This window comes from Aeromonas sp. sif2433 (genome assembly GCF_019218705.1).
GTDB classification, from domain to species: domain Bacteria; phylum Pseudomonadota; class Gammaproteobacteria; order Enterobacterales; family Aeromonadaceae; genus Aeromonas; species Aeromonas encheleia.
This window is the reverse complement of sequence record NZ_JAHUXD010000003.1, coordinates 223829-278414: the sequence shown is the minus strand read 5'-3', so window position 1 is coordinate 278414 and position 54586 is coordinate 223829. Positions and strand designations below refer to the sequence as shown.

Below are 54586 nucleotides of genomic sequence, written 5' to 3'. Positions count from 1 at the left end.
CCACTCGAGGCTGAGCCCTGCCGCTTCCAGCCGATTTTTCGCGTCCCAGCCCATGGAGAGCGCCACCACGTCGTCATAGATGCCGTGCATGTAGCAGATGGGCAGGCTGCGGGCGGCCTCGCTCAGCTCGCCGAGCAGGACATCGGGCGCCGCCAGATAGGTGGACATGCAGAGCAGGCCCGCCAGCGGCGTCGGGGAGCGCAGGGCGGTGAAGGAGGCGATGACCCCCCCCTGGGAGAAGCCGGCCAGGATGATGCGCTCGGGGGCGAAGCCCTCGGCGATCAGGTCGTTCAGCAACCCCTGGATGCGGGTGGCCGATTCGCGCACATGGGACTCCACGGCGCGATCCGCCGGGTTGTCGAAGCTCTTGATGTCGTACCAGCCGCGCATCTTGTAGCCCATGTTGATGGTGATGGGCCGCTCCGGCGCATCGGGCAGCAGATGGCGGACCGGCAGGGTGGCGGGCAGATCAAGGGCATCGACCAGGGGCGCGAGCCCGGCCCCCGAATCCCCCAGCCCGTGCAGCCAGATCACTGCGTGCCGGGCGCCCTGCGGATGCAGATCGATCATGGGATGCGGGTCCATCATTGGAACTGTACGGGCTCGCCCGCCTGGGTGGTGCAGGCCCGGGTCAGCAGGGCTTTGAGCTCGTCGCCGAAGCGGTTGTCGATCCAGTTGTCGCCGTGCAGTTCGAAGTGGAATCCGTTCTCGCGGGTGGCGACCCAGATCTGGTGCAGGGGCTCCTGCTTGTTGATGATGACCTTGGTCTTGTTCTCGAAGCTCAGGGTCAAGACCCCGCCGGCGCGTTCGCAGTCGATATCCGGATAACCCTCGTCGATAACGTCTTCCACATACTGGAAAAAGGCGTCGGTCAGGGCGTGATACTCGTGATCCTTCATCGGTTTATCCTGTTGCTTTTAACAATGTGAGTGCGATTATAGAGGGCCAAAAATTTTTTCGCAGCGAACCATTATGATTAGCCAGTTTACCAAGTGCCTGTTTGCCGCGTCCTTGTCGCTCGGGTTGGCCGCCTGCGGCCTGACGGGGCCACTCTATATGCCGCCAGCCGAGCAACCCGTGTCTACCGAGCAACCCAAGACACCGGCACAGCCCAAGACAGAGAGTACACCGCAAGCCGCCTCGCCGGCGACCGCAGAAGCTGCCCCCGAGGCCGCGCCGCAATAATCTAGGAAGGAACCGCCCCTTGGATCACTTTAACTACGACGCCGACGGCCAGCTTCAGGCCGAACAGCTGCCGCTGCAGCGACTCGCCGAGCAGCATGGCACCCCGCTCTATGTCTACTCCCGCGCCACCCTGGAGCGTCACTGGCACGCCTTCGATCAGGCGGCCGGCGACATTCCCCACCTGATCTGCTACGCGGTCAAGGCCAACTCCAACCTGGCGCTGCTCAACCTGCTGGCCCGCCTGGGCTCCGGTTTTGACATCGTCTCCGGCGGTGAGCTGTCCAGGGTGCTGGCGGCGGGGGGCGATCCCGCCAAGGTGGTCTTCTCCGGCGTGGCCAAGAGCGAGGCCGAGATGCGGCTGGCGCTGGAAAAAGAGATCCTCTGCTTCAACCTGGAGTCGGAAGCCGAGCTGGAGCGCCTGAACCGGGTGGCCGGCAGCATGGGCAAGACCGCGCGGGTCTCGGTGCGGGTCAACCCGGATATCGATGCCGGCACCCATCCCTACATCTCCACCGGTCTCAAGCAGAACAAATTCGGCATCCCCATCGAGCAGGCCCCCGCCATCTACCGCAAGGCGGCGGCCATGGCCCACATCGAGATCAAGGGAGTGGATTGCCACATCGGCTCCCAGCTCACCGAACTGACTCCCTTCATGGAGGCGGCGGACAAGCTGCTGCGGCTGATCGATGAGCTGGCCGCCGAAGGCATCCAGATCCATCACCTGGACGTGGGCGGTGGCCTCGGGGTCAACTACGGCGCCGAGCAGCCACCCCATCCCACCGAATATGCGCAGGCGCTCAAGCAGAAGCTGGCGGGCCGGGAGCTGACCCTGCTGTTCGAACCGGGCCGTGCAATCGTCGCCAACGCCGGCGTGCTGCTGACCCGGGTCGAATACCTCAAGCCGGGGGAGACCCGCAACTTCGCGCTGATCGACGCCGGCATGAACGATCTGCTGCGCCCCTCCCTCTATGGCGCCTGGATGAACATCATTGAGGTGGATAGCCGCACGACCCATGAGAAGGCGGTCTACGATGTGGTGGGACCCGTGTGCGAAACCGGCGACTTCCTCGGCAAGGAGCGCACCCTGGCCATAGGCGAGGGCTCCCTGCTGGCGGTCCGCTCCGCCGGTGCCTATGGCTTCACCATGTCCTCCAACTACAACACCCGTCCCCGTGCGGCCGAGGTGCTGGTGGACGGTGACAAGGCGTTCCTCATCCGGGAGCGCGAGCCGCTGGAATCGCTCTGGCAGGGCGAGCACTTGCTGCCCTGAGCAAGGCACAGGCACGCGAGACGGTGATGATGTTTGCCGGTCGGGATTCCAAGCGTTCCTCCATGTGAGAGCGTGATTAACGGTACAGGAACGCAGGATGTTGATAGATTTTTCCAAGATGCATGGCCTGGGCAACGACTTCATGGTGGTGGACGGTGTCACCCAGAAGGTGTTCTTCAGCAATGACGTCATCAAGAAGCTGGCGGATCGCCACTTCGGCATCGGCTTCGACCAGCTGCTGCTGGTGGAGCCGCCCTATGATCCTGAGCTCGACTTTCACTACCGCATCTTCAATGCCGATGGCAGCGAGGTGGAGCAGTGTGGCAACGGCGCGCGCTGTTTTGCCCGCTTCGTGCGGCTGAAGGGGCTGATCAACCGGGATCGCATCGCGGTCAGCACGGCCCGTGGCCGCATCACCCTGCAGTTGGAGGGGGAGAACCAGGTCACGGTCAACATGGGGGTGCCCCAGTTTGAGCCGGGCAAGGTGCCATTCCGTGCCCAGAAGGCGGAGAAGACCTATCTGCTGCGGGCGCAGGAGCATACGGTGATGTGCGGGGTCGTCTCCATGGGCAACCCGCACTGCGTCATCGAGGTCCCCTCGGTGGACGACGCGCCCGTGCAGACCCTGGGTGCCATCATGGAGCGGCACGAGCGTTTCCCCGAGCGGGTCAACGTCGGCTTCATGGAGATGGTCAACGCCACCGAGATCCGCCTGCGGGTGTTCGAGCGCGGGGTGGGGGAGACCCTGGCCTGCGGCACCGGCGCCTGCGCGGCCGTGGTGATCGGCATCAGCCAGGGCAAGCTCAGGGAGCGGGTCACCGTCAGCCTGCCGGGCGGCAAGCTGACCATCGCCTGGAAGGGGCCGGGCCAGCCGGTCTACATGACCGGGCCGGCCGAGCACGTGTTCGATGGCCAGATAGAGTTATAGGCATCGAGCGGGGGCAACCCCGCCCTGCCAAGCGGTAATGTCAGGGCCCTGTGCCCTTTTTCTATGATGGACCAACCAATTTATGAGCGAACTCAAACGGCAGGAGACACTGGTGGACGAAGCCAGCGTGCTGGAGTACCTGGCCCGTTATCCCGAGTTTTTCCAGCGCCACGCGGCCATGCTGGACCGGATCCGCATTCCCCATGAGCGCAAGGGCACCGTCTCCCTGGTGGAGCGCCAGCTGGATCGACAGCGCGAGCGCATCGATCAGCTGGAGCAGGAGATCACCGAGCTGATGGGGGTCGCCAGCGAGAATGAGCGGATCTTCCGGGTCTATGCGGATCTCTATGGCGAGCTCTACGGCTGTCAGACCCTGTTCGAGATGAGCGTGGCCATGGGCAAGGCCTTCGTGCAGCGGCTGCGGCTGACCGAGCTGCGGCTCTGGCTCAATCCGAAGAAGTTCCAGCTGAGCGGCCCGGAGCAGCGCTTCCTGGCACAGGGCAAGCAACTCGAGCAACTGCTGGGTCAGCGCCTGCCCGGATCGGATTACTACTTCGGCCGACTCAACCAGAGCGAGAAACAGGCGCTGTTTGGCAGCGACGTGCTGGTCAACTCGGTGGCCCTGATGCGGCTCGGCGATCTCGGCGTGCTGGCCTTCGCCAGCTCGGATCCCAGCCACTTCGCCCCCCACAACGACACCCTGTTGCTGGGTCAGCTGGGCCGCTTGCTGCAACTGCGTCTGCCCGAGCTGGTCCGTGGCTAAGGCGCCGCAACCCGCCGCCGAGCCCCTGCCTCCCGCCTTGGCGGGGGAACTCACTGCCTTTATCGAATACCTGAGGGTCGAGCGTCAGCTCAGCCCCCACACCCGCAGCAACTACGAGGCGCACCTGCAGGCCATGACCGCCGAGCTGGTGCGCCTCGGTCTCGATGACTGGGCCCGGCTCGAGGCGAGCCAGGTGCGCAGCCTGGTGACCCGGATGCACAAGGCCGGCCTCGCCCCCCGCTCCCTCGCCACCAAGGTCTCGGCCCTGCGCAGCTTCTGCGACTGGCAGGTGCGCCAGGGGCGGCTGGTGGCCAACCCGGCAAGGGGCATAGTGACCCCCAAGCAGGGGCGGCCGCTGCCCAAGAACCTGGATGTGGACGAGATGTACCAGCTGCTCAACATCACCGACGAGCAGGATCCGCTGGCGGTGCGGGATCGCGCCATCATGGAGCTGATGTACTCCTCCGGCCTGCGCCTCGCCGAGCTGGTGGGGCTCAACCTGGCGGACATCAAGCTCGACGAGCGCCAGCTCAAGGTGACCGGCAAGGGCTCGCGGGAGCGGGTGCTGCCCATGGGGCGGATGGCGGTGGAGTGGCTGCACAAGTGGCTCAGGGTGCGGCCATTGCTTGCGGGGGACGAGGCCGAGGCCTTGTTCGTCTCCAAGCGCAAACAGCGGCTGTCGGCCCGCTCGGTACAGGAGCGGCTCGATGGCTGGGGCAACAAGCAGGCGCTCAACGCCCACGTCCATCCTCACAAGCTGCGCCACAGCTTCGCCACCCATATGCTGGAGTCGTCCGGCGATCTGCGGGCGGTGCAGGAGCTGCTGGGCCACGCCGATCTCTCCACCACCCAGATCTACACCCACCTCGACTTCCAGCATCTGGCCAAGGTGTATGACAATGCCCACCCCAGGGCCAAACGGGACCCCGCCACCCCGGAGGATGAGTGACGCCTGTCGCCACGGGCGGCCGTCTATGACAATGTCCAAGCCGCCAGGGCCAAACGGGATCCCGCCACCCCGGAGGATGAGTGACTCCTGTCGCCACGGACGGCCGTCTATGACAATGTCCAAGCCGCCAGGGCCAAGGATCCTGACTCCCCGGGACTGTGAGTAACGGGCTGGCCCGGCCATCTAGCAGAGGAGAGCACATGCAGTTTTATCGCCGCTGGCAGCCGGTGGCCGCCATCTCGTTCGATCTCGACGACACCCTCTATGACAACGGCCCCGCCATAGTGCGGGCCGAGCAGTGGATGCTGGCCCATCTGCGCAGCGAATATCTGGCCACCGCCATGCTGGACAAGCCGCGCTGGCTGGCGCTCAAGCGCAGCCTGCTGCTGGCCCACCCCGAGCTGCGTCAGGATGTCAGCCTGGCGCGCCGGCACTGTATCCGTGAGGCCATGGTGCAGGGGGGCATGGCGGCCGGGATGGCCAGTCATGAGGCCGAGCGGGTGTTTGCCGGCTTCCTCGTCGAGCGCTCGAAGATAGAGGTGAGCGCGGCCACCCATGACTTGCTGGCACGCCTCGCCGGCCGCTACCCGCTGGTGGTGATCACCAACGGCAACCTGGATCTGGCCCAGGCCGGGCTGAGCGACTATTTCACCCTGGTCTGCAAGGCCGGGGTGGGCGCCAGGATGAAACCGGCGCCGGACATGTTTGCCCAGGCACAGGCCGCGCTCGGCCTGCCGGCCGACCGGATCCTGCACGTGGGGGATCACCCAGAGACGGACGTGCTGGGGGCACTGCTGCACGGCTTCAAGGCCGCCTGGCTCAACGATCGCCAGCAGCCCTGGCGACAGCTGCAACTGCTGCCGGATGTGGAGCTCTGCGCCCTCGGCGAACTGGCAGAATTGCTGCTGTGACGGCGTGGCAGAAGAGGCCTCACCGTCTGTCGGACAGTCGAGATGGAGGGACGGCGATGGATGGTGGTCTGGTGCGGGTCTACCAGGGAGTACAAGGGTTGCGTTTGAAGAACATCTTCTGGTTGGCGATGCTCTTGCCGCTGGCGGGCTGCGATCTGCTGACGGACAAGTACCGGATGGAGTTCAGGGATGGATCCTGGCGCGAGATCGCCATCTCCCCCTTCTCCGACGAGGCCCGCTGGCGGGAAGGCTGCGCCAGCGGCGAGGTGCTGACCGACATGACGCTGCCCCTGAAGCGGGGCAAGCGGGTCGATGCGCGGCAACAACTTCTGATCGGCGGTGAGCTGTTCGAGCTGGACGACGCCAATCTGTACCGCAGCAATGGCATGGTGCTCGGTCAGGCCCCGGATCACGTCCAGCGCGGCCTCAAGGGGCTGGATCTCTGCCGTACCCTGCGCCCCGATCGCGGGGCGCTGCCCAGGTTGAAGGGCAAGGGCCTCGGCGACTAGCCGGCCTGCATCCTGTGCCGGCGACAGGCGGCACCGAAGGCCTCGAACAGCTTGATGGAGTGGGGGTTTTCGGTCGCCTTCCACTCCGGATGCCATTGCACCGCCAGGGTGAACTGGGGCAGCTCGGGGGCGTGAAGGGCCTCGATCAGCCCATCCTCGGCATAGGCCAGCGGGGCCAGTCCCTTGGCCAGCGTCTTGATCCCCTGGCCGTGCAATGAGTTGACCGGGATCGCCTCCTCCCCCATCAGCTCGGCAAACCAGCTGCCGGCCACCAGACTCACCTGGTGGCTGTGACCATACTGATCCTCCACCGGATCATCCGCATCTTCCCGATGATCGTCATACCCCGGCTCGCAATAGACCTTCTGATGAATGTCCCCGCCGAGCGCCACGTTGATCTCCTGCATGCCGCGGCAGATGCCGAGCAGCGGCAGCCCGCGATCGATGGCGGCGCGCACCAGGGGAATGTCGAACAGATCCCTGTCTCTGTCCTGGGGCTTCTCCGGGGTCAGGTTCTCCTGGCCGTAGAGGGCGGGATCTATGTTGGAGCCGGCGCCGCTCAGGTAGACGCCATCGGCCAGGTTGAGGTACTGCTCCAGATCGTCGGTGCCGCAGCAGGTCGGCACCAGCAGGGGAATGCAGCCGCTGATCTCCACCAGGGGGGTGATGTATTTGTGGGTCATCACCTGGTAGGGGTGGCCGTTACGGGGCTGGGCCCCCATGGTCATCAACACGACGGGTTTGGTATGGGTACTGGGGTTGGGCATAGGTCACCTTGGCTATCCTTGTCTGGTGTCTCATCCTGCGCCTTGGGAAGGCCCTTGCCGCGGCTGAGCAGCAAGGGCATGCCTCAAGGCATGGTCATGGGATCCGGGTCTTGCCGCGGTGCCAGAATCGTCGGTCAGCCTGGGCAGTGACAGCCTGGATCCTGATCCCAGTCTGCCAAGGCCGTTCAATATGTCAAACGAAATGATGCAAAAATGTTAATCATGATAATGACTAAGCCGTCTTGAGTCCCTGTATCAGGGGCCTGAGCGGCAATGGGCGGGGGAGTATGGGCAAGGCGTGGTGGATATATTAAACATTCGGCGGGAGGGGGAAAAACGAAGGGGCATCCAGGGATGCCCCTTAGGGATCAGGCGTTCAGGATGAACTGTTCGATCACCTTGGCCACGCCCTCGTCATCGTTGCGGGCCGTGGTGTGCTGCGCCAGCCCCTTGATCTCGTCGGTGGCGTTGCCCATGGCGACCCCGAGTCCGGCGTATTCGATCATGTGGCGGTCATTGCCCGCATCGCCGACCGCGATCACCTGGGCGGCGCTGAGGCCAAGGTGCTCGGCCAGGGCGGCGACGCCGGTACCCTTGTTGCTCTGCTTGTTCATGAACTCGAGGAAGTAGGGGGAGCTGCGCACCACTGTGTAGCGCTGGTAGAGCTCGGCGGGCAGCTGGCTGATGGCGCGGGAGAGCAGGGGCTCCTCGTCGATCATCATCACCTTCATGATCTGCTCGTCCAGGGGCAGGGTGGCGAAGTCCACCAGGTTGATCGGCATGTCGACCAGGCGGGACTCGTGCTCGGTATAGGTGCTGACCCTGGGGCTGATCAGCCCCTGACGGACGGAGAAGCCGTGGATGTTCACCCCCAGCTCATCGGCCAGGTGGGCGATGGCGCGGGCATCGGCGCCGGTCAGCAGCTGGCTGCGCAGGATGCGGTGATCCGCGACCTGTTGCACCAGGGCGCCGTTGTAGCAGATGACATAGTCATCCGGGCCGGTGAGGCCGAGCTCGATCAGATAGGCACTCATGCCTTCCAGCGGCCGTCCCGAGGTCAGCACCACAGTAACGCCCCTGGCGCGGGCCGCCGCGATGGCGGCGTGGGTGCGCGGGGTGATCTGACCCTGAGGGTTCAACAGGGTGCCATCCATATCCAATGCGATCAGCTTGTACATCTTCTCACTACCTGAGTCTGGCCGGCCCACCCGATGGGGCCAAGGGGAGGCCGAGTGTAGCGAAATTCACCGCCGGGATCACGCCATGCGTCCCATGGATCGGGCCGGTGGCGGGGCGCCCCTCACTTGTGGCCCTGATAGGGGGTCAGTTGCAGCTGCTCGTCGCGGATGACGAAGCTGATGGGGCCGTGCTCTATGTCGACCCTGTTGTGATGGTGGGCCATCTCCACCTCGACCCCGGGAAACAGGCGCTGGGTCGCGACTATGTTCATGCCGGCCATCAGCAGTTGCAGCTGTGCCTGGGTCGCTACCAGCTGCTCGTTCAGCGACTTGGCCTCGTCGAGCTGGCGGATGCGCAGCGTCTTGATCTTCTGCACCGTCTCGGGATTGCGCTTCTCCCTCGGCAACTGCAGCAGCTTGAGGATGAGATCCTGCAGCTTGAGCAATTGCTCCCCACAGGCCTGCTTGCGCTGGCGCAGGGTCTGCTCCTGCTCCTTGTGGCTGAAGTAGCCGCCGAGGATCTGCAGCCGGGTCCGGTTCGCCGCCGAGGCTCCGATCACCGGGGCCATGACCAGCCGGTTGGCGATGCTGATCCCGCCGATCAGGTGGCCCTTGCGCATGGCGCTGTCGCCGACCCTGAGATCCTGGCCACTGCGGCAGTAGCAGTGGCTGAGCTGGCTCTGGATATGGATGTCGCCATCGGCCTCCAGCCTGGCGTACTGGGCATAGCTGGCGTGGATCTCGCCGCCGGCGCTGAGCTGGCAGGGGTATTCGTCGTTGTCCTCCTGCTTGCGGCCTATGATGCCGTTGCGCACCGTGATGCTGCCACCCGACACCACGGTGCCATTTTCGACGAAGCCGCCGATCACCACGTCGCCGCTGGCCTGGACCCGCATGCCGGGCATGACGTCGCCGGTGACCAGCAGCGATCCCTCGAAGATGACGTGACCGTGGCGGGCATCCACCTGTTTGACACTCAGCACCTCGTCGACCCGCATGCCGCTCTTCTCATGGCAGGGCAGGCCGTTGCGGCTCGCCAGCAGCAGGTCGGGATCCTCCGCCGAGACGCAGCTGCCTTCCCCCACAGTCATGTGGCTCTCCTTGCCCGCTCTGGCCGGCAGCGCCTGGCCGGTCACGGTGAAGCCGTCGATGCCCCGGGTGGCGGGATGGCGCCGCATCAGCGGGGCGCCCGCCTTGACGGTGATCAGGGCGCCCAGATCGCGCATGTCGACCCTGCCATGATCCAGCTCCTGGGGCTTGAGGATCCGCTCGGCCGGCGTCTCGACCAGGCGTTCCAGCCGGGTATCCAGGCCGTGCTCGACCGGCCGGCCGAGGGCGATGACATGCCTGAGCTGGGTGCCGGGCGCGGCCTCCTTGCTGGCCAGGATGGCGGCGGCGAGCAGGCTGTCACTCAGCCCCTGCTTGATGCCGCTCGCCACCACGGCGTCCTGCAACTGGGCCTGGGTCAGCCATTTGCCGCCCCAGTCCGCGGTGAGCTGGGCGGTGGCGCTCATGGCGTCCTGCTCGATCACCACCAGCACGCAGGCGTCGTGGCGCTGGGCTATGGGCACGGGGGGATGGGGGCGGGCGTCCGGGTTGGCCAGCAGGGCGTTGAGCAGGCCGATGGCCTGCCGGATCCCCTCGCTCAGCGGCTGATAGCGCCGACAGTTGGACGCCAGCAGCAGGGACAGGATCTGGGCCTCGGTGATGGGATGGGCGAGGCCGGGGGCGATGCGCAGGCAGACCAGCGTCATGTCGGCCGATAACAGTAACCACTCTTTGTTCAACACTGGGGCAGCTCTCCCTGGTCCCGATCCGGCTGGTTCCCCTGGTGGCCAGGGCGGGATCCTTGACGCAAGCCGCGACCGTCTTGGCGGCTCAGAGTCGCAGTATTCGGGCATTTCTCTTTCCGGGTCAACGAGCTGAATGCAAATGGGTGAGCTGGGTGGAGGAAATCCAGGGTGACAAGGGGTATGCTGGCGACGAGTGTATCAATTGCGCCTCATCCCCCTGTACCGCCACCTCGGGATGGGAAGACGGCTTGCGAAAGGAGCCCAGATGCGACGTCATTGCCTGCTGTCGGCCACCCTGCTTGGCCTGCTCAGCGCCTGCCAGCCCACGACCCAGGGCACGGCCCTCGGCACCCTGGAGCGGGACCGGGTGCTGCTGACCGCCACCGCCAACGAGATAGTCCGGGCCCTGCCGGTGGCCGAGGGCAGCCAGGTGGCCGAGGGGACCCTGCTGGTGCGGCTCGATGACAGCCGCCAGCAGGCGGTGTTGGCCCGGGCCAGGGCCGAGGAGGCCAGCGCCACAGCGGCGCTGGCCCGCATGACCAATGGCGAGCGGCCGGAGGACATAGCCGCGGCCCACGCCAGCCTCGACAAGGCGCAGGCGGCGGTGATCGAGAGCGAGCGCAACTTCAGGCGCATCGATCGTATGGTGGCGCAGAAGTTGTTGAGTCCCTCCGAGCTGGACAAGGCCCGCGCCCAGCGCGACGGCGCCCTGGCCGAGCAGGATGGCGCCCGCCAACAGTTCGACAAGTTGACCCGGGGCGTGCGGACCGAGGACATCGACGAGGCCACCGCCAAGCTGGCGGCGGCCCGGGCGGATGTGGTGCTGGCCGAGCGGGAGTTGGCGGATCTCACCATCATAGCGACCCGCAGCGGTCGCCTCGACAGCCTGCCCTACAACCTGGGGGAGCGGGTCCCGGTGGGCGCCGTGCTGGCCGCCTTGCAGGCGGATCAGGCGCCCTACGCCCGGGTCTATGTGCCCGAGCCCGCGCTGGCCCGCTACCGGATTGGCGAGTCCATCGCGGTGCGGGTGGACGGTGTGCCTGCGCCCCTCACCGGCCGGCTGCGCTGGATCTCGAAGGAGCCCGCCTTCACCCCCTACTACGCCCTCAACGAGCAGGACAGGGCCCGGCTGGTCTACCTGGCGGAGATAGACCTGCCCGGGGCACAGGACTTGCCCAGCGGCCTGCCGGTGCAGGCAGAGCCTTCCCATGAGTGAGCCGTCGCTCGATCGAGTGCCGACGTCAGCGGAGTCTTCCCATGAGTGAACTGGCTATCCGGGCACTGGGCGTGAGCCGCCGCTTCGGCGACTTTCTCGCCGTGGACGGGCTGGATCTCAGGGTGCCGAAGGGGCAGATCCAGGGCTTTCTCGGCCCCAATGGCTGCGGCAAGTCCACCACCTTGCGGATGCTGACCGGCCTGCTCACCCCCTCCGCCGGCGACATCGAGGTGCTGGGCCTCGCCATCCCGAAACAGGCGGAGGCGCTGCGCCGGCGCATCGGCTATATGACCCAGAAGTTCTCCCTCTACGACGAGCTGACCGGCTGGGAGAACCTGGAGTTCATGGGCCGGATCCACGGCATGGGCGGCGCGCCTCTCAACATCCGGCTGCACGAGCTGCTGGTGACCTACGAGCTGAGCGAGCTGGCCAGGCGCCGGGCCGGGGCCATGAGCGGCGGCCAGAAGCAGCGGCTGGCGCTGGCGGCGGCGGTGATCCACCGCCCGGATCTGCTGCTGCTCGACGAGCCCACCTCGGCGGTGGATCCGCAGAATCGGCGTGACTTCTGGGAGAAGCTGTTCGATCTCAGCGAGGCGGGCACCACCATTTTGGTCACCACCCACTACATGGACGAGGCGGAGCGCTGTCACGCGCTGGCCATCATGGAGGCGGGCAAGGTGCGGGCCCAGGGCTCACCTCAGGCGCTGATGGAGGGGATGAACACCCAGGTGGTGGAGGTGCTGGCCCCGGATCTGCGGCTGCTCAAGCAGCAGCTGTTGCAACTGCAGCCGGTGCGCTCCGCCGCCCAGCTCGGCCAGCGGCTGCGGGTGCTGGTGGACAAGCAACTGGTGGATCCCGTGTCCTGGCTGCAGCAGGCCTGCCCGGCCCTGGCCGGCGCCGCCATGGCGCTGGTCAGGCCTAGCCTCGAGGATGTGTTCGTCAGCTGCACCGGTCAGGAGCCAAGGGCATGAACGGCCTGCGACGGCTCTGGGCAATTACCCAGAAGGAGCTGAGGCAGCTGGCGCGGGACCGGCTGACGTTCGGCATGGTGGTGATGATACCGCTGCTCCAACTGCTGCTGTTCGGCTACGCCATCAACACGGACGTGCGCCACATCCCGGCCGGGCTGGTGGACATGAGTCAGAGCGTGCCGGGTCGGCTGTTGGTGGAGGCGGTGAAGGCCAGCCAGGTGGTGAGCATCGAGCAGCGCTACGTGGGGCTGCAGGAGGCCGAGGCGGCGCTGACCCGGGGCGAGGTGCGGGCCGTGTTGGTGCTGCCTCCCGACTTGAGCCGCCGGCTCAGCGCCGGCGAGAGCGCGGGCCAGTGGCTGGTGGACGGCTCTGACACCATGATCGCGGGGGCCCTGCTCGGTCTGCGCACCATGCCGCTCTCCGATCTCAAGCCGGATCTGCTGCCCCTGCCGCCCACCTTCGAGACCGTGCTCTACTTCAACCCGTCCCGCCGCTCGGCGGTCAACATAGTGCCCGGCCTGCTCGGGGTGATCCTGACCATGACCATGATCATGTTCACCTCGGCGGCCATAGTGCGGGAGCGGGAGCGCGGCAACCTGGAGCTGCTCATCACCACCCCGGTCAGTTCGATGGAGCTGATGATCGGCAAGATCCTGCCCTACATAGGGGTGGGCCTGATCCAGGTGGTCATCATTCTCGGCCTGGGTCACTTCATCTTCGCGGTGCCCATCAACGGCGCCCTGAGCCAGGTGCTGCTGGCGACCCTGCTGTTTATCGCCGCCAGCCTGACCCTGGGGCTGCTCATCTCCACCCTGGCTCAGACCCAGCTGCAGGCGATGCAGATGACGGTGTTCATCCTGCTGCCCTCCATCCTGCTGTCGGGCTTCATGTTCCCCTACGAGGGGATGCCGGTGCCGGCCCAGTGGCTCGCCGAGCTGCTGCCCGCCACCCACTTCATGCGGCTGATCCGGGGGGTGGTGTTGCGGGGGGGCGAGCTGTCCGATCTGCTGCCGGATGTGTTCTGGCTGCTCGGCTTCACCCTGCTGATGCTGACCCTGGCCGCCCGCCGCTTCAAGAAAAGCCTGGATTGACCCTTATTCCGGCGATCCCGGCTTGGGGTTATGGGGTGGCTTGATTGGGTGCTGTATGAGTCATTCATGTTGGCCGGTGCCGGCTATGGCATCGATTTCGGGATAAATGGCTGAAAATATCGGGGCAGAGGCGCGATTCACCTTGCTCATTGCGCCCCGAGGGACTCTAATCTGCCGCCCAACGCCGTTGGGCTTAGCACCGCCCTTTATCCCCTTGCCCCATAGAGCCATCATGACCGCCCAAGGCCATCTGCTGTTTTCCGTTACCTGCGCCCTGCTCGCCCACAAGTTACCGCTCACCCCGGCCCTGGCCGAGGCCAGCCTCTGGCAGATAGTGCCCGCGGCGCTGGCCAGCGCCCTGCTGCCCGATCTGGATCACCCCAACTCCCTGCTCGGCCGGCGCCTGCCCTGGATCTCGGGGCCGCTCTCCCGCCTGTTCGGCCATCGTGGCTTTACCCACAGCCTGCTGGCGGTCGGCATGGCTGTCTGGGGGCTGGCGCAGTTTCAGGCGCCCGGCCTGCTGCCGGTGGGGGTGAAGGATGCGCTGATCATCGGCTACCTGAGCCACCTGCTCGGGGACTGGCTCACCCCGGCCGGCATCCCCCTGTTCTGGCCGATGCGCCAGCGCTTTAGGCTGCCCTACCTGTCGCTCAGGTGCGGGGGCGGGGTGGAGACGGCCTTCTGCGTCCTGACCCTGGCGCTCGCCGGGTTCTGGACCCAGGGCGGCATGGCGCTCAACGCCTTCTAGCGTGGCTTGGGGCTCATCTGCCTCGTGTATCAGGGGCGCTGGCCTGGGGCCCTGACGCACCCCGGCATCCCAAATAGCCGCCTTAGTCGGCCCGCTGCGCCGTTCTCGGCAGGGTGAGGTAGTCGGCGAGCACCGGCCCCCCCAGCAGGTGGCGGCGCAGCATGTCGAGGGCGGCGAAGGCGAGGATCCGGCGGCCGCTCTGTGGATCCGGGTGGCTGAGCCGCAGCGTCTGGCCGATCTGCTGCCCGTCGGCGCACAGCAGCAGTGGCACGCCATCCGCGCCCGCCATGCCTATGGTCAGGCTCAGCCCCCGCTCGACCCCCGTCAACTGGCCGAGTTCGTCGGCGAGCTCGCTGCTGAAATGGGCCTTAAGCTGTGGATGCTTATGGCAGAGGGCGAGCAGGGCACCCCGGCTCTCCCCCTCGAACAGGGTCAGCGGCCTGTCCCCCAGCAGGGCCAGGATCTGGCTGGCCGGGTCCTCGTCGCCGCGCCCCACCAGCCAGGGCTGAGTCTCGCCGAGCAGGCGCGCCTCGGCGGCCGCCATGTCCGCCGCCGAGGCGCCATGACCGATGAGTTTCAGCTCGATGAGCGGCATAGAGGAGCGATAGCCGAGCTCGATGCCGCTCGGCCAGGGGGTGGCGTCCAGCTTGTCGCTGAGCGCCGATTCCGAGATGCCAAAGCTGTAGAAGCGGCGCAGCTCGGTGTCGGCCTGCGCCCCGGCCAGTACCTTCAACCGCGGCAGGATCTGCTCGCGCACCATCTGCTTGAACTCGAACGGTACGCCCGGGGTGAAGAAGATCCGGCTCTGGCCGTGCCCGGCCGAATGATGGACCAGGAAGCCGCAGGCGGTGCCGACCGGGTTGTCGAGGATCTCGCACTCCCGGGGCAGCCAGGCCTGCTTGGCGTTGCTCACCGGCATGGGGCGGCCCCGGCTGGCGTAGCGCGCGGTGATGGTGGCGAGCCAGTCGGGGAACAGGGTCAGCGGCTGGCCAAAGCCCTCGGCCGCCGCCTGGGCGGTGAGATCGTCCGCGGTGGGGCCCAGGCCGCCGCACACCAGCACCACCTCGGCGCGCCCGGCGCTCTCCTGCAGCACGGCTTTCAGATCCGCGAGGTTGTCCCCCACGGTGGCGCGGCGGCGCACCTGCCAGCCCTGCTCCAGCAACAGGGCGCTGAGCCAGGCGGCATTGGTGTCCAACACCAGGCCCGTGACTATCTCGTCTCCCGTGCTGATGATCTCGATACGCATGCTGGTTTCCTCGGGTTGAACAGGCTGGCTGGAAGGCGCCATGGGGCAGGCTGGATAGAGTGCAATTGTACCCAGATCCCCCTGCCGCTGGCGATATCCAGGCGTCGTGACGGGAGCGGAATGAGGATCAGACACCTCTTTGTTAACCAGCCCGTAACAAGGGTGAACCCTGGCTTAAGCGTGGGCATGTTTTCCTGTGGCAACAGTCACGTTTCATGACAGAGGTGGGGTAAAATGCTCACCAATTGTTCAATTGTTCAAAAAAAGGTCATAACCATGAAACACGCAGCCTTGTTGCTGGCCCTGCTGGTAGGCACCCCCGCCTGGGCCGGCTTGCAGATCAACTCCAACGACGTGCGCATCAATGTGGACGGCGATGAAGCCGACGAGTGGAAAGAGAAGCACAGTGATGACTGCTCGAGCATCGCGGTTGGCGACGTCAAGGTGAGCAGCGAGGGCTGTGACGGCAAGGGCAAGAACAAGGAAAACAGCAGCGTGCACGGGGACAATAACCCCGGCAAGGGCCACAACAAGGCCAAGAACAAGTGATACAAGGGCGCCAACAGGCGCCCTTGTTGTCAGTGCCGTCGAGGGAGGACGAATGCACAGGTAACGGATGACAGGCTGGGCGCTTTATTATAGGCTTCTAGATGTCCAGACATATTTACCGATGCAGTACAGGGAGTAAGCATGCCGATCAAGATCCCGGACCAGTTGCCCGCCGCCGAAGTGCTGGGGCAGGAGAACATCTTCGTGATGACGGAATCCCGGGCCGTAACCCAGAACATCCGTCCGCTGCGGGTGCTCATCCTCAACCTGATGCCCAAGAAGATAGAGACCGAGATCCAGCTGATGCGGATGCTCTCCAATTCGCCGTTGCAGGTGGATGTGGATCTGCTGCGCATCGACGATCGGGAGTCGAAGAACACGCCCCAGGCGCACCTCGAGAACTTCTATCACGACTTCGAGCAGGTGCGTGGCAACAACTACGACGGCATGATCATCACGGGGGCGCCACTCGGGCTGGTGGAGTTCGAGGAGGTGGTCTACTGGCCGCGCATCGTCGAGATCATCGAGTGGTCTCATCAGCATGTGACCTCGACCCTGTTCCTGTGCTGGGCGGTGCAGGCGGCGCTCAAGGCGCTGTACGGCATGGAGAAACAGACCCACGGCGAGAAGCTGTCCGGGGTCTATCGCCACCACCGCCTCGACGAGCACGAGCCGCTGCTGCGCGGCTTCGATGACGAGTTCGTCGCGCCGCACTCCCGCTATGCCGCCTTCGACGGGGATCTCATCCGTGCCCACACTGATCTGCAGATCTTCGCGGAGTCAGAGGAGGCGGGGGTCTATCTGGCGGCGACCAAGGATTGCCGCCAGGTGTTCGTCACCGGCCATCCCGAATACGATGCCCTGACCCTGGATGGCGAATATCAGCGGGATCTGGCGGCCGGGCTCACCCCCGTCATCCCGGTCAACTACTACCCGGACAACGATCCCGGCCAGACCCCGCGCGCCAGCTGGCGCAGCCACGGCCACCTGCTGTTCTCCAACTGGCTCAACTACTACGTCTACCAGCTCACCAGCTACCGGCTGGAGGACATCGGCAAGGTGTTCACCTACCAGCAGCCCAAGTCATAGGGCGCTGGCTCAGCCGGCCAGCCGGTGCGCCAGGGCGTCGAGCCAGTGGCGATGGCAGGCCAGGGTGAAGGCGCGGGGCCGCTTGGCCCGGATGGCGGCCATGGCCTCCTGCTGCGACTGACCCAGCGTCATCAGCAGGGCGGCGGCCACCAGCCCGGTGCGCCCGCTGCCCCCCTTGCAGTGGATGGCCAGCTGCTTGCCGTCGCGCAGCAGGGCGATCAGCCGGGGCAGCGCCTGCTGCCAGGCTTGCTCGAAGGCGGCATCGGGGGCCTCGTCGTCCTCGATGGGCAGGTGGAACCAGCTCATGCCCCTGGCGTCGAGCTGCGGGCCGAGCCGCTCCAGCCCGACGCTGGCCAGCTCGGCCTCCGTCATCAGGCTGATGACCCCATGGGCCCCGGCCAGTTGCAACTGGTCCAGGACCTGCTCCGGGGGGACCTGCTGGGTGCCGGGGCAGGGGGTCAGCAGGAGCTGGCCATCGAGGCGCGGCACCTCCAGGCTCCAGAAGGGGTGGGAGGGATGCATGGATTTCCTTGTCGAGTCTGACATGGTGTCAAACGAGTTTTTTGCGTCGTGGCGAAGTGCGGCAAAGCATAGGGGGCGGCGCCACGATGTCAATCTGCGTTGTGTTCGGCCCGGTTTACGGGCAGAGTCTAAAAAAATTGAGCGATGCAAGGAGTAAAGATGAGAAACCTGGATCAACTGGATTTGGACATCCTGGCCCATCTGTTTCGCGATGCGGGCATGACCAACAAGGACCTGGCGGCCCTGGTCGGGGTGGCGCCGTCCACCTGCCTGGAGCGGGTGCGCAAGCTGCAGCAGGATGGGGTGCTCAAGGGAGCCCACTGCGAGGTGGATTATCAGGCGCTGGGTGGCCACATCCAGGCCATGGTCTCCCTGCAGCTGGCGCGCCACAGCCGTCAGATCATCGATGCGTTCCGCGATGCCATCCTGGCGTTGCCCGAGGTGATCAGCCTGTTTCACATGGGTGGCAAGGACGATTTCCTGGTGCATCTCTGCGTCGCGGACACCGAGCACCTGCGCAACTTCGTGTTCGATCACTTCACCTCGCGGGAGGAGGTGGTGCACCTCGAGACCTCCCTGGTGTTCGAGCACAGATTCAGCCGCTCACTGCCCTGCTTCACCCATCCCTGAGCGCCCGCGCGGCGCACAGAGGGAAGAAAAAAACCGCCTGCTGGCGGTTTTTTTCTGGCGGTGGCTGACCCTCAGTTGAGCACCAGGCGGCTGTCCGGCGCCGTCTGGTAGAGCCCCTGCTGATAGGCCAGGTTGCCCCAGAGCACCAGGCCCAGCGCCGCCTCCTTGAGCTCATCGGGCTGGGGGGCCGGTTGCAGGCGCTGACTGGCGGCATCATACAGATAGCCCTCGGCCGGCCGCTCCGGCTGCAGTATCACCACGTCCTTGCCCCGCATCAGGGCGAAGTTCTTGTCGTACTGCATGATGGCTCGCCCCGGCCAGTCGTCCGGCATGCGGGTCAGATCCTTGCCCAGCATGGGATAGTCGGCGCTTATCCCCATCAGGGAGAGCAGGGTCGGCGCCATGTCTATCTGGCTCACGACCCGCGAGTCCTGGCGAGGCTTTATCCCCTCGCCGACGATGACCCCGGGAATGTGGAAGCGGGGGATGGGCACCAGATCGGCGCCGCTGACCCGGCTGTCGTGATCGGCGATGACCAGGAACAGGGTGTCTTGCCAGTAGTCCGATTGGCGGGCCTGCTTGAAGAACTCGCCGACGGCATGGTCCGCGTACTTGGCGGCGTTGTTGCGGGTCTGCTTGGGTTGCTCAAAGAGCGCGATGCGATCGTCAGGAAACTCGAACGGATCGTGGTTGCTCGAGCTGAACACCAGGCTGAAGAAGGGCTTGCCCTGCTTGCTCAGGGCTCGGAACGTCTCGTCGGCCTTGGCCATCAGATCCTCGTCCGAGGCGCCCCATGAGCCTTTGAATACCGGATTCTCGAAGTCCTTCTGCTCGATGATGGTGGTGAAGCCATTGCCGAGGAAGAAGCTGCGCATGTTGTCGAAGTGGCTCTCGCCGCCGTAGATGAAGCTGGTGCTGTAGCCCCGTTGCTTGAGCAGATCCGCGATGGTGAAGAAGTTGGTCTGGCTCTTGCCGAGCTTGACCACGGCCTGGGCCGGGGTCGGCGTGAAGCCGGTGAGCACGGCCTCGATGCCGCGCACCGAACGGGTGCCGGTGGCATAGAGCTGCTCGAAGGCCCAGCCCTGTTGTGACAGCGCATCTAGGTTGGGGGTGAGCGGCAGGCCGCCGAGGGAGCCGACGAACTGGGCGCCGAGGCTCTCCTGCAGCAGGATCACCAGGTTCTTCGGCTTGCCGGCATAGCTGGCCTCGTTGGCGGTCTGGCTGGGCAGGGTCTCGGAGCTGTAATCCTGGTCGGGGCGACCGCTCTCCCGGCGCACCAGCTCCAGGATCCGCTCCCGGGGCAGCTCCCCATAGAATTCGCCAGCACTCTCCTCGTTGCCCATCTGCTTGATGGCGAAGAACAGGGAGTAGGAGGAGTTGACGGTCAGGGCGTTGATCAGGGGATCGCTGGCAAACGCCACCATGGCGGGGTTCAGGGCCCGGTGGCCCAGGCTGGAGCGGGCGCCGAGGAAGCCGATGGCCAGGATCAGCAGGGCGAAGGCCGGGCGCAGGTACCAGCGCGGGAAGCTAAGGTGCCGTATCAGGCGCCCGCTCAGCCACCAGCCTCCCCCCAGGGTCAGCAGGCTGAACACCAGGGCCAGCAGCAGCTCACCCTTGCGGCCCGCCCACAGCATGGCGAGCACCTCCTTCGGGTAGATGAGGTATTCGATATAGAGGCGGTTGGGGCGCACCCCGTACTCGGTGACGAAGGAGGGGGTGGAGATCTCCAGGAACAGCATCAGCCAGAGTCCCAGCGTCAGCCAGACCCGGATAAGTTGCAGCCAGGCGCGGCCCAGGGCATGGGGGCCGGCCAGCAGCAGGGTGAAGACGGCGGGGACGCCCCACAGCCAGCAGAGGGTGGCAAAGTCGACTCGCAGCCCTTGCAGCAGCAGCTGTGACCAGCCGGCGACGGCATCGACCCGCTCCTGTTGCCAGAGTCCGAGGGCTATCCGGCTGGCGGAGAGGGCGATAAGCGCGATCGCCGAAAAAATGGCGATGGGCCAAAATGGACCCAGCCAATGTCTTATTTTTGTCATTGTTATTCCTGATAAAGCCGGTTTCTTGATGCCCATCCGAGGGCACTTTTTCTTATATTGCAGGGTTATGACAGTGGGGGCGGGGAAAGGTTGCGGTGGGGTGATGAAAAGCAAGCTATTGATAATATTAATTTTTTAATGAGCAATCCCGGTCGGTTCAAAAGACAGCATAAACGACTGGGATTAGTGTGATCCCCGCTACAAAGCGGGGAGGGGGGCTTTTCTATAATGGCGCCGAACTCTCTCAATCGGAGCCGAATTCATGCCGGTCTTTCTCGATGTCGAGTATCTGCGGGAGTGGTGCCTGTTCGTGGTGCTCTCGGACGGCACCACTGGGGTGCTGGACCTGACTCCCTGGCGCGAGCAACCGCTGTTTGCCAGTATCCCCTCGGCGCGCCACTGCGCCCGGGTCTTCATCAATCGCCGCCATCAGCTGGAGTGGCCGGGGGGTTGCGTGCTGGCCGCCCAGGAGGTTTATCACCTGATCCAGCCCGTCGACGAGCGCAACCTGCACTGAGCTGACATGCTAACTTGTTGAGCCAGATAACGTTTTCAGTCACATACCCCATGCGTTCCGGCCGTTATCATGGTCCCAGATGCGGCGCATCTGCGTCCATGCCACCACAGCGGGAAGATGACAATGAAACAGGGAAAGTTGCGTTATGGCGGTCTGCTCGGGGCCGCCTTGTTATTGTCGGCATGCGGCAGCGGGGGCGGCTCCGGCGCCGAGACCCAGCCGCCGATCGTCAATCCCCCTCCTGCGGCCAGCAGCCGCGCCTGCTATGGGGATGATCAGCCCGCCTGCAACCTGAGGATCTACCAGGTGATGGTGGAGTCATTCGTCGACGGCGATGGCGCCGCCAACTACGGCGTTGGCTACGGCCCCTCCCGGCACAATGGCGATCTGCAGGGCATCATCGCGAGCCTGGATCACATCAAGAGCCTCAACGTCAACGCCATCTGGCTGACCCCGGTGTTCGACTCCTGCGCCGGTCAGGGCGGCGACGACAGGCTGGATGCCACCGGCTACTTCGCCTGCGACTTCTTCAACGTGGATCCAAATTTTGGCAGCAACGCCCAGCTCAAGCAGCTGGTGGAGGCGGCGCACCAGCGCGGCCTCTATGTCTTCCTCGACGGGGTGTTCGGTCACGTCAACAAGGTGGGGGTGAGCAAGCCCTCGCCCGAGGGGCGCCTGCCGGCCCTCAAGAGCGGCGGCGTCGGTTATCCGGGCCAGCTGGTGGACTACGGCAAGCCCGAGAGCCTCGCCTACTTCGAGGAGGTGGCGCGTCACTGGGTCGAGCAGTACGGCATCGACGGCTGGCGGCTGGATCAGGCCTACCAGCTCGGGCTGGACGAGTGGCGCGCCATTCGCGCCGAGGTCGAGCAGGCCAGTGCGGCGCGCAAGGCGGCCGGCCAGCAGTGGGGCACCCTCGGCTACCTGGTGGGCGAGGTGTGGAAGGGGGCGGACGAGATCCGCACCCAGGCCTATGGCCCGAGCGACAACCCGGCGCTGCCCTCGGCGTTCGACTTCCCGCTGCGCTACGGCCTGATGCAGGCGCTGGCGGTGGAGGAGTCCGGCAAGGGCGGGCAGGGGGCCAGCGTGCTCGACGCCAGCTGGAACAAGGTGGAGAACTACCCGGATCACGCCATGCCTAACCTGATGCTGGGCAACCACGATCTGGTGCGCTTCGGCGATCTGCTGGAGCGCGGCAACTTCGATCCGGCGGACTACTGGCTGCGTCACAAGGCGGCCTTCAGCTTCCTGGCGGCCCGCTCAGGTCCCATCACCCTCTATTACGGCGAGGAGTTTGGCGACGAGGTGCCGGGCTTTGCCAAGCAGGTGAGCGGCGACTGTGCGGCCCAGGGGTTGTGCGACGATCACGTGGCCCGCAGCGACGGCAAGGTGCCGGGTGTCACCGGCTTCGTGCCGGACGGCGAGCAGGCCGAGCTCAAGCAGTGGCTCGCCGAGCTGCTGGCCCTGCGCGCCGCGCATCCCGCCCTCTATCAGGGGGAGCGGGTCAAGCTGGTGGCCGAGGGCAGCGTCTACGGCGACATCAAGCAGACGGCGGCGGAGCAGATTGTCTACCTGCTCAACGTCTCCAGCACCCCCCAGAGCTACAGCCTGCCGGTGGCCAGGCTGCGCGGCGGCAGCGCCCTGGTGGATCTGCAGAGCGGCGAGCGCCTCCCCATCGGTGGCAGCAGCCTGACGGTGGCGCTGCCCCCCTTGAGCGGCCGCTTCCTGCAACTGCAGTAGTGACGGGACAAGCACAAAAAAGGGCTCCATCGCGGAGCCCTTTTTGTTGCCGGGCGCAGGGGCGTCACTTCTCGATGCCGCTGCCCAGCTCCTCCTGACGGGTGCTGGCCGGGGCGCCGTGCTCGCTGCCGTTGCGCCAGTGTTCGAGCCGGTTGTGCACGCCGCGGCGCAGGCTCTTGAAGCTGGTCTCCAGATAGTGGACCCCCACCAGGATCCCAAGGGTCACACCGGTGAGCAGCAGCGCCTGGCGCAGCATCCCCATGCCGATCAGGGCGCCGAGGGCGGCCAGCATCCAGATGGTGGCCGCCGAGGTCACCCCCAGCACCTGACCATCCCGGGTCATCATGACCCCGGCGCCGAGGAAGCCGATGCCGGTGATGAGCTGGCCAAGCACCCGCGCCTGATCCGCGGGCAGCGGGCTGACGGCGGCGCCGATGGCGAGGAAGCAGTAGGTGCCGACCACGATGAGGGAGGAGGTGCGAATGCCGACCGGCTTGCCGTGCAGCTGCCGCTCCAGCCCGACCAGACCGCCACACACCAGACAGGCCAGGATGTTATCCCAGCCAAGGGGCGCTATGTCCCACCACTGCGTTGTCATCATATCCACCTCTGCCACCCTGCTCGTTATCCTGCCGCGCTCTGCCCCCGGTTCTCCAGCCGTTGCCGGAAGGCCCTGGCCAGGCGCTCGTAGAGATCTTTGGCCTCTCTGTCTTCAATATCGCCACGTATCCAGGGATTGTCGATGATTTCCAGCAGCACGCAGTCGCGACCCTGCTGGCGCAGGTCGACCCCGAACAGGCCATTGCCGAGCTGATGCACGGCGCGACGGGCGGTCTGCAGCACCCGCTCCGGCACCTCGGTCAGCGGCAGCGCCTCGATCCGGCTCAGGTCGAGGGGGTGCTTGCGGCGGCGGATGCGGTTGCCCGGCTCCGGCCGGAAGCGGCGGCAGGCGAACAGCGGCGAGCCGTCGAGAAAGCCGATGCGCCAGTCGAACTCGGCGGGGATCCGGCTCTGCACCAGCAGCAGGGCGGAGCGGCCCAGCCCCTCGTCCAGCAGGCGGGCGAGCTGGGTCTCGTCGCTGGCCATGGCCAGATCCCGGCCCTGGGCGCCATCGGGGACCTTCACCATCAGCGGCAGGCCGAGGCGCTGCACCAGCTCGTCCACCTGGTGGCGGCCGCGGCGGGTCACCACCATGGTCGGCGGCATGGGCACGCCGCTGCGCACCATCAGTTCGTAGAGGTAGAGCTTGTTGCTGCAGGCGAGGATGGCGCGGGAGCTGTCGATCACCGGCATCTTGAGCTGCTCGGCGCGGCGGGCGAACTCGAAGGTGTAGTGGCCGACCGCGGTCTCGGCGCGCAGCCAGAGGGTGTCGAACTCCGGCAGCCGCTCGATGGCGGAGGGGGGCAGCAGCTCGGCCTGGATCCCCTGAGCGGCGGCGGCCCGGATGAAGCGCTCGAGCGCCAGGGCATCGCTGCTGGCGCGGCCATCGCTCTGATCCATCAGGATGGCGAGCTGGTAGCGCGGCGCCGCCTGCTCCTCATCCCCGGTGCCGACCAGCGCCTGGGCGTGTTGCAGCATCAGCGCCTTCTCGCTCTGGCTCAGTGCCAGCGGCGACAGGCTCTGCTGCTGGTGCACCGACCAGCCGTGGCGGCCGCGTTTCAGGGTCAGCTCCTGCAGCGGCAGCTGGCTCAGGCCGTAGTAGTAGCGGGCCAGCCCCGCCAGCTCGCTCTGCTCGCACTGGCCGAAGATGGCGCGCACCCGGATCCTGTCCTCGCTCTGCCGGGTCAGCCAGCCCTGCAGCTTGCGCCACAGCTTGGCCGGCGGCTGCTGGGGTTGCAGCACGCTGATGGCCTGCAGGCCGGGCAGGCAGTGGTGGCTGCGGGCCTGGGCCAGCAGGGAGCAGTAATAGCCGGCGCTCAGGTGCTCCAGGCTGCGGCAGAGGTTGATGATGCGGGGGCGGCCACCGGTGGTGGGCAGGCCGTGTTGCAGGTAGGTGCGGGCGGTCAGCAGATAATCGGCATGGCAGGGCCAGTCGCCCAGCTCCTCGACGATGACATAGGTACTCATATTTTCGGCTCCACAGATCAGACTGCCTGGACGGCAGGATCCCCAGTGGGCTTCGATGCACCGACAAGCACGACAATGGCGCGAGGGGAAACAAGAGGTTACAGTGCCTAATATTCTGCCTTGGTAACTTGTGATACAAGTCGCATTTCTGGTGCTGAGGATAAATAACCGAACAAGGACTCCCCGTGTTGACCCTGCGCGCCGCCCGAACCGATGATTTGGGCGCCATCGTTAAGCTGGAACGCTACTGTTTTCCCCCCGAGGTCGCCTTCGGCCGCAGCCGCTGGCACTATCTGCTTACCCAGGCCAAGGGGCGCACCCTCTTGCTGCTGGACGACAAGGCCCAGCTGATGGGCTATCTCAGCGTGCTGGAGCACAGGGGCTGGGATCGGCTGGTGATCCAGACCCTCGCCATCCGCTGGACGGTGCGCCGCCAGGGCTGGGCTCGCCGCATGCTGGAGCAGGTGATCCAGGAGGGCCGGCAGGCGGGCTGGGGCGCCATCCGGCTCGAGGTCGCCGATGCCAACCCCGAGGCCCAGACCCTCTACCAGAGGCTGGGGTTCCGCCCCCGGCTCCGGCTGCCGGATTACTACGGGCCAGGCCTGCACGCGCACCGGCTGGTGCTGCCGCTGGGATCCGGTGAGCAGGGGCCGGCATGAACTGTGACGACTGCCTCGCCACCGCCTTCGGGGTCAGCATGAGCCGCGCTGCCTCGACATCGAGGAGCCGGCATGAGCTGTGACGACTGCCTCGCTACCGCCATCAGGGCCAAGCTCGGGCGCTGCCGGGCCTGCGCCCTCCAGACCCTGGTCATCGGGCTGGCGGGTTGGCTGGCCTGGTGGTGGTTCGGCGCCGATGCCTCGGTCAATGCCCTCACCGGCCTGCTGTTCGCCCTGGGGGGCAGCGGCCTGTTGCTGCTGCACCTGCTGGCCTTCCTCTGGCGCCGGGGCGGTCGCGGGCTGGATGAATGAATTCATTTTTGTTTCAACAAGATAGATAACAATGGAGGTTCAGATGATAGCAATGGTAACGGGCGCCTCGTCCGGTTTCGGGGAGGCGATCAGTCGCCTGCTGGTGAATGCGGGCTACAGGGTGATCGGCACCGGTCGCCGTGCCGAGCGGCTGGCCGCCCTGGCCGGTGAGCTGGGGGATGACTTCCTGCCGCTGGTGTTCGACGTGCAGGACAAGGCCGGGACCCAGGCCGCCATCGACGGCCTGCCGGTCGCCTGGCAGGAGGTGGATCTGCTGGTCAACAACGCCGGTCTGGCGCTCGGGCTGGAGCCCGCCCACAAGGCGGACCTCGAAGACTGGGAGCAGATGATCGCCACCAACATCAGTGGCCTGACCCTGCTCACCCGCTTGCTGCTGCCGGGCATGGTGGCGCGCAATCGCGGCCACGTGGTCAACATCGGCTCCATCGCCGGCACCTACCCCTACCCGGGCGGCAACGTCTACGGCGCCACCAAGGCGTTCGTGAAGCAGTTCAGCCTGAATCTGCGCGCCGATCTGGCGGGCACCGCCATCCGCGTCACCAACGTGGAGCCGGGCCTGTGCGGCGGCACCGAGTTCTCCAACGTGCGCTTCCACGGTGACGATGCCAAGGCGGCCACCGTCTATCAGGGGGTGCAGGCGATCCAGCCGGAAGACATCGCGAGCACGGTGCTCTGGGTCAGCCAGCAGCCCGCCCACGTCAACATCAACAGCATCGAGATCATGCCGGTGGCCCAGACCTTCGGTCCGCTCCAGATCAGCCGCCGCTGATTGCCCCGTTTGACGAAATGAGAAGAGACACCCCAGGGTGCCTCTTCTGTTTTGACGAGCCGGTCAGAGGCTCATGATCTTCTTGAATCCCTCTTCTGAGTGCTTCTGCTCGCTGTGCCTGGTCTAGCACCACTACCTCCTTGCCGAGTTTATCGCTCTGCTTGCCCCAGACGCCGCGCAGCAGCGGCAGGTACTTGTCCGGCAGGGTGCTGGCTGACTGCGGCAGCAGATCGGTGATGGGGATACTGCTATCCGGGTGGGGAGGGCAAGTTGGCCTGTAACTTGCTCACCTTGTCGGTCATGACGGGGATCCCTCCCCGCACGCCGGATCGGCCGGCAGACAGCTTGGAGCCCTCATGGATATCAAACCTTATGGTCAGCAACTCGCCCAGAGTGCGTCCCACAACCGCGCCCTGGCCACCCTAGGCGCCGACGACAGCCCGCAGGGCGGCTGGGAGCAGCAGGTCAGCCTCTCCAGTCAGCGGCTGACCGGCAAGGCGCAGCAGGTGCTGACCTACGAGCACTTGGCCAAGAGCGGCAAGGGCTCCTCCCCGACGGGGGGCGTCAACAACCTGGGGATGCAGCAGTTGGTGGACAAGGCGCTCGGCTTCGATCGCAAGAAATTTGACGATCTCGAGAGCCAGCTCAAGGGGGTGGCCGACAACCAGCAGCTGTCGAGCGAGCAGCGCGAACAGCAGACCAAGGCGCTGACCGAGCAGCGCGACGCCATGCTCAAGGCGGCCATGGATCGCCTCAGCGGCAAGCAGACGGGCGAGAAGCAGAGCGCATAAGCCGAGGAACCTGGCTCAAACGGAAATCTTTGGTGACAGGGGGGGAAAGCGCTTGCCCGGCGGCGATCAGGGTATGGAAGCCGATCGCCCTGCATGAAGAAGGGAGGGCCTGGGCCCTCCCTGTGCATGAGTGAAGGGGATGTGAGCGCTTATTTCGTCTGCGGCTCGATCCCGATACCCACGGCCGTGGTCTGGACTGCCTTGATCTGGTCACCCTTGGCGATCAGGGCGAACTGCGCCGGATCATTCACCCTGAGGGTGAGGGTCTTGTCCACGCCCTTGACCTTGATGGTCTGCTGCTGCTTGTCGAGATCGATAACGTCGGCATAGATGGTGACCTGCATGCCAGCGCCGGCGGCCGGTTTCTGCCCCGCGGCGGCCTTGCCTCCCTCGGTCTCCACCACGCGTTTTCTCACCCCGGCGGTGCCCTTGAGCAGCTCCAGATCCAGCAGTTGCAGGTATCTGAGCGCGACCTCGTCACCCACCTTGACGTTCTTGAGATTGGTCACCTCGTCACCGGCGACCAGATCGAAGCTCTCACCCTCGGTATTCTTCAGGCTGACCTTGCGGGTCGCCATGTCGATGGCGGTCACCGTGGCCTTGGCTGTCACCTCTTCCGCCAGCTGTGCCTGGCCTGGGGTGATCGCCACGTTGGTGATGACCTCGGCGGCCTGTGTAGCGGATGCGAGTGCAAACAAACCAGCGATCCATGCGTGTTTCAGTTTCATGATTGAGACCCTATGGCTAGAAAACGGAACCCCGTGAGAGGCGCCCGATGGCGAAACGGCGGTGGCGCCATGACGATTGACGATGGGAGGGGTTATGGCCCTGCCCGGTGACCACCATAGCAGAGTCACAGCTGAGTACCTATGCCGGCAACAACCGCCACCCCATTTTGGTAACAAGCTCCCGTTTTTGACCTCGCGGGAGCGCGGGCGCACAATTCCCCTGCATGCATTCAACCGAGGGCTCTGCCGTGTACAACTTCCAATATGCCAACCCCACCCGCATCTGCTTCGGCGCGGGCCAGATCGCCAGCCTGTCCGAGCTGATACCGAGCGGCAGCCGCCTGCTGGTGCTCTATGGCGGTGGCAGCATCAAGCAGAATGGGGTCTATGAGCAGCTGACCGAGGCGCTGGCGGGGCGGGAGTGGCTGGAGTTTCCCGGCATAGGTGCCAACCCCAGATACGATCAGCTGATGGAGGCGGTGGCGCTGGTGAAACGCGAGCGCATCGATTTCCTGCTGGCGGTCGGGGGTGGCTCAGTGGTGGATGGCACCAAGTTCGTGGCCGCCGCCGCCTGCTTCGAGGGGGAGGATCCCTGGGACATACTGCAGCACAAGGCACCGATCAAGGCGGCGCTGCCGCTCGGCTGCGTGCTGACCCTGCCCGCCACCGGCTCGGAGAGCAACCCCGCCGCCGTGGTGAGCCGGGGGGAGGCCAAGCTCTCCTTCTACAATACGCTGGTGCTGCCGCAGTTTGCGGTGCTGGATCCCACCACCACCTACAGCCTGCCGGTCCGTCAGGTCGGCAACGGGGTGGTGGATGCCTTCGTCCACATCATAGAGCAGTACCTCACCTTCCCGGTGGGGGGCGAGGTGCAGGATCGGCTGGCGGAGGGGTTGTTGCAGGTGCTGGTGGATAACGGCCCCAAGGCGCTGAGCGATCCCACCGACTATCAGGTGCGGGCCAACCTGATGTGGGCCGCCAGCCTGGCGCTCAACGGTCTCATCGGCCGCGGCGTGCCCCAGGACTGGGCCACCCATGCCATCGGCCATCAGCTCACCGCCCTGCACGGGCTGGATCATGCCCAGAGTCTGGCGGTGGTGCTGCCCTCCCTGCTGCGCGCGCAGGCCGCCCAGAAGCAGGAGAAGCTGGCCCAGTTTGCCGAGCGGGTCTGGCACTCCAGCCGGGAGGACAAGGCGCTGCGCATCGAGGAGGCGATCATCCGCACCGAGCAGTTCTTCCAGCAGATGGGGGTGGGCACCCGCCTCGCCGACTATGGCCTGGACGAGCGCTGCATCCCGGCCATCTGCTCCAACCTGAAGCGCTTCGGCCTGACTGCGCTCGGGGAGCAGCAGGACATAGATCCGGACAAGGTGGCGCGGATCCTCTCCCACGCCCGCTGAGTTCATGGCGGCCTGAGGAGGATCCGGGCCGGCTGGCCAGGATCCTCCCTCAGACCTGTGGATCCTCGGATCGAGCCCGAGCCAGAGCCAAAAAAACGCCCCGTTGATCGGGGCGTTTTGCATCCTGTGGTGAGGGGCCCTGGGCCGTGGCTCAGGCGCCCCGATCCAGCTCGCGCTCCAGCGCCGCCGCCTTCTGTCGGGCCGGGTGGTCGTTGAGCCGCTGCCAGTAGGCCTGCAGGTGCGGGAACTGGGCCAGCTGCCTGCTCTGGGCCAGCAGATCCACCAGGAAGGAGTTCATGATGTCGGCGCCGGAGAGGCGATCCCCCACCAGATAGTGGCGGCTCGCCAGCACCTCATTGAGATAACCCAGCACCTTGGCGCACTCCGCCTTGGCATAGCCCGGCAGGAAGCGCATCGGGCTGCCGTCCTTGCGCACGAACATGTCGAGCAGCAGCGGCAATATGCCGGAGCTCTCGGCAAAGTGCAGCCACTGCAGGTACTCGGCGTACTCGGGGCTCTCCTGAGACGGGGCCAGTTGCCCGGCGCCGTGGCGGGCGATCAGGTATTCGGTGATGGCACCGGATTCGGCCAGCACCCGCCCCTCCAGCTCGATGACCGGCGACTTGCCGAGGGGGTGGATGGCCCTGAGCTCGGGCGGCGCCAGGAAGGTGGTGGCATCGCGTTGGTAGGCCTTGATCTCGTAAGGCAGCCCCAGCTCCTCGAGCAGCCAGATGATGCGTTGGGAGCGGGACTTGTTCAGGTGGTGCAGGACAATCATGAGAACCTCGATTCGATGGCAGGAGGCAGTCATACGCGCCGGCGAGCCGGTCGGTTCACTCCGCCGTGCAAAAAGGCAAAAAAACGGAGGGCGGGCGCCAGGCTCGCCCTCCGGGCTCGGTCGACTCAGGCCGCCAGCGCCTGATCCAGGTCCGCCAGTATGTCCTCTATGGCCTCTATCCCCACCGACAGCCGGATCATCTCCGGTTTGACCCCCGCCTTGGCCTGCTCTTCCTCGTTCAGCTGGCGATGGGTGGTGGAGGCCGGGTGACAGGCCAGGGACTTGGCGTCGCCGATGTTGACCAGCCGCTTGAAGATCTTCAGCGCATCGTAGAAGCGGATGCCGGCCTCGTAACCCTCCTTCAGGCCGAACGAGAGGATGGCCGAGGGGCGGCCGCCCATGTACTTCTCCGCCAGCGGGTAGTGAGGATGACCCGGCAGACCGGCGTAGCTGACCCAGGCCACCTTGGGGTGATGCTTGAGGTGGTGGGCGACCCGCAGGGCGTTGTCCACGTGGCGCTCCATGCGCAGGCTCAGGGTCTCCAGCCCCTGCAGCAGCAGGAAGGCGCTCATGGGGGCCAGCGCCGCGCCCGTGTTGCGCAGCGGCACTGTGCGCACCCGGCCGATAAAGGCCGCCGGGCCGAAGGCTTCCGTATAGACCACCCCATGATAAGAGGGCTCGGGCTGGGTGAGCTGGGGGAAGCGCGCGGCGTGATCCGCCCAGGGGAACTTGCCCGAGTCGACGATCACCCCGCCGAGGGAGTTGCCGTGGCCGCCCACGTACTTGGTGAGGCTGTGCACCACTATGTCGGCGCCGTGCTCTATGGGCTTGCACAGCACAGGGGTGGCGACCGTGTTGTCGACGATGAGCGGCACCCCGCGGGCATGGGCCACCTTGGCGAAGGCGGCGAGATCGACGATGTTGCCCGCCGGGTTGCCTATGCTCTCGCAGTAGACCGCCTTGGTCCTGTCGTCGATGAGGGCGGCGATGGCTTCGGCGCTGTCATCCGCGGCGAAGCGCACCTCGACCCCGAAGCTCGGCAGCATGTGGGCGAACAGGGTGTAGGTGCCGCCATAGAGCTGGGGGGTGGAGACTATGTTGTCACCGGCGGCGGTCAGCGCCTGGATGGCGTAGGTGATGGCGGCGGAGCCCGCCGAGACCACCAGCCCGGCTATGCCCCCCTCCAGCGCGGCCATCCGCTGCTCCAGCACGTCGTTGGTGGGGTTCATGATGCGGGTGTAGATGTTGCCGGGCACCGCCAGGTTGAACAGATCCGCCCCGTGCTGGGCGCTGTCGAACTCGTAGGCCACGGTCTGGTAGATGGGCACGGCCACCGCCTTGGTGGTGGGATCGTGGGAAAAGCCGTGGTGCAGGGCCAGGGTCGCATCTTTCATCACACACTCCTTGTTGGATGTCGCTCGTCGCGGTCTCGGATGGATAGATGTCCAATCTAACAGGCCCTGATGCGATGTAAACCGCCAGATCCGGCAAAGCAATTGCGGTGGCCTTGCCGGCCTCCTGCTCGCCCGCGCCGGGTCCGCCTCAGAGGCGGCGGCGATACTCCTTGTCGTCGATCTGGTTCATGTCCCACTGCATCAAGCGGTTGAGCTGGGCCATGGGATCCTCCACCAGCGGCAGCGGGCGGGGCAGGATCCGCCGGAAGTAGCGGCGCAGGCTTTGCTGGATCCGGATCGGGGTGGGGGCGGTTTGTTGGCTCATGATGGTGCTCCTGTGCTGTGGCTCTCATGTTCGGCAACAGTATTGAGCTAAAATGCGGAAGTAAAAACTGACGACTTCTCTATCAAGGATTTCCTCTTTTATGCCCACCAGTCGCCTCCATCAGCAATTTCAACGACTCGCCCAGCAGATCGGCAACGAGGAGCGGGAGATCAGCCTCGCCGAGGTCGCCGAGCTGCTGTGCTGCACCCCGCGCAACGCCCGCCTGCTGCTGCGGCGCATGCAGGATCAGGGCTGGCTCAGCTGGTCGGCCGAGGCGGGGCGGGGACGCCGCTCCCGGCTGCTGCTGCTCGACAGCCAGGAGAGCCTGATCCGACGCCGCCTGCGGGCGCTGCTGAGCCAGGGCCAGCTCGCCCAGGCGGTGCGGCTGGCGGAGGATCGGCTGGATCTGCTCACCCCGCTGCTGATCGAGCAGCTCGGCCAGGCCACCCGGGAGGGGCGCCAGATCCTGCGGGTGCCCTACTACCGTCCGCTGCCCATGCTGCTGCCCACGGATCCGCTGCGCCGATCCGAAATCCACCTGAGCCGGCAGATCTTCAACGGCCTCACCCGACGAAATGAGGAAAATGGGGAAATCGAGGGGGATCTGGCCCACCACTGGGAACTGCTAAGCCCCTGCCACTGGCGCTTCTACCTGCGGCCGGCGGTGCGCTTCCACCACGGTCGCGAGCTGGGGGTGGAGGATGTGATGGAGAGCCTGCTGGCGTTGCGCGAGCGGCCGTTGTTCGCCCACCTGCTCCGGCTGGAGAGCCCCTGGCCGCGCACCCTGGATCTGCACCTGGACAGCCCGGATCCCTGGCTGCCCCACCTGCTGGCCGAGCCGGTGGCGGCCATACTGCCGCGGGAGCTCAAGGGGGAGCCGGGTTTCGCCCTGCAGCCGGTGGGCACCGGCCCCTACCGGGTCACCGCCAACGATCCCCTGCAGCTGTGCCTGTGCGCCTTCGACGACTACTTCGGTCTGCGCGCCCTGCTCGACGAGATCGACATCTGGATGCTGCCGGAGCTGGCGGAGCGGCTGGAGAGCCACCTGCAACTCGGCCACGACAGCCCTGAGCTCGGCACCATGCGCGGCGAATCGGAGCTGGAGTCCGGCTGCTACTTCCTGCTGCAGGACGACAGATCCCGGCCCTTGCAGGATCCGGCCCTGCGCCAGTGGCTGACCAACCTGCTCAACCCCATCGCCCTGATGGCGCGGGTCGCCCCCGAGCTGCAACGGGGCTGGACCAGCGCCCTCGGCCTGCTGCCGCACTGGCGTGAGGCCCTGCCGGCGCCGCTGCCTAGCCCCGCGCTGTTGCCGGAGCGGCTGGTGCTGGCCTGCTTCAACCAGCATCTGGAGTTCAACGAGTGCGCCGGCGCAATGGCCAGCCTGCTGGCAGAGCAGGGCATCCGGCTGGAGGTGCGCTCCCTGGATTACGACCGCTGGGTGAGCGGGGAGGATGAGGACGTGGATCTCTGGCTCGGCACCCTCAACCTGGAACACGAGCAGGCGTTCGCCCCCTATGCCTGGTTGCTGGGCACGCCGCTGCTGCAGCGGGTATGGGGTCGCCAGCCGGGGTTGTGGCAGGGATTGACGCAGTGGCGTGCCGGCGGCGCCGAGCCGGGGCCGCGCGCCCTGCTGGCACAAGTGCAGCGCCAGGGCTGGTTCGTGCCCCTGTTCCACCACTGGCTGGAGCTGGAGAGCCGGGTCGGGGTGCACGGGGTGCGCATGACGGCGCTCGGCTGGTTCGATTTTCGCAGTGCCTGGCTAAAACCCGTACAGGGGGGAGAGCAGGAGGAAACCTGAGCCGGCTCCCACCCGGGTGCAGGGACGCTTGAGTCGTGAGGGCGACCGCGCTAGCCTGTGCACGGTCCAACGACAAGGAGTCGATATCCATGCTGGAAATGCAGATCCAACCCCGTTTTCAAGAAACCGATGCCCTCGGCCATATCAACAACACGGTGCCGGCGGTCTGGTTCGAGTCGGCCAGGGATCCCCTGTTCCGTCTCTTCTCCCCCGAACTGGATGTGCATGACTGGCATCTGATCATCGCGGGCTATGCGGTGCAGTTCAAACGGGAGCTGTTTTACGGTCAGCAGGTATCGATCAAGACCGGAGTGCGCCGCATCGGCACCAGCTCCTTCACGGCCTGGCAGGAGGCCTGGCAGGGCGGCGAGCTGGCCGTCACCGCCGAGACGACCCTGATCCATTTTGACTACCGGACCCGCCAATCCCGTCCCCTGAGTGAGACGCACCGGGAGGGGCTGCGGGCCTGGTTGGTAGAGAGTTAATCCTGGCCCGCGGGCCCATCACAGGACACTTATGCGCAATACCCTGATCGCTCTGACCCTGGGACTCTGTTCCCTACCTTCGCTGGCCGCCACCCTGGCCGAGCAGTTTACCCTGATGGAGCAGGGGGCACAGAGTGCCCTCGACACTCGCCTGTTCAGTCATGACGGGGTGGATATCAAGGCCTGGATCGACGGTGTCCCCGTCATCATCGCCGTGCCCATCATGAACGAGCAGGGCAAGCTGGAGGGCGAGAGCCGCTACTACTTCAAGGGGGGCAAGCTGTTCGGGGTGAAGGAGCCGGCCGCCCAGTTCGCCTTCGACAACCAGGGCAACCTCACCCAGTGGCTGGACGACAAGGGCCAACCGGCCGAGTTCGTCAGCAAGATGAGCATGCAGCAGCGCGAGGCCTGGCTCACCAAGCGGGCCGCCGAGCTGAGCCAGCTGTTTGCCGCCAGTCCGGCGGAGCAGCAGGCCGCCAAGGGCACCAAGCTGAAGGGCAAGGAGCTGAGCCAGTGGCTCTGCAACGGCAAGCTGATGGTGCTGGCCAAGGGTGACAAGGTGATCGCCGAGCCGGAGAAGATCAAGCTGAGCGAGCGTGGCATGGAGGGGGAGGTCTCCCTGCGCCAGGACAAGGGCTGGCAGGATCTCTGCCTCAAGTGCGAGGTGCAGGGCACGCAGGTGACCCGCCTCACCTGGCAGCCCATGCCGGGGGCCAACAAGCCGCTATAACGGCATCGAGGATAGGCGAGGGGGCCAGCAGGCCCCCTCGTCATTTATGGCTGCTCCCCGAGCCGCAGCCGGGTCAGCGCCTCGACTCGTCGCCACTGCTCAGGCTGAAACCAGCGTGCCAGGAGCGCCTGCTGCTGCTCGGCCCGCTCGAAGGGGGGCAGGGGCTCTAGCTCGGCCAGATAGCCCGTCAGCTGCTGCTCGAATCCTTGCTGGTTCTGCGCCAGCTGGTGCAGGCGATCCACCGCCTCCGGCCCCAGCTGCTCCAGCAGCGCGGCGTCGCGCTCGGCGGGCGCCAGCCGATCCAGGCTCTGCAGCTCGCCGAGCAGCCGGCCGTTGGTCTCGGCCTCCCGAAACCACTGGGGCTGCTCCGCCAGCCAGAGCTCCAGCTCGGTGGCCAGCCCCTGTCTGTCTGCCTCGTTCGCCTCCGCCAGCGCCTTGCGGCGCAGGGTCCACTGCTCCATCAGCCGATCCTCGGCGAACAGCTGCTCCTGCTCGGCCGGGATGAAGCGCTGTTGGCGCAACTGCTCGCGCTGGTCGAACAGCAGCTGCAGGCTGGCGAGGCCAGGATCCGTCGGCACCCTCAGGCTGCCCTCCGCCGCCAGGAAGGCCCGATAGCGGACCAGCAGCGGATCCTGCTCGTCCGCCTCGCCCTGCTCCAGGCGCTGGGTCAGCTGGTGGCGCAGCGCCCCCCGCTCGGGGGCCGCCTCGAGAGGCGGCTCTACACTCGGGCAGAGCGCCAGTATCCCCAGCAGCAGGGCCGGGCAGAGCAGTGCCAGCAACAGGCCCCCCCGCTTCATAGCCCCAGCCTCTGCAGGCGGTTGGCGTGCTGGCGATAGAGGGTGAGCGGATCTGTCTCAAACAGGTGGTGGATGCCGAACGACTGGTTCACCTCGTCCAGGTGGTTCATCCGGTAGCCGGTGCCTATCACCTTGCCGAGGTGGCTGCTGCAGACCCCGACCAGGCCGTCGTTGGGCTCGCCGAAGAAGGTGCCGGTCAGCGCCAGCGCCGGATCCACCGGATCCAGGATGTTGGTCATGTTGCCGCGCCCGCTCCAGGAGAAGTAATAGACGCCGTTGGCGGCGCGCAGCGGCCCCTCGCCACAATGCTGGCTCGGCAGTCCCTCCGGGTAGCGCTGGTTGAAGCGCTCGGCGCCGGCGCTGGTCAGGGCATCGAGGGCGGCGAGGGGATCCTGCGGCAGATCGCTGCCACCGGAGAGCAGCGAGATGACGCCGGACAGCGCCGAGGCGGCGGCCAGCGCCAGCTGCTCGGCTACCGAGCCCGACTGAACCTTGGCACGGACCAGATCCGCAATCGCGGAGCCATGGTTGACGCCCCCCACGCTGGTGGCGGAGGCGACCAGCTCGGGGGCGACCGAGGCGACGTAGCGGATGGTGGGGCCGCCGTGGGAGTGACCTATGAGGTTCACCTTGTCGGCCCCGGTGATGGCGAGCACCTGCTGCACCTGTTTGAGCAGCTGTTCGCCGCGCAGCTCCGAGCTCTGGGTGGCGGAGACCTGCGCCACGTAGACGCGGGCACCGTCCCGGGTCAGCGCCTGGGGGATCCCGTAGAAGTAATCGACCCCGAGCAACTTGTCGAAGCCAAACAGCCCGTGCACCAGCACTATGGGGTAACGGGTCTGGGTATAACCTGCCGCCTGGCCCAGCATGGGCAGGGCGCACAGCAGCACCAATAGCCATCTCTTCATCTTCATCATCCTTGTGAAAACGGGCTGCCTATCCGACAGCCACCGGCCTCATGCCAGTCCTATGAGCATGGTAGCCACACTCGAATCTATCTGTGGAAGGGATCACTAAACCGGGTATTGCGGAAAAACCCTACCCATATGGGCAGAGGCGGGCACGCGAACCGGCGCTTGTGTTCGTCAGTCAAATAAGTTAAATAATAATTATTATCATTTGAGTGTTGAAGCCATGACGCTAAGTTGGGTGAAAGGATGGGTCGGTGCCACCGACGGGGACGACAGCATGGCGCACTGGAAGCAGCAGACCCTCCGCGGCAATCGCCATTTCGATGCCGGTGAGCATGCCAGGGCGCTCGACCATTACCAGCAGGCGCTGTGGCTGGCCCGTCAGCAGTTCGCCGGCTGGCACGACGCGGACGAAGCCGTGGCTGCCCTGGTGGTGGCGCACCACAACCTGGCGGATCTGCTGGTGGCCATGACGCTGCCGGACCGGGCCGCCGATCTGCTGTGCCACATCCACGATTGCCTGCTGGCCACTAGCCAGTCCCCCGCCTGTCCGGCGCCGCTGCGGGCCTCCGCCCTGCGTCACAGCCGCAACACCCATACCGAGCTGCTCGCCTTCGTGCGTCGGCACGGCAGCCACGACGGCATTCAACGCTGCCTCGGCCAATGCCTGTGCCAGGCCGAGCCAGCCTCCCGACTGCATTGATCCCAAGAAGAGAGAGACGAACATGAGCCATACCCTGCCCACCCTCCCCTATGCCTACGATGCACTTGAGCCTCATATCGATGCGCTGACCATGGAGATCCATCACAGCCGTCACCATCAGACCTACATCACCAACCTCAACCTCGCGCTGGAAGGGGCGCCCGCATTCGCGGCCCTGCCGGTGGACGAGCTGCTGCTGAGCTTCGACAGCCTGCCAGCCAAGGTGCAGGGGGCGGTGCGCAACCATGGTGGCGGCCACGCCAACCACAGCCTGTTCTGGCAGGTGATGAGCCCGCAGGGGGGCGGCGAGCCCGGTGGCGAGCTGGCCGAGGCGATAGTGCGGGATCTGGGGGGGCTGGATGCCTTCAAGCAGGCCTTCACCCAGGCGGCGCTGAGCCGCTTCGGCAGCGGCTGGGCCTGGCTGGTGGTGGACAAGGCGGGCAAGCTGCGGGTGGAGAGCAGCGCCAACCAGGACAGCCCCCTGATGCAGGGCCAGGTGCCCATCCTGGGGCTGGACGTGTGGGAGCACGCCTACTACCTCAAGTACCAGAACAAGCGCCCCGACTACATCGCCGCCTTCTACAAGGTGGTCGACTGGCCTGAGGTGGCGCGTCGCTACCGGTTGGCGCTGGCCTGAGCCTTCTCCTTTTCTGCCCTCATAAAACAAGAGACCCGCCTGATGGCGGGTCTCTTGTTTCTGTCTGCTCAGGGGGCTGTGCCGGTTGCCGTCGCCGCACTGGTTGCCGTCGCCGCACTGGTTGCCGTCGCCGCACTGGTTGCCGTTGCCGCACTGGTTGCCGTCGCCGCGCTGGTTGCCGATGCCGCACTGGTTGCCGATGCCGCACTGGTTGCCGTTGCCGCACTGGTTGCCGTTGCCGCACTGGTTGCCGTTGCCGCGCTGGTTGCCGTCGCCGCACTGGCTGCCTTGTCGAGCGGCTTCTGCACCGGCGTCACCGGGGGGATCGGCAGGCAGGGCTGGCTGGCGCCTATGGTGCTCAGGGCCTGGCAGGGGATGGGGCCGCCGATGACGATGGGCTCGCCGAGGAACTTGGGTCCCTTGTCCAGCACATAGAGATCGAGCAGCCCCATCAGCCGGGCGAATACCTCGCGTACCCGGGTCTTGATGCCCTGATAGGCGCTGGGATCCAGGGCGTTGAAGCCGACGGCCTCGATGCCGAAGTGGCGGGCGATGAAGATGGCGCGCTCGTTGTGGAAGGCCTGCGACACCACGGTGAAGTGGGCCTGACCGAACACCTCCTTGGCGCGCACTATGGAGTCCAGGGTGCGGAAGCCCGCGTAGTCGCTGTAGATGGCGCTGGCCGGGATGCCGGCTTGGATCAGGGCCCGCCGCATCTGGCGCGGCTCGTTGTACTGCACGGTGGCGTTGTCGCCGGAGACCAGGATGTAGTCCACCTTGCCGTTGTTGTAGAGCTCGGCGGCGGCCTTGATCCGGTATTTGAAGTAGTGGTTCGGGCTGCCCCCGATCAGGTACTTGGAGGTGCCGAGCACCAGGGCGACCCGGTTGTAGGGCACGGCATCGACGTCGTCATAGGTGTAGTGACGGGCGTCCGAGACGGTCCACTCGCTGTAGCCCAGCAGCGCAATGGCAGAGGCCAGCAGCAGGCAGAGGCCGGCGAGCAGGATCTTGGCAAACTTCTTCATGCGCGGTGCGGTTCGGGTCTGAAATAAGGGGGAACAGGGAGCCATTCTATTACAACTTGGTGTCCGGCGTCAGGCCTGATAGCCGCCGATGGCGTCACTCGGGCAGAGACTGTCGTGGCCGGGCGATCTTTGCACAGCCTGGACCCAAGAGAAGGGGCAGCCCTGGCTGCCCCTGTCTGTTCGCCCGCTCCTCAGTGGGAGGAGTCGTTGGCCTTGCAGTCGTCAGAGTCCCGGTTGCTCTCCCACCAGGGCAGCAGGTCGTTGCTCAGCCAGCTCTGGTAGGCCTCGCTGTCGCCTATCATGTCGCTAGACACTCTGTTGCAGGCTGGCGGCCAGCTTGCTGCGGGAGGGCTTCAGGCTGCCGCCGAGATCCGGCCAAGGTAGCCACAGATCCGGCACCATAAAGCCGGGCAGGGCGGCGCGGATCCAGGCGGCCAGCTCGTCATGGGGCACCGGCTCGCCGTGCCAGTCGATAAAGGCGGCCGGACGCTGCCCCCACTCCTCACTGGGGATGGGCACCACCAGCGCCTGGGCCACGGCGCCGTGATCCACCAGCCGCTGCTCTATGGTCTCGGGCTGGATGTTCTCGCCGCCCGAGATAAACAGGTTGTCGAGCCGCCCCTCCACCACCAGCTCCCCGGCCGGGGTGAAATGGCCCTTGTCGCGGGTGTGGAACCAGCCCTCCTTGTCCAGCGGTCGCTCCAGGACGCCGGCCTTGAAGTAACCGGCGAACAGGGTGGCGCCCCGCACGCAGATCTCCCCCTGCCGGATGCAGAGCTCCCGCCCCGGCAACGGCCGCCCGACCACCCCGGGGGCGGCCGGCAGGCCGGTGCAGACCTGGCTGCCCATCTCCGACAGGCCATAACTCGACTTGGGGGTGAAGCCAAGCTCGCCGAGGCGGCTCACCAGCGGCTGCGGGATGGCGGCACCGCCGAGCAGCAGCTCGCGCAAACGGGTGCGGGCGGGATCGAAGCCCTGCGCCAGCAGGCGCCAGAGCTGGGTCGGCACCAGCGAGAGGTGGGTGATGGGCTGGCGCTCCAGCCGCTCCTTGAGGGACCGGCTGCGATCGTCCAGCACCAGGCAGGCCCCCGCCAGAAAGACCCGGAACAGGATGGCGTAGCCGCCGACGTGGAACAGCGGCAGGGAGAGCAGCCAGCCGCAGTCGCCATCGAGGGGGAGCAGGGCGGCGGAGCCCCGGGCCGAGGCCAGGTGGTTGGCGAGGCGGTGTACCACGGCCTTGGGGGTGCCGCTGGAGCCCGAGGTGAGGATCATGTTGCACAGCCGCGCGGGATCCAGCGGCAAGGGACCGGCATCGGCGCTCAGCTCTGCGCCGAAATCCAGCCGCAGCGGGCGCCAGGGCCCGGCCGGCATCTCGTCCGCCGACCAGAAGGCGGCCACCGCCAGCTGATGCGCCAGCTCGGCCTGTCTGGCCAGTGGAAAGGCGGGATTGAGCGGGCAGAAGACGATGCCGCTGCGCACGCAGGCCCAGGCCAGCAGGGCATCGGCCAGGGCGCCGCGCACCACGGCGGCCAGCCGGTCGCCGGCGATCAGCCCCGCCCGTTCCAGCTGTTGGCAGAGGCCGTTGAGCCGCTCGTCGAGCTGCCGATAGTTGAGGGGATGGTCGCCGTGGATGGCGATCCGCGCCGGCGCCTGGCTGGCCCAGTGGCGCACCGGGCAGGCTTCGGCTGGGGCGTCTGGCCCTGAGGCGGGCGGCATGGGGGCCCCCTCAATCACGGTGGAACAGGGGCTTGAGCAGCTTCAGATCGGGTTGACCCTGCTTGTCCAGCAGATCCCCCGCCAGCCAGCGGCGGGTATCCAGGCCAGGGGCCTGATCCGGGGCCCACTCACCGGCGAGGCGGGCGAGCTGACCGAGACCGACGCCGGACTCGAAGCAGGAGGAGACGATCACCTTGAGTTTCAGCTCACGGGCGCGGGCCACCAGCGCCTCGCTGTTGGCCAGGGCGCCGAGCAGCGTGGGCTTGAGCACCAGCGCCTTGAGCTGGGGTATGGGCTGCCAGGGCTCGCCTCTGGTCAGCAGCTCGTCCAGCGCCACCGGCATGCCGGTGCGCGCCGCCACGAAGGCGATGTCGTCGAAGCTGGCGCACAGGTCTTCCAGATATTCGATCCGGTTCGGATCCAGGTGACCGCAGAAGGCCCAGGCCTCCTCACGGGTCCAGCCCTGGTTGGCATCCAGCACCAGCTTCAGGTTGGGGCGCCGATCGAGCAGCAGGCGGATCAGCGCCAGCTCGTCCCGCATGGGGTAGCGGGCCACCTTCAGCTTGGCCTTGAGGGGCGTCTCGTGCAGCCAGATCTTCCAGTTCTTGAGCAGCTCCTGGGGGGAGCCCTGAATGAGCGGATAGGGGTCGGGCAGGGGCGTCGTCTGCGCCGGCCAGTGGCGGCGGGCGCAGTCGAAGCCAAATTGCACCGAGGGCAGCAGGGGGGCTATGGCTTGCCCCCTTGCCAGTTGTGTCAGGCAGCCGAGTGCCTCGGTCTGGGCCTCGGCCAGGGTCTCTTTGGAGAAACCGGGCAGGGGGGCTATCTCCCCCCAGCCGTCGTCGATGCGCAGCAACAGGCCCTCTCGCGCCACCTCCACCTTGCCGTGAAAGGTCAGGGGCTGGGTAAAGGGCAGATGGTAGCGATAGAGGGCGAGTGTCATCAGGGGTTCCGCTTGTATTTGGAGAAGTCGGGACGGCGTTTCTCGTTGAACGCGTTACGCCCTTCCTGACCCTCTTCGGTCATGTAGAACAGCATGGTGGCATTGCCCGCCAGCTCCTGCAAGCCGGCCTGGCCGTCGCAGTCGGCGTTCAGCGCGGCCTTGAGGCAGCGCAGCGCCATCGGGCTGTTCTGCAGCATCTCGCGGCACCAGCGCACCGTCTCGCGCTCCAGCTCGGCCAGCGGCACTACGGTGTTGACCAGTCCCATGTCGAGGGCCTGCTGGGCGTCGTACATGCGGCACAGGAACCAGATCTCGCGGGCCTTCTTCTGGCCGACGATGCGGGCCATGTAGGAGGCGCCCCAGCCGCCATCGAAGGAGCCGACCTTGGGGCCGGTCTGACCGAACTGGGCGTTGTCCGCGGCTATGGTCAGATCGCACATCATGTGCAGCACGTGACCACCGCCGACCGCGTAACCGGCCACCATGGCGACCACGGGTTTCGGGCAGGTGCGGATGTCGCGCTGGAAGTCGAGCACGTTGAGGTGATGAGTGCCCTCGTCATCGCGATAGCCACCGTAGTCGCCGCGGATCTTCTGGTCGCCGCCGGCGCAGAACGCCTTCTCGCCGAAGCCGGTGAGGATGATGGTGCCGATATGATCGTCGTAACGGGCATCGGCCAGCGCCTGCAGCATCTCCTTGACGGTGCGGGGACGGAAGGCGTTGCGCACCTGGGGACGGTTGATGGTGATCTTGGCAATGCCATCTTGGGACTTGTGATAGAGGATGTCCTCGTAACCGGTGGAGCAATCCTGCCACTCTACGGCGGCATAGAGTTCCGCTTCTGTCATTGCTTCAATCATGGAGCTTCTCTTCTGGTTGGTTAACCCACTCCCAAAGGAGTCGGGCAAAAATTTCGGGCTGGTCGGCGTGCAGATTATGGCCGCCATCCAGCGTCAAGTGATTGATATTGCAGCCCAGCTTCACCAGCTGGCAAGCCAGCCGATGGAATTTTTGATCCCGGCTGCCGGAAAGCCAGGTCACCGGCAACCGGGTGTCGGTCAACCAGGGGGCGAGATCCGGCTGCCTGCCGAGCGACGTCGCCTGCAGCATGGCGGCGACGGCCTGGCCATCGTTGCCGAGACGGCGGGCGGCCTGACGGGCACGGGCGGCGTCGTTGAGATCGGCGAACACCCCCTGCCGATACCAGTCGGCCAGCACGGCGGTCAGGGGCTCGCGCTCGAAGCGGCCGGCCCAGCCATCGTCGTGTTTGATGCGGGCGGCCCGCTCGGCCGCGGGCAGGCCAGGGTGGCAGTTCTCCAGCAGCAGAGCCTGCAAACCGGCGGGGGATTGACTGGCGTGATAGAGCGCGAGCCGTCCGCCCAGCGAATAGCCCGCCAGCCGATAGCGCGCTATGCCGCGCGCCTTCAGCTCGCCACAGAGCCACTGATGGGTCTGCTCGAAGCCGGTCACCCGCAGCGCGCTGTTGCTGCCGTGGCCCGGCAGATCCAGTGCATGGCAGGGGATCCCCGGCAGGGCCTCGATCACCGCTTGCCAGTCGCGGCCGTCGCCGAGCAGGCCGTGCAGCAGCACTAGCGGCACTGGTTCTCTGGCTTCAATGGTCACGGATGGCGGCTCCCCATGCCTTGAGATCCTCGGCCACCTCGGTGTCACTCAGCACCTTGATTTCAATCCGCACTGTTGCTGCCTCTGGTTTAGCTACCACGGATGGCGGCCCCTAGTGCCTTGAGATCCTCGGCCACCTCGGTGTCACTCAGCACCTTGATTTCAATCCGCACTGTTGCTGTCTCTGGTTTAGCTACCACGGATGGCGGCTCCCAATGCCTTGAGATCCTCGGCCACCTCGGCGCTCGGCACCTTGATTTCAATCAGGGTTACCCCCTTTTCCAAGGCCGTAGTGTAGGCCTGTTCAAACTCACTCAGCGTGGTCGGCGCCCGATACTGGAGGCCGAACATGGCGGCGGCGTGCGCGAAACTCAAGCCGTGGGGCAGGCAGTAGTAGGTTTCCAGCAGCCGATCGCCGGTGGGCACCGGCAGCATGCGGAAGATGCTGCCGCCGTCGTTGTTGAGCAGGATCACCACCAGCGGCCGGCTCGACTTGCCGAGCAGGGCCAGGCTGTTGAGATCGTGCAGGGCGCTGAGATCGCCGAGCAGCAAGGTGGTGGGCTCGTCGCTGCCCTGCTCGATCGATTGTGCGAAGCCATAGGCGCTGGCGATCAGGCCGTCGATGCCGGAGGCGCCGCGGTTGGTCATCACCCGGCTCGGGCCCTTGCCGGTCTCGCCGAGCATGTCCATCAGCCGGGCCGGCATGCTGTTGCCGACGAACAGCTGACCCCGGATCAGGCTGCCGAGGCGATGGCAGACCCCGAGCTCGGAGAAGCGATCGCAGGCCGCCCGGATCTGCTGGGTCGCGCTCTGCTGGCGCTCCGCCAGGCGGTGCCAGGGCTGCTGATCGTTGACCGGATGGGCGGCGGCGAAGGCGCTGGGCTCGCAGACCAGGCGGCGGCGCAGCCGGTAATCCGGGTCGAGGCGCGCCGGTTGCGAGTCCACCAGCCAGTAATCCTGCCAGGGGTGCTGCTTGATGAACTGGCCGAGTCGCTTGGAGATGAGGCGGGCACCGAACTGCAGCAGCACCTCGGCGCGGGCCAGCTCGGCGGTGAAGTCGTGGTCGTTGAGGGCCAAATCCATGTGGATGAGGTTGCGGCTATCGAACCGGATCTGGCTCTGCAGATCCGCCAGCAGCGGCCAGCCGAGTCGTTCGGCCAGCCCGGCCACCGCCAGCGCCTCGGCGGGATCCTGGATGCGGCCCGCGACGATGACGCCACGCTTGCCCTGCAACGCCGCCCAGTCGGGCTGGCGGGGGCAGGCTTGCTCGGCCTGCTGCCAGGGGCTCCAGGGCTTGTCTGAGTGCAGCCAGTCGCCGAGCGGCGCCAGGTAGTCGGCAAACTCCTGATACTCGTCACCGGGGTAGAGCGGCTCGGGGTACATGCAGTTGAAGTGGACAGGCCCCGGGGTGCGCACCTGCTGCGCCAGCGCCTGATCTACCGAGCTCAGCACGAAGGCGGCCGGGATGCTGGGGGTGGGGCTCGGCAGGTTGAGCTGATAGACGGGGTAGTGGCCGAAGATCCCCTGCTGCTGGATGGCCTGGTTGGCACCGTTGTCGATGAGTTCGGGCGGCCGATCGGCCGAGAGGATGATGAGCGGCACTCCGGTCAGCTGCGCCTCGGCCACCGCGGGCCAGAGGTTCGCCACCGCGGTACCCGAGGTCATGATCACCGCCACCGGCCGGTTGCTGCCCTTGGCCAGTCCCAGCGCCATGAACCCAAGGCCCCGCTCGTCGAAGTGGAGGTGGCGACGAAAGCCGGAGTGGGCGGCGGCGGCCATGGTGAGCGGCGCCGAGCGGGAGCCGGAGGCCAGCGCCAGATCCCGTACGCCGAGGCGATAGAGCTCCTCCAGCAGGAGGGAAGACCAGACGTGGTTGAAGGTGGCATGTCTACTGGTAAACACGGGGCTCGCAAACATGGGAAGGCTCGCTAGGGGTCGATGAGAAGAGGCTATCCCAGCAGGGAGAGCACGTTGGCGATCTTGTTGTCGAGCTCGGCCCACTCGGCGGCAGGCTCCGAGCCCGCCACTATGCCCGCCCCGGCGAACAGGGTGATGGTCTGTTCCCTGACCAGGGCGCTGCGGATGGCGACGGAAAACTCCGAGGTCTCCCGGCTCAGCATGCCGCAGGCCCCCGCATACCAGCCGCGATCATAGGGCTCGAACGCGCGGATGAAGGCCAGCGCCGACTCGCGCGGGGCGCCGCCCACGGCGGGGGTCGGGTGCAGGGCATCCAGCAGCTGCCAGTCGCCCACGCCGGGGCTGAGATCGGCCTCGATGTCGCACTTGAGGTGCTGCAGCAGCCGCAGCTTGAGGATCCGTGGCTCGGTCAGGCTGGCGCGGCTGGTGAGCGGTGCCAGCCGGTTGAGGATGTCGGCATGGACCAGCCGGTTCTCCAGCCGGTTCTTGCTGTCGCTCAGCAGCTCGGCCGCCAGCGCGGCATCGGTCGCCTCGTCACCGGAGCGGCGGATGGTGCCCGCCAGCGCCTCGGTGAACAGGTGGCGCCCCTCCCGCCGATAGAGTCGCTCGGGGGAGCAGGAGATGAAACTCTGCTCGGGGGAGAACTGGAAACCGAAGTGGAAGCACTCCTGGGCGTGCTGCGCCCATTGCGCCAGCAGGGACCAGGGGGAGAGGGCGGTCCGGTCATCAGACTCATCCCGCGGCGTGAGGCGGCTCTCCCGTGACAGCACCACCTTGGGGGTGTGGGCCTGGGCCGCCGGGGCTGTGACTTGTTCTACCAGCGCTTGCCAGAGGGCGGGGGAGGGACAATCTTCCCGCTGCCAGGCCTGCCTGTGCAGCGGCGGCAGGGGGGCCTCCGGCTGCAGGGCATCGAGGGCGGCCTCGGCGGCCCGCAGCTCGGCGTCGAACTCGCTCGCCCGCTCCGGGGCCGGCAACCAGAGGTTCAGGCAGAGGCTGATACACTCGCCGCGGCGCACCAGCTCGATGCGCGGCAGCACGAAGCGGCAGGGGCCAAAGCCCGGCCAGCCGGGCTGGGTCGGGTCGAACGCCAGGCCGCCGTAATAGCGCGGGCTGTCTTCGCTGTCGGTGCCGGTGTTGTCACAGACCCGCCGAATATCCTCCGGCCGGCTCAGCTCATGGATGCGGCCGAGGGCGACATACTCGGGGCTCTTGGGGCCACGGGCCTGCCAGTAGATGCGGGGATAGAGGGTCTGCGCCGTCAGCCAGCCCAGGAAGGATTGTACTTCGACCGCCACGCGCAGCCGGACGAAGCCGCTGACATGACTGTGACGCAGGGCGTCCAGTTGTTGCTTGATATGGGTCTGAGCCAACATGGATGTCTTGTCTGAGCCGGATAATCGCAATCGCTCTGGGGGGAGGATGGCGCAGGTTGATGCCAAAGGGCGATGATTTCCTATATATTATCCGCCCATTCTTCCATGTAAATTGCCCGAGGGAGCAGCGCCCCCACGGAGCCAAGTATACCGAAATCCGGTTCGATAACCCTTAACACGATCAATATCTGATTGTTTGGCCATCACAATATGACAAATACCTTCTCTGTTTGGTTGCTGGCGGCGCGTTTGCGAACGTTACCGCTCGCGTGCTCCTCCATCTTGCTGGGCTCCGGCCTGGCGGCCAGCCGGGGTGCCTTCGATGGCGCCATCATGGGCCTCTCCCTGCTGACCGCCATCCTGTTGCAGATCCTCTCGAACCTGGCCAACGACTATGGCGATGCGGTGTCGGGTGCCGACAACGGCGAACGGATAGGCCCCCAGCGGGCCGTGGTATCGGGTCTCATCACCCGGCGACAGATGTGTGTGGCCATGGGGTTGACCGCGCTGGCGGCCGTGGTGAGCGGGCTGGCCCTGCTGGTCTGTGCCTTCGGGGAGGAGTGGGTGCAGATCCTCGCCTTCGTGGGGTTGGGTGGGGCGGCCATCGTCGCGGCCATCACCTACACGGTGGGCAAGACTCCTTACGGCTATCGGGGTTTCGGCGATATCTCGGTGTTCCTGTTCTTCGGTCTGCTGGGGGTGCTCGGCTCCTACTACCTGTTCACCCATACCCTGCAGTGGGATCTGCTGCTGCCCGCCACCGCCTGCGGCCTGCTGGCGACCGCCGTGCTCAACATCAACAACGTGCGGGACATCGAGACCGACGCCGCCAGCGGCAAGGTCACCCTGGCGGTGCGGCTCGGTCGCAATCGCGCCATCGCCTATCACTGGCTGTTGCTGGGGGCGGCCCTGTTGACCACCATCGCCTTCCTGCTGACCCAGCAGACCAGCCTCTGGGCCTGGATCTTCCTACCCGCCATGAAGCCGCTCACCGATGCCGCCCGCACCCTGCGCGAGAGCTTCGACGGCGAGGTGCTGACAGGGGCCCTCAAGAAGACCGCCATCAGCGCCTTCCTGTTCAGCCTGCTGCTTTCCATCGGGCTGGCGCTCTCCTGAATAGGGATTGGCGCTCTCCTGAGTGCTGTTCAGCCTGCTGCTCTGTACCCATAGGGCAGGCGCTCTCCTGCAGAGCTCCACGCCAGAGAGGGCCCTTCGGGGCCCTTTTTATTGACCTGTCCTGCGGATTTTTTCAATCAATTCAGACTCGTTCCGTGGATGAGCGGGCAGATGGCCGTGATCCGGCCGGCAATATTGATAAATTCTCGCGACCGGGTGCCGAGTTGTGACGAGCCCCGATTGTGGCACCGGGGTGATTGCTATAGAGATGTAACCGTACAGGGTTGTATATGTAAAAACCAATGACGGGAACACACTTATGGACAAGTTAGGGAAACACCTGGGATGGGTGCTGATGGCGCTGGTTGGCGCCAGTTCACTCGGTTATATCGCCCTCAACCGGGGCGAGCAGATCAACGCACTCTGGATCGTGGTCGCGGCGGTGTGCGTCTATCTGATCGCCTATCGCTACTACGGCCTCTTCATCGCCAAACGGGTGCTGGGGGTCGATGGCAGTCGCATGACCCCGGCGGTGCGCCACAACGACGGTCTGGACTATGTGCCGACCGACAAGAAGGTGTTGTTCGGCCACCACTTCGCCGCCATCGCCGGTGCCGGCCCCCTGGTCGGCCCCGTGCTGGCGGCCCAGATGGGCTACCTGCCCGGCATGCTCTGGCTGCTGGCCGGGGTGGTGCTGGCGGGGGCGGTGCAGGACTTCATGGTGCTGTTCGTCTCCACCCGCCGGGACGGTCGCTCCCTCGGCGAGCTGATCAAGTCAGAGATGGGTCCGGTCGCCGGGGTCATCGCCCTGGTCGCCACCTTCATGATCATGGTGATCATCCTGGCGGTGCTGGCGATGATAGTGGTCAAGGCGCTCACCCACAGCCCCTGGGGCACCTACACGGTCGCCTTCACCATACCGCTGGCGCTCTTCATGGGGATCTACACCCGCTATCTGCGCCCTGGCCGCATCGGTGAGGTGTCGCTCATCGGGCTGGTGTGCCTGATCTTCGCCATCGTCTCCGGTGGCTGGGTGGCCGAGAGCGCGACCTGGGCACCCTATTTCGATTTCGACGGCGTGCAACTGACCTGGATGCTGGTGGGCTACGGCTTCGTCGCCTCGGTGTTGCCGGTCTGGCTGCTGCTGGCGCCCCGTGACTACCTCTCCACCTTCCTCAAGATCGGCACCATCATCGGCCTGGCCATCGGCATCCTGATCATGCGGCCGACCCTGCAGATGCCGGCCCTGACCCAGTTCATCGACGGCACGGGCCCGGTGTGGGCGGGGAGCATGTTCCCCTTCCTGTTCATCACCATCGCCTGTGGCGCCGTGTCCGGCTTCCACGCGCTGATCGCCTCCGGCACCACCCCCAAGATGCTGGCCAACGAGAACCAGGCCTGCTTCATCGGCTACGGTGGCATGTTGATGGAGTCCTTCGTCGCCATCATGGCGCTGGTCTCCGCCTGCGTCATCGATCCGGGCGTCTACTTCGCCATGAACAGCCCACTGGCGGTGCTGGCCCCGGCGGGTACCGCCGATGTGGTCACCTCCGCCGCCGCCGTGGTGAGCGGCTGGGGCTTCCAGATCACCCCTGATACCCTGACCCGCATCGCCAGCGAGGTGGGTGAGCAGAGCATCATCGCCCGTGCCGGCGGTGCCCCGACCCTGGCGGTCGGCATGGCCTACATACTGCACGGCGCCCTCGGCGGCCTGATGAACGTCGCCTTCTGGTACCACTTCGCCATCCTGTTCGAGGCGCTGTTCATCCTCACCGCAGTGGATGCCGGCACCCGCGCGGCGCGCTTCATGCTGCAGGATCTGATGGGGGTGATCTCGCCGTCCCTGAAGCGGACCGACTCCCTGCCGGCCAACCTGCTCGCCACCGCCCTGTGCGTGCTGGCCTGGGGTTACTTCCTGCATCAGGGGGTGGTGGATCCCCTCGGTGGCATCAACACCCTGTGGCCGCTGTTTGGCATCGCCAACCAGATGCTGGCGGGCATGGCGCTGATGCTCTGTGCCGTGGTGCTGTTCAAGATGAAGCGCCAGGCCTATGCCTGGGTCGCCCTGCTGCCGACCAGTTGGCTGCTGATCTGCACCCTGGCCGCCGGCTGGGAGAAGACCTTCAGCGACAATCCAAAACTGGGCTTCCTGGCCATTGCCAACAAGTTCCAGGCGATGATCGACAGCGGCACCATCCCGGCCCAGTACACCGAGTCACAGCTGGCCCAGCTGGTGTTCAACAACCGCCTCGATGCGGGGCTTACCATCTTCTTCATGGGGGTGGTGGTGGTGCTCGCCGGCTTCTCCCTCAAGACGGCGCTGCAGTCGTTGCAGAGCGATCAGCCGACCGCCAGGGAGACCCCCTATCAGCCGATGCCGAAGCATCAGGGTGCAGCCCGGCCCCAGCCGGATGACGATGCCGATCTGGCCCCGGCCAGCCCCAATAACTAAGGCCTGAGTCCGGCGCCTGCGGGCGCCGGACCCTCATCTACGCATCAAGGAGGTAGCATGTTCGATACCCTGGCCAAGGCGGGCAAGTATCTGGGACAGACCGCCAGGCTGATGGTTGGCGTGCCCGACTACGACAACTATGTGCAGCACATGCGGCTGACTCACCCCGAGCAGACCCCCATGAGCCACGAGGAGTTCTTTCGCGAACGGCAGGATGCCCGCTACGGCGGCAAGAATGGCGGGCGCTGCTGCTAGGAGCCGTTGAGGTTGCGGCGCGGTCGCGCTGAAAGCTCAACGGCCCCTCATACATTCATCACCGGAGCCCATCATGACGCAAGCGGTAGTGGTCACCCTTTCTTGAATGGTTTTCTCGGCTCTGGCCAGATATATCCCCTCACCACAGGACTTTCATCATGACCCAGGCTGTAGCGGTCACCCTGCTGACCGGTTTTCTCGGCGCCGGCAAGACCACCTTGCTCAACCATTTCCTGCGCCACCATGCCGACGCCTCCGTGGCCATTCTCGAGAACGAGTTTGGCGCCGCCAACATAGACGGCGCCCTGTTGCAGCGGGGGGAGTCGGTGCAGGTGATCGAGCTCAGCAACGGCTGCGTCTGCTGCAGCGTGCGCGGCGAATTCCGGGCGGCGCTGACCGGCCTGCTGGCCCGGCGGGCGGCGGGGGAGTTGCGGTTCGAGCGGCTGATCGTCGAGACCACGGGGCTCGCCGATCCGGCCCCCATCATCCAGACCTTCTTCGTGGAAGAGGCATTGAGGGATGCGCTGCGCCTGGATGCGGTCATCACCCTCGCCGATTGTGAGCACATCGCCCGCCAGCTGGACGAACATCCGGTGGCGGCGGCCCAGCTCGGCTTTGCCGATCGCATCCTGCTCACCAAGACCGACCGGGTGGACGGGGCGACGCGGGAAGCTGCCATCGCGCGAGTCCACGGGATCAACCCCAAGGCGCAGATCATCGACATAGTGCAGGGGGAGTGCCCGGCCGAGCTCTGGCTGGATCTGGATGCCTTCGCCCTCAGCGACGAGCTGAGCCTCAGCCCCGGCCTCAACATAGTGCGTGCCGGTCGGCAGGGTTTCGAGGCGTTTCGCCCGCTCTCGGCCCAGCCCCGCTCCTGGCACGACGCCATTTCGGCTCAGCTGTTCGAGGGGGCCGAGCTGGATCTGAAGCGGATCGGCGCCTTTATGGAGCAGTGCGTCGAGCAACATGGCAACGACATGCTGCGCTACAAGGGGGTGCTGGCCATCGCCGGCGAGGCGCGCCGGCTGATAGTGCAAGGGGTTCACAGGGTGGTGGGCTTCGATTACGGCTCCCCCTGGGGAGAGGAGCCACCGCGGTCGCGGCTGGTGATCATTGGTCGCTACCTGCCCGTCGAGGCGCTGCGGGAGGGCTTTGCCCGGACGCAGGCCGGAGGAAATACGACAGATGCGTGAATCACTGAGAGAGAAGATCATCCAGGTCTGCCACCAGAAAATCGCGCAGAAGGGAGAGGCGGTCGGCGTCTCCTTCTATGCATTTTTTGCCAACAAGAACGATGATCCCGCCTTGCTGATGGAGGCCGCCAGCTGGTGGATCCAGACCCACAGGCTCGATCACTTCGAGAAGGCCCGGAAGATCATCGCGCTGGTCGAGGGGATGAAATAGGGACGGGGATGAGACAACAAGGGCTCCTGATGAGGAGCCCTTGTTGTTTGTGGCCATAGCCAGCGAGTGGCTTTAGTTGGCTTGCGCCAGTCCGGCCGTGCGGCGGGAGAAGATCAGGCTGTCCAGCAGCCAGATGGCGACCATGGAGGCCCCCACCAGCGGGAAGCAGATCCCGAGCAGCACCAGCACGGCCAGCGCGCCGCGCATGGGCGGCAGCACGGCCGGCAGGGGCGGTGCGGCGAGCCGGCCTTGCGGGCGGCGGCTCCACCATATCCAGAGCCCGCTCACCGCACTCAGCAACACCATCAGGCAGATGATCAGCATGACGAGTTGATGGGGCCAGCCATAGAGCTTGCCGGTGTGCAGCATGACGCCTGTCTCCACCACCTTGGCGACCGGGCCGTAATCCTGCCAGCGCACGTCGGCCAGCACCTTGCCGCTGTACTGATCGATATGCAGGGTGGCGTCGTTGCGCGGATCGTCGGCGAACAGGGCTATGGTGTAGACGCCGCTCTTGCCGGCCGGCGGCGTGATGCTGTAACCCGGGGTAACCTTGCGCTCTCTGGCGATCTCGACCACCTGTTGCAGGCCGATGCGATCCTGCGCCATGACCATACCGTCATGCTCGCCGCCCTGGTTCATGGCACTGTGATCGTGGCCCTCAGACGCCGGTTGCGCAGCGGGTGAGGCCGTCTCTGGCATCGCCATGGCAGCCATCTGGTCGGGCGCGACCGAGCTCGGCATGGGGGTGCTCTCCATCGCCCAGGGCACCGTCTGGTCATGGGGCTGGTTGAGGCTGCGGGCGAGGGGGGCCGACTTGGGCACCTCGTTCCACATGGCGGCCGGGAAGCGATTCCAGACGTTGGCGAATTGATCCCCCCAGAAGCCGGTCCAGGTCATGCCGCTCAGCAACAACAGCAGCAGGAAGCCGGCGCCCCAGAAGCCGATCACGGCGTGCAGGTCGCGCCACCAGAGCCGCCCACGCTGATTCATTCTGGGCCAGAGAATGCCGCCGACGCCGGGCCCCTTGCGCGGCCACCACAGGTAGAGGCCGCTGACGAGCAGCACTATGCCCCAGCCGGCCGCCAGCTCGATCAGCCGATCCCCGGTGGTGCCAAGCAGCAGTTCCGCATGCAGGGCGCGGGCCACCGCCTGCAGATTCCACTGGTTGTCCATGGTGCCGAGCAGGGCGCCACTGGCGGGATCCATAAACAGGGTCAGTTCGCTACCCTGGCGCTTGACGACAAACTGGGCGCTCAGATCCGGGGCAGCAGGGGGCAAGTACTTGCTCAGGCTGGCGTCCGGCATGGCGGTCAGTGCCTTGGTCCACAACACATCCGCGCTTAGGGCCTTGGCCTGCAGTGGGTCGGCACTCTGGGCGTGAGCGGCGGGCTGCACCTTCATCAGCTCGGGATAGAGCAGGTTGTCGAGCTGGGGCTTGAACAGATACACCATGCCGGTGAGGGAGAGCAGGATCAGAAAGGGGGCGACGAACAGGCCGGCATAGAAGTGCCAGCGCCAGATCCGCTGGTAATGATTCGCGTCGTGGTTTTTCATCTCTGATCCTTGCGGCGGTGGCAAACGTTACGGCTGGTGGAACCTTTGGGTGGCGCGGATGATAGCAGCAACGTTTTGTTAACTGCAATAAAACAAAGGTGGCTCGATCATAGACGGAGAATGCCTGCGAGCAGGAGGCCTGACAGAGGGTAAACAGGCCGGAAAGAAGACGATAGTCACCCGGTGGAGCAGATGAGCATTGTGGATCAGCGCCGATGGGGATGCTGGTTCTGACGGGTAAAACGGGGATGACTGCGGCGGTAAAGAGGGGAGGGAACGTCATGGGTGTGGCACATCATAGAGAGGGCGATCCAGCTCTTAGCTCAGGTTGATAAACCACTTGTCCCGCTCGTCGACGCAGTCGGGCTCACCCATCTCGAACTCCCGGCAGATGAGGGGCGCACTTCATAGAGGCGGCACATCATAGATAGGGCGATCCAGCGCTGCCGTGCGGTGGTCAGGAAAGGTTGATAAACCACTTGTCCCGTTCGTCGATGCAGTCGGGCTCACCCATCTCGAACTCCCGGCAGATGAGGGGGCGGACTTCATAGATGCGGCACATCATGGTGTTGCGATCCAGCGCCGCACACCAGCCATCTTCCAGCCGGTGCATCACGGGCACCTGTCCTTCTATCTCGTCCACATAGCGATCCGGTACGCCGGTATCGGTGAACAGCATCACCTCTAGGCGGCAACAGCAGGCTTCGCAATTCTGGCAGCTGACTTCGGGCGGGTTGGCTTGGGACATGGCTCATCTCATGGTGTGTGACTGGGTTGGCAGGGGAAACAGGCGCCGATAAAGGCGCCTGTACACCGGGCTCAGGTCAAACCTTAGCCCAGCTTGCGGGCGCGATAGGTGCGGCCCTTGATCTTGCCTTCCTGCAGCCGCTTGAGGGCGGCGCTCGCCACCTGGCGTTTGACCGCCACGTAGGAGTGCTGCTCCGAGATCTGGATCTTGCCGACGTCGGCACCGGCGATGCCGCCTTCGCCGGTCAGGGCGCCGAGGATGTCACCGGCCCGCACCTTGGTCTTGCGGCCCGCATCGATGGAGAGGGTCACCATCTGCGGCGCGATCGGCTTGATCTCGCGGCCGATCCCGGCCAGATCCCCTTGCGGGATGGGAGCCTGCTGGTACTCCTCGATCAGGTTGACGCGCTGGGCCTCGTTCGGCTGATAGAGGCTCAGGGCCAGGCCCTGCTGGCCGGCACGACCAGTACGGCCGATGCGGTGCACGTGCACCTCGGGATCGTAGGTCAGCTCGTAGTTGATGACCGCGCCCAGCTCCTTGATGTCCA

Annotated in this window: 57 protein-coding genes and 1 pseudogene (2 of these 58 cut by a window edge); 31 read left to right on the top strand and 27 right to left on the bottom strand. The window is 65.9% G+C overall.

Translation table 11 applies throughout. From position 1 onward, the window contains the following. Nucleotides 1–570 carry the 5' portion of an alpha/beta hydrolase gene (locus KW825_RS06720; protein WP_218328705.1) on the bottom strand. Its footprint begins 84 nt before the window's first position, so only the first 570 of its 654 coding nucleotides appear in the window; it begins with the start codon at nucleotides 568–570; its stop codon lies beyond the left edge, outside the window. A gap of 14 nt (nucleotides 571–584) precedes the next feature. After that, the gene (gene cyaY / locus KW825_RS06715; RefSeq protein ID WP_218328704.1) at nucleotides 585–899 is read right to left on the bottom strand and encodes an iron donor protein CyaY; all 315 of its coding nucleotides are present in this window, start codon (nucleotides 897–899) and stop codon (nucleotides 585–587) included. A gap of 73 nt (nucleotides 900–972) precedes the next feature. On the opposite strand from cyaY, the gene KW825_RS06710 reads away from it, so the two are divergent. The 7 genes from KW825_RS06710 to KW825_RS06680 all read left to right on the top strand — a co-directional run bounded on the left by KW825_RS06710 (nucleotide 973) and on the right by KW825_RS06680 (nucleotide 6515). After that, nucleotides 973–1185: a lipoprotein gene (locus KW825_RS06710; protein ID WP_218291037.1), complete on the top strand. Its 213-nt coding sequence runs from the start codon at nucleotides 973–975 to the stop codon at nucleotides 1183–1185. Between the two features lie 19 nt (nucleotides 1186–1204). Next, on the top strand, nucleotides 1205–2455 hold the full coding sequence (gene lysA, locus KW825_RS06705) for a diaminopimelate decarboxylase (protein WP_218328703.1): 1251 nt from the start codon (nucleotides 1205–1207) through the stop codon (nucleotides 2453–2455). Nucleotides 2456–2552: 97 nt separating this feature from the next. Then, entirely contained in the window at nucleotides 2553–3383 is an 831-nt protein-coding gene (gene dapF / locus KW825_RS06700; protein WP_042651935.1) for a diaminopimelate epimerase, read from the top strand. A gap of 82 nt (nucleotides 3384–3465) precedes the next feature. Continuing rightward, nucleotides 3466–4146 (top strand): DUF484 family protein, encoded by a 681-nt coding sequence (locus tag KW825_RS06695; protein ID WP_042651936.1) that lies wholly within the window; start codon nucleotides 3466–3468, stop codon nucleotides 4144–4146. Further along, nucleotides 4139–5095: a tyrosine recombinase XerC gene (xerC, locus tag KW825_RS06690; RefSeq protein WP_371315784.1), complete on the top strand. Its 957-nt coding sequence runs from the start codon at nucleotides 4139–4141 to the stop codon at nucleotides 5093–5095. Before KW825_RS06695 ends, xerC begins: the two co-directional genes overlap by 8 nt. A gap of 200 nt (nucleotides 5096–5295) precedes the next feature. After that, complete coding sequence (locus KW825_RS06685) at nucleotides 5296–6006, top strand: HAD-IA family hydrolase (RefSeq protein WP_042651938.1); 711 nt, start codon at nucleotides 5296–5298, stop codon at nucleotides 6004–6006. Between the two features lie 128 nt (nucleotides 6007–6134). Next, entirely contained in the window at nucleotides 6135–6515 is a 381-nt protein-coding gene (locus KW825_RS06680; RefSeq protein ID WP_218291226.1) for a hypothetical protein, read from the top strand. Here the strand turns inward: KW825_RS06680 and KW825_RS06675 are convergent. The 3 genes from KW825_RS06675 to KW825_RS06665 form a co-directional block, all read right to left on the bottom strand. After that, nucleotides 6512–7282 carry a gamma-glutamyl-gamma-aminobutyrate hydrolase family protein gene (locus KW825_RS06675; RefSeq protein WP_218328702.1) on the bottom strand — a complete coding sequence of 257 codons (771 nt, stop codon included), beginning with the start codon at nucleotides 7280–7282 and terminating at the stop codon, nucleotides 6512–6514. The two genes, KW825_RS06680 and KW825_RS06675, sit on opposite strands and share 4 nt — an antisense overlap. 368 nt (nucleotides 7283–7650) lie before the next feature. Further along, on the bottom strand, nucleotides 7651–8460 hold the full coding sequence (gene yidA, locus KW825_RS06670; protein ID WP_218328701.1) for a sugar-phosphatase: 810 nt from the start codon (nucleotides 8458–8460) through the stop codon (nucleotides 7651–7653). A gap of 122 nt (nucleotides 8461–8582) precedes the next feature. After that, the gene (locus KW825_RS06665; RefSeq protein WP_371315783.1) at nucleotides 8583–10250 is read right to left on the bottom strand and encodes a DUF342 domain-containing protein; all 1668 of its coding nucleotides are present in this window, start codon (nucleotides 10248–10250) and stop codon (nucleotides 8583–8585) included. Between the two features lie 268 nt (nucleotides 10251–10518). Between KW825_RS06665 and KW825_RS06660 the strand changes: the two genes are divergently transcribed. The 4 genes from KW825_RS06660 to KW825_RS06645 all read left to right on the top strand — a co-directional run bounded on the left by KW825_RS06660 (nucleotide 10519) and on the right by KW825_RS06645 (nucleotide 14279). After that, nucleotides 10519–11469, top strand: a complete 951-nt coding sequence (locus KW825_RS06660; protein ID WP_218328699.1) for an HlyD family secretion protein — start codon at nucleotides 10519–10521, stop codon at nucleotides 11467–11469. 41 nt (nucleotides 11470–11510) lie between these two features. Further along, complete coding sequence (locus tag KW825_RS06655; RefSeq protein WP_218328698.1) at nucleotides 11511–12440, top strand: ABC transporter ATP-binding protein; 930 nt, start codon at nucleotides 11511–11513, stop codon at nucleotides 12438–12440. Continuing rightward, nucleotides 12437–13531 carry an ABC transporter permease gene (locus KW825_RS06650; protein ID WP_218328697.1) on the top strand — a complete coding sequence of 365 codons (1095 nt, stop codon included), beginning with the start codon at nucleotides 12437–12439 and terminating at the stop codon, nucleotides 13529–13531. Before KW825_RS06655 ends, KW825_RS06650 begins: the two co-directional genes overlap by 4 nt. Nucleotides 13532–13763: 232 nt before the next feature. After that, the gene (locus KW825_RS06645; RefSeq protein WP_042651946.1) at nucleotides 13764–14279 is read left to right on the top strand and encodes a metal-dependent hydrolase; all 516 of its coding nucleotides are present in this window, start codon (nucleotides 13764–13766) and stop codon (nucleotides 14277–14279) included. 82 nt (nucleotides 14280–14361) lie between these two features. Here the strand turns inward: KW825_RS06645 and KW825_RS06640 are convergent, their stop codons facing one another. Next, complete coding sequence (locus KW825_RS06640; protein ID WP_218328696.1) at nucleotides 14362–15525, bottom strand: molybdopterin-binding protein; 1164 nt, start codon at nucleotides 15523–15525, stop codon at nucleotides 14362–14364. A gap of 276 nt (nucleotides 15526–15801) precedes the next feature. Here KW825_RS06640 and KW825_RS06635 point away from each other — a divergent pair, with 276 nt between their 5' ends. Next, nucleotides 15802–16074, top strand: coding sequence for a CG2 omega domain protein (locus KW825_RS06635; RefSeq protein ID WP_126623237.1), 273 nt, complete (start codon nucleotides 15802–15804; stop codon nucleotides 16072–16074). A 141-nt stretch (nucleotides 16075–16215) separates the two neighbouring features. Further along, nucleotides 16216–17163, top strand: coding sequence for a homoserine O-succinyltransferase (metA, locus tag KW825_RS06630; RefSeq protein ID WP_218328695.1), 948 nt, complete (start codon nucleotides 16216–16218; stop codon nucleotides 17161–17163). A 9-nt stretch (nucleotides 17164–17172) separates the two neighbouring features. Here the strand turns inward: metA and KW825_RS06625 are convergent, their stop codons facing one another. Further along, nucleotides 17173–17685, bottom strand: coding sequence for a cyclin-dependent kinase inhibitor 3 family protein (locus KW825_RS06625; protein ID WP_218328693.1), 513 nt, complete (start codon nucleotides 17683–17685; stop codon nucleotides 17173–17175). A gap of 159 nt (nucleotides 17686–17844) precedes the next feature. Here KW825_RS06625 and KW825_RS06620 point away from each other — a divergent pair, with 159 nt between their 5' ends. Beyond that, nucleotides 17845–18315 carry an Lrp/AsnC family transcriptional regulator gene (locus tag KW825_RS06620; RefSeq protein ID WP_025325515.1) on the top strand — a complete coding sequence of 157 codons (471 nt, stop codon included), beginning with the start codon at nucleotides 17845–17847 and terminating at the stop codon, nucleotides 18313–18315. A 71-nt stretch (nucleotides 18316–18386) separates the two neighbouring features. Here KW825_RS06620 and KW825_RS06615 read toward each other — a convergent pair whose 3' ends face one another. Then, nucleotides 18387–20351 (bottom strand): LTA synthase family protein, encoded by a 1965-nt coding sequence (locus KW825_RS06615; RefSeq protein WP_218328692.1) that lies wholly within the window; start codon nucleotides 20349–20351, stop codon nucleotides 18387–18389. A gap of 262 nt (nucleotides 20352–20613) precedes the next feature. Between KW825_RS06615 and KW825_RS06610 the strand changes: the two genes are divergently transcribed. Both KW825_RS06610 and KW825_RS06605 read left to right on the top strand, forming a co-directional pair. Then, nucleotides 20614–20868, top strand: a complete 255-nt coding sequence (locus tag KW825_RS06610) for a DUF2442 domain-containing protein (RefSeq protein ID WP_042651951.1) — start codon at nucleotides 20614–20616, stop codon at nucleotides 20866–20868. Nucleotides 20869–20991: 123 nt separating this feature from the next. Further along, the gene (locus KW825_RS06605; RefSeq protein ID WP_218328691.1) at nucleotides 20992–22605 is read left to right on the top strand and encodes an alpha-amylase family glycosyl hydrolase; all 1614 of its coding nucleotides are present in this window, start codon (nucleotides 20992–20994) and stop codon (nucleotides 22603–22605) included. Between the two features lie 64 nt (nucleotides 22606–22669). Here KW825_RS06605 and KW825_RS06600 read toward each other — a convergent pair whose 3' ends face one another. Together KW825_RS06600 and KW825_RS06595 are read right to left on the bottom strand one after the other, a co-directional pair. After that, nucleotides 22670–23206, bottom strand: coding sequence for an MgtC/SapB family protein (locus KW825_RS06600; protein WP_218328690.1), 537 nt, complete (start codon nucleotides 23204–23206; stop codon nucleotides 22670–22672). Between the two features lie 23 nt (nucleotides 23207–23229). Then, the gene (locus tag KW825_RS06595; protein WP_218328689.1) at nucleotides 23230–24672 is read right to left on the bottom strand and encodes a RimK family protein; all 1443 of its coding nucleotides are present in this window, start codon (nucleotides 24670–24672) and stop codon (nucleotides 23230–23232) included. A gap of 185 nt (nucleotides 24673–24857) precedes the next feature. On the opposite strand from KW825_RS06595, the gene KW825_RS06590 reads away from it, so the two are divergent. The 4 genes from KW825_RS06590 to KW825_RS06575 all read left to right on the top strand — a co-directional run bounded on the left by KW825_RS06590 (nucleotide 24858) and on the right by KW825_RS06575 (nucleotide 27224). Then, complete coding sequence (locus tag KW825_RS06590) at nucleotides 24858–25331, top strand: N-acetyltransferase (protein ID WP_218328688.1); 474 nt, start codon at nucleotides 24858–24860, stop codon at nucleotides 25329–25331. Between the two features lie 72 nt (nucleotides 25332–25403). Next, nucleotides 25404–25643: a DUF3624 family protein gene (locus KW825_RS06585; protein ID WP_042651956.1), complete on the top strand. Its 240-nt coding sequence runs from the start codon at nucleotides 25404–25406 to the stop codon at nucleotides 25641–25643. A gap of 43 nt (nucleotides 25644–25686) precedes the next feature. Continuing rightward, on the top strand, nucleotides 25687–26433 hold the full coding sequence (locus KW825_RS06580; RefSeq protein ID WP_218291053.1) for an SDR family oxidoreductase: 747 nt from the start codon (nucleotides 25687–25689) through the stop codon (nucleotides 26431–26433). Nucleotides 26434–26789: 356 nt separating this feature from the next. Further along, nucleotides 26790–27224 carry a hypothetical protein gene (locus KW825_RS06575; protein WP_218328687.1) on the top strand — a complete coding sequence of 145 codons (435 nt, stop codon included), beginning with the start codon at nucleotides 26790–26792 and terminating at the stop codon, nucleotides 27222–27224. 149 nt (nucleotides 27225–27373) lie between these two features. On the opposite strand, the gene KW825_RS06570 is transcribed toward KW825_RS06575, so the two are convergent. Further along, the gene (locus KW825_RS06570; RefSeq protein ID WP_232018893.1) at nucleotides 27374–27922 is read right to left on the bottom strand and encodes a hypothetical protein; all 549 of its coding nucleotides are present in this window, start codon (nucleotides 27920–27922) and stop codon (nucleotides 27374–27376) included. A 254-nt stretch (nucleotides 27923–28176) separates the two neighbouring features. On the opposite strand from KW825_RS06570, the gene KW825_RS06565 reads away from it, so the two are divergent. After that, nucleotides 28177–29352, top strand: a complete 1176-nt coding sequence (locus tag KW825_RS06565) for an iron-containing alcohol dehydrogenase (protein ID WP_218328686.1) — start codon at nucleotides 28177–28179, stop codon at nucleotides 29350–29352. A 151-nt stretch (nucleotides 29353–29503) separates the two neighbouring features. Here the strand turns inward: KW825_RS06565 and KW825_RS06560 are convergent, their stop codons facing one another. The 3 genes from KW825_RS06560 to KW825_RS06550 all read right to left on the bottom strand — a co-directional run bounded on the left by KW825_RS06560 (nucleotide 29504) and on the right by KW825_RS06550 (nucleotide 31849). Then, nucleotides 29504–30130, bottom strand: coding sequence for a glutathione S-transferase family protein (locus KW825_RS06560; RefSeq protein ID WP_218328685.1), 627 nt, complete (start codon nucleotides 30128–30130; stop codon nucleotides 29504–29506). A 125-nt stretch (nucleotides 30131–30255) separates the two neighbouring features. Further along, nucleotides 30256–31524: an O-acetylhomoserine aminocarboxypropyltransferase/cysteine synthase family protein gene (locus KW825_RS06555; protein ID WP_218328684.1), complete on the bottom strand. Its 1269-nt coding sequence runs from the start codon at nucleotides 31522–31524 to the stop codon at nucleotides 30256–30258. 148 nt (nucleotides 31525–31672) lie between these two features. Beyond that, entirely contained in the window at nucleotides 31673–31849 is a 177-nt protein-coding gene (locus KW825_RS06550; RefSeq protein ID WP_218328683.1) for a hypothetical protein, read from the bottom strand. 100 nt (nucleotides 31850–31949) lie between these two features. Between KW825_RS06550 and sgrR the strand changes: the two genes are divergently transcribed. The 3 genes from sgrR to KW825_RS06535 all read left to right on the top strand — a co-directional run bounded on the left by sgrR (nucleotide 31950) and on the right by KW825_RS06535 (nucleotide 34865). Continuing rightward, nucleotides 31950–33650, top strand: a complete 1701-nt coding sequence (sgrR, locus tag KW825_RS06545) for an HTH-type transcriptional regulator SgrR (protein ID WP_218328681.1) — start codon at nucleotides 31950–31952, stop codon at nucleotides 33648–33650. 89 nt (nucleotides 33651–33739) lie between these two features. Continuing rightward, complete coding sequence (locus KW825_RS06540) at nucleotides 33740–34135, top strand: thioesterase family protein (RefSeq protein ID WP_042651963.1); 396 nt, start codon at nucleotides 33740–33742, stop codon at nucleotides 34133–34135. A gap of 31 nt (nucleotides 34136–34166) precedes the next feature. Beyond that, nucleotides 34167–34865, top strand: coding sequence for a hypothetical protein (locus KW825_RS06535; RefSeq protein ID WP_218328680.1), 699 nt, complete (start codon nucleotides 34167–34169; stop codon nucleotides 34863–34865). Nucleotides 34866–34909: 44 nt separating this feature from the next. Here the strand turns inward: KW825_RS06535 and KW825_RS06530 are convergent, their stop codons facing one another. Continuing rightward, the gene (locus tag KW825_RS06530; protein ID WP_218328679.1) at nucleotides 34910–35662 is read right to left on the bottom strand and encodes a lipase secretion chaperone; all 753 of its coding nucleotides are present in this window, start codon (nucleotides 35660–35662) and stop codon (nucleotides 34910–34912) included. Next, nucleotides 35659–36570, bottom strand: coding sequence for a triacylglycerol lipase (locus KW825_RS06525; protein WP_218328678.1), 912 nt, complete (start codon nucleotides 36568–36570; stop codon nucleotides 35659–35661). Before KW825_RS06525 ends, KW825_RS06530 begins: the two co-directional genes overlap by 4 nt. Before the next feature lie 280 nt (nucleotides 36571–36850). Between KW825_RS06525 and KW825_RS06520 the strand changes: the two genes are divergently transcribed. Continuing rightward, nucleotides 36851–37276 (top strand): hypothetical protein, encoded by a 426-nt coding sequence (locus KW825_RS06520; RefSeq protein WP_042652186.1) that lies wholly within the window; start codon nucleotides 36851–36853, stop codon nucleotides 37274–37276. 22 nt (nucleotides 37277–37298) lie between these two features. Continuing rightward, nucleotides 37299–37913 (top strand): superoxide dismutase, encoded by a 615-nt coding sequence (locus KW825_RS06515; protein WP_218328677.1) that lies wholly within the window; start codon nucleotides 37299–37301, stop codon nucleotides 37911–37913. Nucleotides 37914–37981: 68 nt separating this feature from the next. Here the strand turns inward: KW825_RS06515 and KW825_RS06510 are convergent, their stop codons facing one another. The 7 genes from KW825_RS06510 to KW825_RS06480 all read right to left on the bottom strand — a co-directional run bounded on the left by KW825_RS06510 (nucleotide 37982) and on the right by KW825_RS06480 (nucleotide 46507). After that, entirely contained in the window at nucleotides 37982–38938 is a 957-nt protein-coding gene (locus tag KW825_RS06510; protein WP_371315782.1) for a vancomycin high temperature exclusion protein, read from the bottom strand. A 306-nt stretch (nucleotides 38939–39244) separates the two neighbouring features. Continuing rightward, nucleotides 39245–40654 carry an AMP-binding protein gene (locus KW825_RS06505; RefSeq protein WP_218328675.1) on the bottom strand — a complete coding sequence of 470 codons (1410 nt, stop codon included), beginning with the start codon at nucleotides 40652–40654 and terminating at the stop codon, nucleotides 39245–39247. Nucleotides 40655–40664: 10 nt separating this feature from the next. After that, the gene (gene menC / locus KW825_RS06500; protein ID WP_042651970.1) at nucleotides 40665–41594 is read right to left on the bottom strand and encodes an o-succinylbenzoate synthase; all 930 of its coding nucleotides are present in this window, start codon (nucleotides 41592–41594) and stop codon (nucleotides 40665–40667) included. Continuing rightward, nucleotides 41594–42454, bottom strand: coding sequence for a 1,4-dihydroxy-2-naphthoyl-CoA synthase (gene menB / locus KW825_RS06495; RefSeq protein WP_042651971.1), 861 nt, complete (start codon nucleotides 42452–42454; stop codon nucleotides 41594–41596). Before menB ends, menC begins: the two co-directional genes overlap by 1 nt. Next, a complete protein-coding gene (gene menH / locus KW825_RS06490) occupies nucleotides 42447–43211 on the bottom strand; it encodes a 2-succinyl-6-hydroxy-2,4-cyclohexadiene-1-carboxylate synthase (protein ID WP_371315787.1) in 765 nt (254 codons plus the stop codon). Before menH ends, menB begins: the two co-directional genes overlap by 8 nt. Nucleotides 43212–43406: 195 nt before the next feature. Beyond that, nucleotides 43407–45119, bottom strand: coding sequence for a 2-succinyl-5-enolpyruvyl-6-hydroxy-3-cyclohexene-1-carboxylic-acid synthase (menD, locus tag KW825_RS06485; RefSeq protein ID WP_218328778.1), 1713 nt, complete (start codon nucleotides 45117–45119; stop codon nucleotides 43407–43409). Between the two features lie 47 nt (nucleotides 45120–45166). Further along, nucleotides 45167–46507, bottom strand: coding sequence for an isochorismate synthase MenF (locus KW825_RS06480; protein ID WP_218328673.1), 1341 nt, complete (start codon nucleotides 46505–46507; stop codon nucleotides 45167–45169). Nucleotides 46508–46717: 210 nt separating this feature from the next. Between KW825_RS06480 and KW825_RS06475 the strand changes: the two genes are divergently transcribed. The 5 genes from KW825_RS06475 to KW825_RS06455 all read left to right on the top strand — a co-directional run bounded on the left by KW825_RS06475 (nucleotide 46718) and on the right by KW825_RS06455 (nucleotide 51734). Further along, nucleotides 46718–47623 (top strand): 1,4-dihydroxy-2-naphthoate polyprenyltransferase, encoded by a 906-nt coding sequence (locus tag KW825_RS06475; protein ID WP_042651975.1) that lies wholly within the window; start codon nucleotides 46718–46720, stop codon nucleotides 47621–47623. Between the two features lie 319 nt (nucleotides 47624–47942). Beyond that, nucleotides 47943–50075, top strand: coding sequence for a pyruvate/proton symporter CstA (cstA, locus tag KW825_RS06470; protein ID WP_218328672.1), 2133 nt, complete (start codon nucleotides 47943–47945; stop codon nucleotides 50073–50075). Between the two features lie 57 nt (nucleotides 50076–50132). Further along, nucleotides 50133–50330: a YbdD/YjiX family protein gene (locus KW825_RS06465; RefSeq protein ID WP_042651977.1), complete on the top strand. Its 198-nt coding sequence runs from the start codon at nucleotides 50133–50135 to the stop codon at nucleotides 50328–50330. A gap of 158 nt (nucleotides 50331–50488) precedes the next feature. Further along, nucleotides 50489–51523, top strand: coding sequence for a GTP-binding protein (locus KW825_RS06460; protein WP_218328671.1), 1035 nt, complete (start codon nucleotides 50489–50491; stop codon nucleotides 51521–51523). Then, nucleotides 51516–51734, top strand: coding sequence for a DUF6500 family protein (locus KW825_RS06455; protein WP_218328670.1), 219 nt, complete (start codon nucleotides 51516–51518; stop codon nucleotides 51732–51734). The genes KW825_RS06460 and KW825_RS06455 overlap by 8 nt, the downstream gene beginning before the upstream one ends. 72 nt (nucleotides 51735–51806) lie before the next feature. Here KW825_RS06455 and KW825_RS06450 read toward each other — a convergent pair whose 3' ends face one another. The 4 genes and pseudogenes from KW825_RS06450 to dbpA all read right to left on the bottom strand — a co-directional run. Then, nucleotides 51807–53291, bottom strand: a complete 1485-nt coding sequence (locus KW825_RS06450; RefSeq protein WP_218328669.1) for a PepSY domain-containing protein — start codon at nucleotides 53289–53291, stop codon at nucleotides 51807–51809. A gap of 318 nt (nucleotides 53292–53609) precedes the next feature. Continuing rightward, nucleotides 53610–53716, bottom strand: a pseudogene (locus KW825_RS20530) (YkgJ family cysteine cluster protein); the annotation flags it as partial. A gap of 32 nt (nucleotides 53717–53748) precedes the next feature. Then, nucleotides 53749–54039, bottom strand: coding sequence for a YkgJ family cysteine cluster protein (locus KW825_RS06445; protein ID WP_042651981.1), 291 nt, complete (start codon nucleotides 54037–54039; stop codon nucleotides 53749–53751). An 83-nt stretch (nucleotides 54040–54122) separates the two neighbouring features. Then, a protein-coding gene (gene dbpA, locus KW825_RS06440; protein ID WP_042651982.1) for an ATP-dependent RNA helicase DbpA crosses the window boundary here: on the bottom strand, nucleotides 54123–54586 show its end. It continues 916 nt past the right edge of the window; the window shows 464 of its 1380 coding nt (coding positions 917–1380); its start codon lies beyond the right edge, outside the window; the stop codon is at nucleotides 54123–54125.

Bases quoted from the DNA above. Each gene is read 5' to 3' on its own strand.
- cyaY (WP_218328704.1), bottom strand. From the start codon at position 899: ATGAAGGATCACGAGTATCACGCCCTGACCGACGCCTTTTTCCAGTAT.
- KW825_RS06710 (WP_218291037.1), top strand. From the start codon at position 973: ATGATTAGCCAGTTTACCAAGTGCCTGTTTGCCGCGTCCTTGTCGCTC.
- dapF (WP_042651935.1), top strand. From the start codon at position 2,553: ATGTTGATAGATTTTTCCAAGATGCATGGCCTGGGCAACGACTTCATG.
- KW825_RS06695 (WP_042651936.1), top strand. From the start codon at position 3,466: ATGAGCGAACTCAAACGGCAGGAGACACTGGTGGACGAAGCCAGCGTG.
- KW825_RS06685 (WP_042651938.1), top strand. From the start codon at position 5,296: ATGCAGTTTTATCGCCGCTGGCAGCCGGTGGCCGCCATCTCGTTCGAT.
- KW825_RS06680 (WP_218291226.1), top strand. From the start codon at position 6,135: ATGCTCTTGCCGCTGGCGGGCTGCGATCTGCTGACGGACAAGTACCGG.
- KW825_RS06675 (WP_218328702.1), bottom strand. From the start codon at position 7,282: ATGCCCAACCCCAGTACCCATACCAAACCCGTCGTGTTGATGACCATG.
- yidA (WP_218328701.1), bottom strand. From the start codon at position 8,460: ATGTACAAGCTGATCGCATTGGATATGGATGGCACCCTGTTGAACCCT.
- KW825_RS06660 (WP_218328699.1), top strand. From the start codon at position 10,519: ATGCGACGTCATTGCCTGCTGTCGGCCACCCTGCTTGGCCTGCTCAGC.
- KW825_RS06655 (WP_218328698.1), top strand. From the start codon at position 11,511: ATGAGTGAACTGGCTATCCGGGCACTGGGCGTGAGCCGCCGCTTCGGC.
- KW825_RS06650 (WP_218328697.1), top strand. From the start codon at position 12,437: ATGAACGGCCTGCGACGGCTCTGGGCAATTACCCAGAAGGAGCTGAGG.
- KW825_RS06645 (WP_042651946.1), top strand. From the start codon at position 13,764: ATGACCGCCCAAGGCCATCTGCTGTTTTCCGTTACCTGCGCCCTGCTC.
- KW825_RS06640 (WP_218328696.1), bottom strand. From the start codon at position 15,525: ATGCGTATCGAGATCATCAGCACGGGAGACGAGATAGTCACGGGCCTG.
- KW825_RS06635 (WP_126623237.1), top strand. From the start codon at position 15,802: ATGAAACACGCAGCCTTGTTGCTGGCCCTGCTGGTAGGCACCCCCGCC.
- metA (WP_218328695.1), top strand. From the start codon at position 16,216: ATGCCGATCAAGATCCCGGACCAGTTGCCCGCCGCCGAAGTGCTGGGG.
- KW825_RS06625 (WP_218328693.1), bottom strand. From the start codon at position 17,685: ATGCATCCCTCCCACCCCTTCTGGAGCCTGGAGGTGCCGCGCCTCGAT.
- KW825_RS06620 (WP_025325515.1), top strand. From the start codon at position 17,845: ATGAGAAACCTGGATCAACTGGATTTGGACATCCTGGCCCATCTGTTT.
- KW825_RS06615 (WP_218328692.1), bottom strand. From the start codon at position 20,351: ATGACAAAAATAAGACATTGGCTGGGTCCATTTTGGCCCATCGCCATT.
- KW825_RS06610 (WP_042651951.1), top strand. From the start codon at position 20,614: ATGCCGGTCTTTCTCGATGTCGAGTATCTGCGGGAGTGGTGCCTGTTC.
- KW825_RS06605 (WP_218328691.1), top strand. From the start codon at position 20,992: ATGAAACAGGGAAAGTTGCGTTATGGCGGTCTGCTCGGGGCCGCCTTG.
- KW825_RS06600 (WP_218328690.1), bottom strand. From the start codon at position 23,206: ATGATGACAACGCAGTGGTGGGACATAGCGCCCCTTGGCTGGGATAAC.
- KW825_RS06595 (WP_218328689.1), bottom strand. From the start codon at position 24,672: ATGAGTACCTATGTCATCGTCGAGGAGCTGGGCGACTGGCCCTGCCAT.
- KW825_RS06585 (WP_042651956.1), top strand. From the start codon at position 25,404: ATGAGCTGTGACGACTGCCTCGCTACCGCCATCAGGGCCAAGCTCGGG.
- KW825_RS06580 (WP_218291053.1), top strand. From the start codon at position 25,687: ATGATAGCAATGGTAACGGGCGCCTCGTCCGGTTTCGGGGAGGCGATC.
- KW825_RS06575 (WP_218328687.1), top strand. From the start codon at position 26,790: ATGGATATCAAACCTTATGGTCAGCAACTCGCCCAGAGTGCGTCCCAC.
- KW825_RS06565 (WP_218328686.1), top strand. From the start codon at position 28,177: ATGCATTCAACCGAGGGCTCTGCCGTGTACAACTTCCAATATGCCAAC.
- KW825_RS06560 (WP_218328685.1), bottom strand. From the start codon at position 30,130: ATGATTGTCCTGCACCACCTGAACAAGTCCCGCTCCCAACGCATCATC.
- KW825_RS06555 (WP_218328684.1), bottom strand. From the start codon at position 31,524: ATGAAAGATGCGACCCTGGCCCTGCACCACGGCTTTTCCCACGATCCC.
- KW825_RS06550 (WP_218328683.1), bottom strand. From the start codon at position 31,849: ATGAGCCAACAAACCGCCCCCACCCCGATCCGGATCCAGCAAAGCCTG.
- sgrR (WP_218328681.1), top strand. From the start codon at position 31,950: ATGCCCACCAGTCGCCTCCATCAGCAATTTCAACGACTCGCCCAGCAG.
- KW825_RS06540 (WP_042651963.1), top strand. From the start codon at position 33,740: ATGCTGGAAATGCAGATCCAACCCCGTTTTCAAGAAACCGATGCCCTC.
- KW825_RS06535 (WP_218328680.1), top strand. From the start codon at position 34,167: ATGCGCAATACCCTGATCGCTCTGACCCTGGGACTCTGTTCCCTACCT.
- KW825_RS06530 (WP_218328679.1), bottom strand. From the start codon at position 35,662: ATGAAGCGGGGGGGCCTGTTGCTGGCACTGCTCTGCCCGGCCCTGCTG.
- KW825_RS06525 (WP_218328678.1), bottom strand. From the start codon at position 36,570: ATGAAGAGATGGCTATTGGTGCTGCTGTGCGCCCTGCCCATGCTGGGC.
- KW825_RS06520 (WP_042652186.1), top strand. From the start codon at position 36,851: ATGGCGCACTGGAAGCAGCAGACCCTCCGCGGCAATCGCCATTTCGAT.
- KW825_RS06515 (WP_218328677.1), top strand. From the start codon at position 37,299: ATGAGCCATACCCTGCCCACCCTCCCCTATGCCTACGATGCACTTGAG.
- KW825_RS06510 (WP_371315782.1), bottom strand. From the start codon at position 38,938: ATGAAGAAGTTTGCCAAGATCCTGCTCGCCGGCCTCTGCCTGCTGCTG.
- KW825_RS06505 (WP_218328675.1), bottom strand. From the start codon at position 40,654: ATGCCGCCCGCCTCAGGGCCAGACGCCCCAGCCGAAGCCTGCCCGGTG.
- menC (WP_042651970.1), bottom strand. From the start codon at position 41,594: ATGACACTCGCCCTCTATCGCTACCATCTGCCCTTTACCCAGCCCCTG.
- menB (WP_042651971.1), bottom strand. From the start codon at position 42,454: ATGATTGAAGCAATGACAGAAGCGGAACTCTATGCCGCCGTAGAGTGG.
- KW825_RS06480 (WP_218328673.1), bottom strand. From the start codon at position 46,507: ATGTTGGCTCAGACCCATATCAAGCAACAACTGGACGCCCTGCGTCAC.
- KW825_RS06475 (WP_042651975.1), top strand. From the start codon at position 46,718: ATGACAAATACCTTCTCTGTTTGGTTGCTGGCGGCGCGTTTGCGAACG.
- cstA (WP_218328672.1), top strand. From the start codon at position 47,943: ATGGACAAGTTAGGGAAACACCTGGGATGGGTGCTGATGGCGCTGGTT.
- KW825_RS06465 (WP_042651977.1), top strand. From the start codon at position 50,133: ATGTTCGATACCCTGGCCAAGGCGGGCAAGTATCTGGGACAGACCGCC.
- KW825_RS06460 (WP_218328671.1), top strand. From the start codon at position 50,489: ATGACCCAGGCTGTAGCGGTCACCCTGCTGACCGGTTTTCTCGGCGCC.
- KW825_RS06455 (WP_218328670.1), top strand. From the start codon at position 51,516: ATGCGTGAATCACTGAGAGAGAAGATCATCCAGGTCTGCCACCAGAAA.
- KW825_RS06450 (WP_218328669.1), bottom strand. From the start codon at position 53,291: ATGAAAAACCACGACGCGAATCATTACCAGCGGATCTGGCGCTGGCAC.
- KW825_RS06445 (WP_042651981.1), bottom strand. From the start codon at position 54,039: ATGTCCCAAGCCAACCCGCCCGAAGTCAGCTGCCAGAATTGCGAAGCC.